Origin of the sequence: Veillonella caviae, from assembly GCF_003992125.1 — a bacterium.
Taxonomy (GTDB): Bacteria; Bacillota; Negativicutes; order Veillonellales; family Veillonellaceae; genus Veillonella; species Veillonella caviae.
In genome coordinates this window covers 1-56,687 of the sequence record NZ_RQUY01000007.1, presented here as the reverse complement: position 1 = coordinate 56,687, position 56,687 = coordinate 1, and the positions used below count along the sequence as shown (strand labels likewise).

The following is a 56,687-nucleotide window of genomic DNA, read 5'->3' as shown; positions in this document are numbered from 1 at the left end:
AGAGCAATTGGCGGTGACCGCTTTTGGAGATTCTCTTCAATATTGGCAAGCAGCCAGTGAAAATGATGGAGAAATGCCTTCTGATACGCGTAATAATTTAGCTGATATCGGTCGTTCTTATACGTCTAATAATTTACCTGCATTAGGAGTGTTAGACGATTTTTTAGTGTTTATCAAAAACGGAAAATCATCATCAGCTGAGATGAATTCTGGTGATGATAAACTACGTGATGACACTGCTGATACAGCATTTACCCATGGGTATGCTATTGGTGATATTTATACACCGGCATTAGCTACCAAGAAAACAGTAAAAGGTGTGTTCACGACATATCATGAGAAACATATGGATATAACTGTATATACTGGACCGGATAAATCCAGACTAACTAATCATCAGTTGCGCGGACAAGGAGCTACTTATTTGTATCCTGTAGGTGCTATTACAAATATTCATACTACAGATAAGCAAGCAAGTACTGTCCGCGATGTTGGCATTGGTACTTCTCGTATGGAAATGATTTTTGCATATGGTAGCCCTAATGCGATGTGGCGTAATTCATCGGATGAATCTTATATATTCTTATATAAAAGTGATAACGAAAAAGTATGGAATGAAAAAAAGGAGTTTACTCCTGTTATAGCGAATACAAATAATAATAGCCAATCTAAGCGTGCTATAGAAAAAGGGGTTGCGTATATTGCTTTCACCATCAAGAAGAATAATATTGAATCAATTGATATTATAGATGGGCAAGTATGGCCTCGTTTTGGTCTGCCAACTACGGATATGTATGATTTTAAGGCAGGGCAATTGACTGAGGATGATTTTGTTTTGCGTGGGTTGCATTTGAATCAAAAGTTTTCCAATGATTCGAATAGTGAATGGCGCACCCAAGGTATGTTATTTGGTTCCAGTTTTATTGGCTATAATGAATATGGTGTCAGTGTGGACAAAGCATCTCTTATCAATCGGGTATTACTCAATATATATACACCGACGAGACGGGGAATTTCCATAGGGGATACAAAATATCTATTGCTATTCGTCTACGGTATGCCGACACGCATCGTAGAATCTAGCACAGATAATGGCACAGCTACTGTATATGAGTACAAAAATCCAAGGTCGAATACTTCTTATTTACAGTTCGCCTTAGATGATAAAAACCAATATATCAAATCCGTTATGTTATCTGATCGACCAGTTAAGTAGGTTTATCTAAGCGAGGAGGTAAAGGATATGGTTACTGTACAAGATGTGAAAGAACGTTGGGAGCAAATTCAAGGTGATGAAGAACGTATATTGTTCATCGTAGGTGGTCCTGGTTCTGGCAAAAGTTTGTTGATTCGTGAATTAGCTGAGCAAAAAGGATGGAAATATTTAGAAGCGAAACAGCTCATTGAAGAGGAGTTTTTGTTAGTTCCTCGTGACGAACGTCCTAAACTCGCAGAGGATGTGATAAGACGGGCTCTAACCCGCAGTGATACGGAGGTAGTCCTCTTAGATGGTATTAATGTGTTGTTTGCGCCTATTTTGAATTTAGAACCTTTAGATATCTTGAAAACAATCAGTAAAACCTATCCTATCGTGGTTGGATGGCGTGGTCACTTAGAAGGCGATCAGCTCTATTTAGAACATAATAACAATCCGAAACATGCAGTGGTTACTATTTCACAACCAGAACATGTAATTGTAATTGATTAAAATACTCTGCTGATTCATTATGTGTTATGCAGACTGTATGTTGCTGCTTGTATTGCGGTAACCGTTAGTGAGATTTTAAAGATATATGTGCTAATTTTATATTGTATCTACAATAACAGCCAGCAAAATCTAGATAATACTTAGGTTTTGCTGGTTTTTGGCTATTTTTGAAATGAAAAATAAAATTTTTTTGATAAAATACTTGCATTAGAAATTCATTCGTGATATATTGATATAGCACTAAGGAACACCGCAGTGAAAGAACGAGAACTTAATTAAAAAAGTTTAAAAAAGTTCTTGACACTTAGTGTGGCAGATGATACAATACATCTTGTCGTAATGATGCTGGCGTAGCTCAATAGGTAGAGCAGCTGACTTGTAATCAGCAGGTTGTGGGTTCAATTCCTATCGCCAGCTCCATTTTATTTTGGAGGGATTCCCGAGCGGCCAAAGGGAGCAGACTGTAAATCTGCCGTCTTCGACTTCGAAGGTTCGAATCCTTCTCCCTCCACCATTTACATAGCGGGGTGGAGCAGTTGGTAGCTCGTCGGGCTCATAACCCGAAGGTCGCAGGTTCAAGTCCTGTCCCCGCAACCATAATTGCAGTGACGTGAACGTTCATTGTGCTGGTGTAGCTCAGTCGGCAGAGCGTATCCTTGGTAAGGATAAGGTCACCGGTTCAATCCCGGTCACTAGCTCCATACATGGCGGCATAGCTCAGTTGGCTAGAGCAATCGGTTCATACCCGGTGTGTCCGCGGTTCAAATCCGTGTGCCGCCACCATTAATTTCACTTGGTGAAGTTTTTACTCCTAACTATAGATGTCTATAGGATAGGAGTTTTTGTGTTTTATAAATTATTGTTGGGTTTTAAGAGGACTTTGTTAGATGTGGGAATGTATGCCTAACATTTATGATAGAGCCGATTTTAACAAACTTTATTGGACATATGGATATTAGACTATGCCTGCGCTGATAGGGACTTATTAAAGATTTGCACAGTATGGTATAATGATGTGTAAGGGATGAATAGTCCATTGATTAAAATAGTTTATTATTATATAGTAATACTATAAAGTATTTTGTTTTTCAAAAGGAGGATTATTTCCTAAAATGGCAAAAGAAAAATTTGAACGTAATAAGCCGCATGTTAATATCGGTACAATCGGTCACGTTGACCATGGTAAAACTACTTTGACAGCTGCAATCACAAAAGTATTGGCTGAAAAAGGTCAAGCTGATTTCCAAGATTACAGCATGATCGATAAAGCTCCAGAAGAACGTGAACGCGGTATCACAATCAACACTGCACACGTTGAATACGAAACTGACAGCCGTCACTATGCACACGTTGACTGCCCAGGCCATGCTGACTATGTTAAAAACATGATCACTGGTGCTGCTCAAATGGACGGTGCTATCTTGGTAGTATCCGCTGCGGATGGCCCTATGCCACAAACTCGTGAGCACATTTTGTTGGCTCGCCAAGTAGGTGTACCTGCTATCGTTGTATTCATGAACAAAAAAGATATGGTTGACGACGAAGAATTGTTAGAATTAGTAGAAATGGAAATTCGCGAATTGCTTTCCTCCTACGAATTCCCTGGTGATGACATCCCTGTAATCGCTGGTTCCGCGTTGAAAGCGTTGGAAGGTGATGCTGAATACGTAAAAGCTATCGAAGAATTGATGGCTCAAGTAGACGCTTACATCCCAACTCCAGTTCGTGATACTGACAAACCTTTCTTGATGCCAGTAGAAGACGTTTTCACAATTACAGGTCGTGGTACAGTAGCAACTGGCCGTGTTGAACGTGGTGAAGTAAACGTTGGCGATACTGTAGAAGTAGTAGGTTTGAAAGAAAAAGCTGACTCCTACGTAGTAACTGGTCTTGAAATGTTCCGCAAAACTTTGGATTCTGCAGTAGCAGGTGACAATGTTGGTGCATTGCTTCGCGGTGTAGACCGTAAAGACATCGAACGTGGTCAAGTATTGGCTAAACCAGGTTCCATCAACCCACACACTAAATTCAAAGCTGAAGTATACGTATTGACTAAAGAAGAAGGTGGCCGTCATACTCCATTCTTCTCCAACTACCGTCCACAATTCTACTTCCGTACAACAGACGTAACTGGTGTTGTAAACCTTCCTGAAGGTGTAGAAATGTGTATGCCTGGCGATAACGTAACTATGGATATCGAATTGATCACTCCAATCGCTATCGAAGAAGGTCTTCGTTTCGCTATCCGCGAAGGTGGTCACACTGTAGGCGCTGGCGTAGTTACTGCAATCGAAGGCTAAAAGGCTAATCTGAGATTAGAACCTATATATTATATATGGAGAAAAATGCATCCTCTATTTTGAGGATGCATTTTTAAAGAATAACTGCTGTAGCATCTTGCTATAGCAGTTATTCTTTGTTATACTAAACATGTCCAGGAGATATGTGCCTGGCTTTTTTGAGTTGCTCAAAAACTTGACATCGCTTGACTCATATGATATAGTTTTTTAGTATGTAGTCGACCGATTTTCGAGTACAAGAGACATATTTAGATTAACATATAAAGCGAGGTGTATCCGGATGCGTAATGCCATTACTTTAGCTTGCACAGATTGCAAACAACGTAACTATCAAACGAACAAGAATAAGAAAAACAATCCTGATCGTATTGAAATGATGAAATATTGCAAATTCTGCGGTAAACATACATTACACCGTGAAACAAAATAATTCTTATCATTCATTACCTGTTGATTTGAGGATGTGAACAAATGGCAAAGTCTAACTCAGCAGTGCAGCAGCGTGGTGGATTTGGTAAATTCTTCCGCGGTGTAAAGGCTGAACTGAAAAAAGTAGTCTGGCCAACAAGAAAAGAGCTCATCAATTACACAATTGTAGTATTTTTGGTAACGATTTTTATCGCCTTACTCATTTATGTATATGATGCGATTTTTGCTCAACTATTTAATTTGTTGTTGCGCATTGTTGGATAGGGGGCCATTACATGGAAGCAGATAAGAAGTGGTATGTAATTCATACCTATTCAGGCTACGAAAATAAAGTAAAAACCACTCTTGAACTTAAGGTTCAATCTATGGGTCTACAAGATGTAATTAGCCGTATTCTAGTACCTCTTGAAGATGAAGTGGATGAAAAAGATGGGGTTAAAAAAGTAGTAAAACGTAAGATCTTTCCTGGGTATGTATTGGTTGAGATGGAAGTTAACGACCGTTCTTGGTATGTTGTACGCAACACACCAGGTGTAACTGGTTTCGTTGGTTCTGCTACAAAACCAGTTCCACTTTCTGATTCCGAAGTAGAACATATACTTAAGTCTCAGGGCTTGGATAAGAAACCAACAATCAACATCGATGTAGAAGTTGGTGAAACGGTACGCATTACGTCCGGAGCCTTTGAAGATAGACTAGGTGTTATTACCGAAATTAACCCTGAAAAAGGAACATTAAAACTTAACGTTGAGATGTTCAACCGAGACACAGAGGTAGAGGTAGAGTTTTCTCAAGTTGAAAAAACTCTTTAATATATATACTATAACTCTAAAAGTGCAATCGATTTTGGTTGCCAGTGGGAGGATGTAGATCCGTTACCACCACAGTATAAGCATAGGAGGTTTAATTACCCATGGCTAAGAAATTAGTTAAACAAGTAAAACTACAAATTGAAGCCGCTAAAGCTACTCCAGCACCACCAGTTGGTCCTGCACTAGGCCAAGCAGGTGTTAATATCGTTGCTTTCACAAAAGAATTCAACGAACGTACTGCTAAACAAGCGGGCTTGATCATTCCAGTAGTTATTAACGTATATGAAGATCGTAGCTTTGACTTCATCACAAAAACTCCACCAGCTGCAGTATTGTTGAAAAAAGCTGCAGGTATTCCAAAAGGTTCTGGTGTACCTAACCGTGATAAAGTAGCTAAAGTAAGTCGCGATAAAGTTCGTGAAATTGCTGAAACAAAAATGCCTGACTTGAATGCTAATACCGTAGAACAAGGTATGCGCATGGTAGAAGGTACTGCTCGCAGCATGGGCATTGAAATCGTTGACTAATAAGCGTACGATTGGTGCATAGGCGCTAATCGGTGGGAGGGAATTCCCGTTTGACCACATAAGGAGGATATTATAATGGCAAAAGTAGGTAAGAAATACGCTGAAGCAGCAAAACTTATTGAAGCTGGTAAATTTTATGAGCCAGTGGAAGCAATTGAGCTTGTTAAGAAAACTGCAACTGCAAATTTCGATGAAACAGTTGAAATCGCTTTCAACTTGAATGTCGACCCTAAATACGCTGATCAACAAGTTCGTGGTGCAGTAGTATTGCCTCATGGTACTGGCAAAACTAAACGCGTTCTTGTATTCGCAAAAGGCGACAAAATTAAAGAAGCTGAAGATGCTGGCGCAGATTTCGTTGGTTCTGAAGAGTTGGTAGCAAAAATCCAAGGTGGTTGGAGTGACTTCGACGTAGTAGTTGCTACACCTGACATGATGGGCCAAGTAGGCCGTCTTGGTAAAATCTTGGGTCCAAAAGGTTTGATGCCAAACCCTAAAGTTGGTACTGTAACTCCAGACGTTGCTCGTGCAGTAAACGAAATCAAAGCTGGTAAAATCGAATACCGTACTGATAAAGCAGGTATTATTTCTTGCTCCATCGGTAAAGCGTCTTTCGATGATGAAAAATTACTTGACAACTATCGTACAATCGTTGATACTATTATCAAGGCTAAACCTGTAGCTGCTAAAGGTCAATATATTAAATCTGTAACTTTGGCTTCTACAATGGGCCCTGGTGTGCCTTTGAATGTGTTCAAATTGAGCGCAGTTTCCAAAGAGCAATAATCACATATGTCTCTTAGCTGTAGACGGCAGGTATGTATAATGGATGAAAATCCGCCCGCTGAGGCTGACACCTAGAATAAACTGGGATAGTTACGACCTCATCGGCAACGGTGAGGTCTTTTTACGCTAAGATAGTACATAGAGCACCACAAAAATCTATAAGGAGGTAATCTAATGGCTGTCACTGAATCAAAAAAAGCAATTGTTGCTCAAATGAAAGAAACTCTTTCCGAAGCAAAAGGTGCTGTATTGATTGGTTACTCTGGTTTGACTGTAGCTCAAGCTACTGATCTTCGTCGCAAAATGTTGGCTGAAGGTGTTGAATACAAAGTAATCAAAAATACTTTGACTCGCATTGCTGCAAACGAATTGAATCTTGAAGGTTTCACTGAGCATTTGGAAGGCCCAACTGCGTTGGCTACTTCTAAAGAAGATGCTGTTGCACCTGCTCGTGTAATCGAACAATTCATTAAAGCTACAGAACAAGAAGTTGTTACTGTTAAAGCTGGTATCGTTGAAGGCGAAGTTATGGATGCTGCTCAAGTTAAAGCAATTGCAAACCTTCCAAATCGCGATGGTATGCTTTCCATGTTGCTTTCCGTGTTGCAAGCTCCTGTTCGCAACGTTGCATACGCTGTCAAAGCTGTTGCAGAAGCTCAACCAGCAGAAGCTGCAGAATAATATCTGCAAATTATCCGCTAGTCGCTTAGTACTAGCTCAATAAAAACTATTTTATGGAGGAAATCTAAAATGGCATTGAACATTGAAAACATCGTTGCTGAATTGAAAGAAGCAACTATCCTTGAACTTAATGATCTTGTAAAAGCAATCGAAGAAGAATTTGGCGTAACTGCAGCAGCTCCTGTAGCAGTAGCAGCAGCTGGTGATGCTGGTGCTGGCGCAGCTAAAGATTCTTTCGACGTAATCTTGAAAGATGCTGGCGCATCTAAAATCAACGTAATTAAAGTTGTTCGTGAAGCAACTGGTCTTGGCTTGAAAGAAGCTAAAGCTATCGTTGACGGCGCTCCTGCACCTGTAAAAGAAGGCGTTCCAACTGAAGCAGCTGAAGCTTTGAAAGCTCAATTGGAAGAAGCTGGCGCATCCGTAGAATTGAAATAATTCTTAGCCCTAACATATTAAGGCGTACCGAGAGGTACGCCTTTTTTGTATAATCAAATACATACTTGTTTCGTCCTATAGCGGGTTCTATAATCCCTAAATGTATTAACGAGAAACAAAGAAAATCCCTCATCGTGATAGAAGAGGGATTTTGCTTATAGAATTAATGTAATTGGTAGATTTTGCCAGACTTAGTTTGACCGATTTTTTTACTTTGTTGATATATTTCGGTAGTAATAAAATCTCTATCATATTTATTGGGTACAATAACAATAGCTTTATTAAGGTTTTTGCTATTGTTTAAGAGTTCTTGTTTTGTGATAGTAGGCATTAAATTTTTGCCTTTAGTCCAACGTGGATCGTCTTTTGTATCTACAAATACTTGAGTTGGCATTGTGTCTGTATAATAGATTAATGAGGTATAGTAGGTGCCGTATATAGGTTGGTATATCTTTTTGAAGATAAGGTTTAAATTGTATACCTGATTGTGATGTTAATATTGGTGGAACAGTTATGGTGATGGCAGAGTATATACATAGGATTGGGAGTATTAGATACATGATAGTAGATTTTGTGATTGTTTTTCTACGGGTTATAATAATACAACTACCTAAACATAATATACTGCTTATGATGAGTGGAGTAGGGCTAAGAGAAGAATCAAAGAACGTAGCTATTAGGAATATAAGATTAAAAATGATATAAGGTGTGAGTACCAGCTTTATAAAGGCGAATGAATTCTTGCAATCGCTAAATCTATTGTGTAATACTGAGACTAATTGCTCACCCGTCCAAATAATACATGGAATAATGGCTGGTAATGTATAGGTTAAATATTTAGTAGCTACTAATGAATAAAATAGGATAATGATGAAAAACCAAAGAGCACTAAGTTGATTAAAATTATGGTGCCAATCTAATTTACGGAGCTTCGATATCAATAGCGGTGTCCAAGGTAATAGTGCTATGGGCACAATGATGAGATAGTAATACCACACATCGAATTTAGGATGCTCTGATACAAGAGCACGGTCCACATTATGCAGCCCTAAGAATCCGAGAATAAAATCGATGCCATGCATGTTGTACATGGCGATATACCATGGACTGGCAATGAGTAAGCAAACTAGGATTCCTAAGGGATTAAATAGAATACGCCATTCTTGGAGCAACGCTTTGCATTTACTATCCTTTGATTGCAAAGCTTTTACAAAGGTAAAGAGGAGTAAAATTAATCCCGGCAATAGTAATCCAATAGGACCCTTTGTTATAATAGCAAAGCCTGTGGCGGCGTATGCTTTCACCATGGCACTGCGGTCGTGATATTCTAAAGCAAGATAAGCGTAGCCGAAGGTTGCGAGGGAAAAGAAAAACAGGAAACCGTCGGTAATGATTGCATGGGATATGTACCAAAATTGTAATGTACTCATAAGTAATATGGCACTAGTTATGGCAATCGGGATGGATTGTTTGATGCGATACACGATATGATATATAAAACTAACTGATATACCTGCAATTAATGTATTGGGAATACGCGATGTAAAATCGGAAATACCAAATAGTTTGTATGTAATCATCAGTACCCAATAGGTGAGCGGTGGTTTGTCGTACCACACATTATCATAAATCATGGGGGATATCCAAGAATTATGTTTAAGCATGGTAACGGCAGATAGTACATAATTAGATTCTACTGGATCTGTGATCGGTAGATAGGCATTATAGAAACCGTAGCCTACGACGGTGAAGAGGAATAAGCAGAACATCCTTATTAGGTGATTGACGTTAATCATGGTAAAACTCCCTTACATAAATTGATTTCTTTTATTGTACTATATATTACGTATCATTAATATCAATACTTCTGTAAAACTACTAAGCACTGACGGATTGTGAAAGCATACATAATATAGATTCTCTTTTTGTTTAGTGAATGTAAAGAAAATCAAAATATTGCACTACAAAATGGGTGAGACTGTATCAAATTTGAATCATTGAGATTATATAGAATATTGTTTTTACAGAATATATAAAATGACTTTTATGTATACAAAATACATGCTATAATGAAGTCGATATAATAATGATTGTTAATACAATGGTATTCATAATATAGAAAGAAGGCTTAGTATGAGAAAAGAGCATGATTTTCTAGGTGAATTAGAAGTAGCAGATGAGTTATATTATGGAGTACAAACCATCCGTGCTTTAGAAAATTTTCACATTACAGGCAAACATTTAGATCAAGATTTTATCAAAGCCTTGGCGATGGTAAAAAAAGCATCTGCAATGGCAAATATGAAAACTGGTCGCCTCAATGTATCTGTTGGCAAAGCTATCGTGCAAGCTGCTGATGAAGTTATTCGCGGCGAATTGGCAGATCAATTCCCTGTAGATCCGATTCAAGGCGGTGCAGGTACATCTGTTAATATGAATATGAACGAAGTATTGGCAAATCGTGCATTAGAAATTTTAGGTCATCCAAAAGGTGCTTATGATATTGTGAGTCCCAATAATCATTGCAATATGGCACAGTCCACTAATGATGCCTTCCCAACAGCTATTAAGGTTTGTGCTATTTTGAAATCGAAACCTCTACTTGAAGCATTACAACGTCTTGTTGATGAATTAGAGAAAAAAGCTGAAGAGTACAGTGAAATTTTAAAAATGGGTCGCACTCATTTGCAAGATGCTGTACCAATTACATTAGGGCAAGAAATGGCTGCTTATGCATCTGGTGTGCGCCGCGGTATTAAACGAATTAAATCGGCGGTAGAAGGTGCTCATGTTATTAATATGGGGGCTACTGCTGTAGGTACAGGTCTCAATGCAGAACCTAGTTATATTGAAGATGTAGCCTATGAGTTGAGTGAAGTTGTAGGTGAACCATTCTACACTGCAGATAATCTCATTGATGCGACTAACAATACTGATATTTTTGCAGATATTTCTAGTGGTTTAAAAGTTACAGCCTTAGTACTCATCAAAATGGCTAATGATTTTCGCTTGATGGCATCTGGTCCTCGCTGTGGTATTGGGGAATTAAAATTACCACCACGCCAACCGGGGTCCTCCATTATGCCTGGTAAGGTAAATCCTGTTATCGCAGAAGTATTGAACCAAGTGTGCTACCAAGTTATCGGCAATGATCTTACTATCACATTAGCTGTAGAAAATGGTCAATTTGAGTTAAACGTAATGGAACCTGTGTTGGCATATAACTTATTTAACAATTTGTGTTATTTGAAAAATGGTGTAAATACCTTTGTTGATAAGTTGCTTGTGGATCTTGAGGTGGATAGAGAGCAATGTGAATATTGGCTTAATCGATCCGTTGGTATCGTTACGGCTTTATTACCTCATTTAGGTTATGAAACCGCATCAGGGTTAGCAAAAGAGGCGTACACTTCTGGCCGAGCTATTCGCGATATTATTTTGGAAGAAGGTTTGTTGACAGAAGAAGAAATTAATTATATCTTATCTCCAAAGGAAATGACCCGACCTGGTATTGCAGGTGTTGATCTTTTGAAAAATACAGGTAACTAGTTGGACTCTTGTTGTTAAGAGCAGTAAGATATTTGTAATAACGAAAACAGTATATATAAATTTTAATTTTTACTTCTAATACTTTTTATGGTCAATGAAGTTTTCAAAAGAGCTGTCAATAGTTTTGTTGACAGCTCTTTTTTGTGGTGATATAATTATAAATTGCAAAAGTAGCATTTTCTACTTTTCCATGTAGAAGCTATAACTTAAATAGTAGTAAGGTTTTTCTTCCAAGGTTGTGCTTGGATAATGGAAAGCAAGGTTATTTTAAAATGATAAAAGGCCTTGCTTATTTGACGTTATCGGAGCAGGAAAACTGAGACCTGTAAGATGTCTTTTCTATGCCGTTATAGAATATGGTAGACCGTGTATTTGAAGGAGGGCAAGCAAATATGTTCAGACCTGAACAAGTAGGCAAACGGACTCGTTACACCTATGCAAAAATTAACGAAGTCATTAAAATGCCGCATTTGTTGGACATTCAACGCAAGTCGTATGAGTGGTTCTTGGAGAGTGGTTTACAAAATATTTTCAACGATATTTCTCCTATTAAAGACAATTCAGGTAATTTAGCACTTTCTTTTGAAGGTTTTAGCTTAGGTGAGCCTAAGTATGATATTAATGAGTGTAAAAATCGCGATGCGACCTATGCAGCACCGCTTCGTGTAAATGTACGTCTTGTTAATAATGATCCTGAAAATATGGATATTAAAGAACAAGAAGTATTTATGGGTGATTTCCCGTTGATGACGGATACTGGTACTTTCATCATCAATGGTGCAGAACGTGTTATCGTATCCCAATTGGTACGTTCTCCTGGCGTGTACTATGGTAAAGAAATTGATACCATGGGTAATCGTTTATATGAATCTACTGTTATTCCTAATCGTGGTGCGTGGATTGAACTTGAAACTGATGCCAGTGAAGTCGTTGCTGTTCGTATTGATCGAAATCGTAAATTACCAGCTACTGTGCTTGTTCGTGCTTTGGGTTGGGATACAAATGAAAGTATTCTCGATTTGTTCTGGAGTGGGCAAGTTGATGAAGATGGTTTGCCAGTTTATGATGAACGTATCGTTCGCACATTAGAAAAAGATACTACTCAATCTGCTGATGAAGCTTTGGTAGAAATCTACAAAAAATTACGTCCAGGTGAACCACCTACTGTGGAATCTGCTCGCAATCTATTTGATAATTTATTCTTTGATGCTCGTCGTTATGATTTAGCGCGCGTAGGTCGTTATAAATTAAATAAAAAATTAGGCTGGCGTCAACGGATGCTGGGTCAAACATTGGCACAACCAATCGTAGATACTGAAACTGGTGAAGTAATTCTCGATGCAGGCGTACAAGTCGGAGAGGAACAGCTCGATATCGTTGCGAGCAGCCATGTATTTGATGGCGAAGGTTTTGCAGAATTTTTCGTGACTACTACTGATGGTATCGAAGCAAAAGTTATCTGTAACAATTGCAATTTAGAGTTTGATCATCGTACGGTAACAAGAGAAGATATGATTGCGAATATTTCTTACTTGTTAAACTTGATGGATGGTATCGGTCATACTGACGATATCGACCATTTGGGAAATCGCCGTCTTCGCTGTGTAGGTGAATTGTTGCAAAATCAATTCCGTATTGGTTTAACACGTATGGAACGGGTTGTGCGTGAACGTATGACGATTCAAGAAATTGAATCTATTACTCCACAAGCATTAATCAATATTCGTCCAGTCGTAGCGGCTATTAAAGAATTCTTTGGTTCATCTCAGTTGTCCCAGTTCATGGACCAAACTAACCCATTAGCAGAATTGACTCATAAACGTCGTCTTTCCGCATTGGGCCCAGGTGGTTTATCTCGTGAACGCGCTGGCTTCGAAGTTCGTGACGTGCATCATTCTCATTATGGCCGTATGTGTCCTATAGAAACACCAGAAGGCCCTAACATTGGTTTGATTAACTCCTTGTCTAACTATGCAAAGGTTAATGAATTTGGTTTTATCGAGGCTCCATACCGTAAAGTTGAAAAAATTTATGGTGAAGGCGCAGATGCAGACAAAGTTATCAAAGTTCGCGTTAGTGATTCTGTAGTATATATGACTGCTGATGAAGAAGAAGGCATGACGATTGCCCAAGCGAACTCTCCACTTGATGCAGAAGGTTATTTCGCTAACGACCATGTTGCATGTCGCCGTGGACATGATGTATTAGAAGTAGCACCTGATAAAGTTGACTACATGGACGTTAGTCCAAAAGAAGTTGTATCCATTGGTACAGCCATGATTCCATTCCTTGAAAATGACGATGCGAACCGTGCACTTATGGGTGCGAACATGCAACGTCAGGCAGTACCGTTATTGCGTGCTCAGGCTCCATTAGTTGGTACAGGTATGGAATATACAGCGGCTACTGACTCTGGCGTTTGCGTATTAGCACGTGAAGCAGGTAAGGTTGTTCGTTGTTGGGGTAATGAAATCCACATTCTTCGCGATAGCGATGGTCGAGTTGATACATATCGATTAAATAAATTCTTACGTTCTAACCAATCTACATGTTTCAACCAAAAACCAATCGTTAACCGTGGTGATCATGTTGTAAAAGGTCAAGTATTGGCTGATGGGCCTGCTACTGATGGCGGTGAATTGGCTCTTGGTTATAACGTTCTAGTTGCGTTTATGCCTTGGGAAGGTTATAACTACGAGGATGCTATCTTGCTTAGCGAAGAGCTTTGCAAAGAAGATATTTATACTTCTATTCATATTGAAGAATATGAATGTGATGCTCGTGACACTAAATTAGGTGCCGAAGAAATTACTCGTGAATTGCCTAATACGGGCGATGATATGCTTAAAAACCTTGATGAAGAAGGTATTATCTGCATCGGTGCAGAAGTACATCCTGGTGATATCTTGGTTGGTAAAGCAACACCAAAAGGTGAAACTGAATTGACACCAGAAGAACGCTTATTGCGCGCTATCTTTGGCGATAAAGAACGTGAAGTTCGGGATACTTCTTTGCGCGTACCTCATGGTGAATCTGGTAAAGTCGTAGACGTAAAAGTCTTCACTCGTGAAAATGGTGATGAATTAGCACCAGGTGTTAATAAACTTGTACGTGTATATATTGCGCAAAAACGTAAAATTCACGAAGGCGATAAAATGGCCGGCCGTCACGGTAACAAAGGTGTCGTTTCTCGCGTTATGAGAAAAGAAGACATGCCTTTCCTTCCAGATGGCACACCAGTTCAAATTGTATTGAACCCATTGGGCGTACCTTCTCGTATGAATATCGGTCAGGTGTTGGAAACTCACTTGGGTTGGGCTGTTCAAGGTTTAGGTATGAAAATCAAAGCTACTGACCTTCATATCCAAAATGTATTGAAAGAAGCTCGAACTGATGCATCTTATTGGGAAGAAATTGATGTTATTCGCGACTTATACGCAGAAATACAAGCATTAGAAGCTAAAGCAGCAGAAGATGTGACTACTGCGCACTTCGATATTGATGAAAAAATTATCGATTTGAAATCTCAAATCCTCGAACATGTAGAGGAAGCTGCACAAAAGAAATTAGCTGCTCTTGGTGGTGAAGAACGTTATAATGAACTTAAAGCGTTAGAATCTAAATATAACGAGCTTCATATGGAATACTTCGGCACTGAGGAAGAAGCTCCTGTAATGGAGTCTGCTTTAGTTGAAGAATTAGAAGCTATCAATAAAGTTAAATCCACTATTAATCACATCGAATCTGCTCGTGCAAAACGCATCGAAATTAGACATGAATTGGAAGGTTTAGGTTACGATTATGATGCATATGGCATGCCAAAACCAGATGTAGCGGGTATTCATATTGCTACACCTGTATTTGATGGTGCCCATGAAAAAGATGTTTTCGAAACTTTAGAAATTGCTGGACGCAGTGATGATGGTAAAACTGTATTGTACGATGGTCGTACTGGTGAACCAATGGATAACAGAGTTACAGTTGGTTATGTATACATGTTGAAACTTCATCACTTGGTTGATGATAAAATTCATGCTCGTTCTACAGGTCCGTACTCCCTTGTTACACAACAACCATTAGGTGGTAAAGCTCAATTTGGTGGTCAACGTTTCGGGGAAATGGAAGTGTGGGCTCTCGAAGCTTATGGCGCAGCGTATACGCTTCAAGAGTTGTTAACTGTAAAATCTGATGATGTTGTAGGTCGTGTAAAAGCTTACGAAAAAATCGTTAAAGGTGAAAATATTCCTGAACCAGGTGTACCTGAGTCCTTTAAAGTATTGCTCAAAGAACTTCAAAGTATCGGTCTTGACGTAAAAATCTTGAACGAAGATCAAGAAGAAGTAGTAATGAAAGAACTTGATGACGAAGATGAAGTAGTAGAAACTGGTATTGAAGATGTAATGGATGGTTCTGCTGTTGAAACATCAGATGTAACAGTATTAGAAGTGGAAGAAGAGGCTGTTAATAATGGCGGTGAAGATGATATTCTTAGTGAATTAGCATTCCCTATGGATGATTCCACTGAAGATGAAGACTGACACTTATCATAAGGAAGGGAGCGATAGTAGTGCTAGACGTAAATGAATTTGATTCCATGCGAATCGGTTTAGCCTCTCCTAAACAGATCTTAGAATGGTCTTATGGAGAAGTCAAAAAACCAGAAACAATTAACTACCGTACGTTAAAGCCAGAGCGTGATGGCCTATTTTGCGAACGCATTTTTGGACCAACAAAAGATTGGGAATGTCACTGTGGTAAATATAAACGTATTCGTCATAAAGGCGTAGTCTGCGATAAATGTGGTGTTGAAGTAACTCGTGCAAAAGTACGCCGTGAGCGTATGGGGCATATTGAATTGGCTACACCTGTATCTCATATTTGGTACTTTAAAGGTATCCCATCTCGTATGGGGCTCATACTTGACGTATCTCCACGTTCCTTGGAACGCGTATTATACTTTGCTTCTTATATCGTTGTAGATCCTGCAGGAAGCCCATTGGCAAAACGTCAATTGTTATCAGAGCAAGAATACCGCGAATATGAAGCACAATTTAACGAAGAAGGATATACTATTGGTGGTAAATCTGTCGTTATTGAAACAGTAGCACAACGTAATGAACGTTTGTCAATTGTTCGTGAAGCACAACGTAAAGAGCGCTATAATGCTGCTCTTCGCGATGATGCAACTATCCCTGAAGCGGATAAAGAGTATGAAGAATTAACTCGCGAAGAACGTTACGAATTAGGCGCTTCTGAAGAAGTTGTATTTGTATGTATCGATATGGGTGCGGAAGCAGTTAAAGCGTTGTTAGCTGAACTTGATTTAGAACAATTAAATGCTGAATTACGCGAAGAGTTAAACTCCGCTAGCGGTCAACGTAAAATTCGTGCCGTTCGCCGTTTAGAAGTTGTAGAAGCATTCCGTCAATCTGGCAATCGCCCAGAATGGATGATTATGGATATTGTTCCTGTTATTCCTCCTGAATTGCGCCCAATGGTTCAGTTAGATGGTGGCCGTTTTGCTACATCTGACCTTAACGATTTATATCGTCGCGTTATCAATCGTAACAATCGTTTAAAACGTTTGCTAGATTTAGGCGCTCCAGATATTATTGTACGTAATGAAAAACGTATGTTACAAGAAGCGGTTGATGCATTGATTGATAATGGTCGTCGTGGTCGTCCTGTAACAGGTCCTGGTAATCGTCCATTAAAATCTTTATCCGATATGCTTAAAGGTAAACAAGGGCGTTTCCGTCAAAACCTTTTGGGTAAACGTGTTGACTACTCAGGCCGTTCCGTTATCGTAGTAGGACCAGAGCTAAAAATGCATCAATGTGGTTTGCCAAAGGAAATGGCTTTGGAGTTGTTTAAACCATTTGTTATGAAACGTTTAGTAGAACGTGGTCAAGCTTCTAATATCAAAGCTGCTAAACGTCAAGTAGAACGTATTGGTCCTGGCGTATGGGAATCTTTAGAAGAAGTAATTAAAGAACATCCAGTTCTCTTGAACCGTGCCCCTACATTACATAGACTGGGCATTCAAGCGTTCGAACCAATTCTTTGGGAAGGCCGCGCTATTAAATTGCATCCACTCGTATGTACAGCTTTTAACGCCGACTTTGATGGTGACCAAATGGCATGTCACTTACCATTGTCTGTAGAAGCACAAGCAGAAGCTCGTACGTTGATGCTTTCTAGCCATAATATTTTGTCTACAAAAGATGGTAAGCCAGTTGCTGTTCCATCTCAAGATATGATTCTTGGTACGTACTATCTCACTGTAGTACGCCAAGATACTAAAGAAAAAGCAAAAGTATTTGCCACTTACGACGAAGTGATGCTCGCTTATGAAGCTCAAATTATTGGACTTCAAGACGTACTTTATATTCGTATGCCTGGGTATGGTCGCGTGGAAACTACTGCAGGACGTTTGATTTTTAACAATGCTTTGTATCCTGAATTATGGCAATATGAGCAACAAAAAGATGGATCTTATACCTTGGGTAAAGTCATGGATAAGAAAACTGTTGGTAAACTTGTGGATCAATGTTTCCAATTGTTTGGCAATGAAAAAACTGCAGAACTGTTGGACCGCATTAAATCACTTGGTTATTCCTTTGCTCGTCGTGCAGGTATGACTGTAGCAATTGCAGATATTAAAGTGCCAGAAGTTAAATTTGAATTACTTGATACAGCAGAACAAGAAGTAGAAAAAGTATCTCGTTTATATCGTCGTGGTTTAATTACAGAAGAAGAACGTTACCGTAAGACAATTCAATTATGGACTCAAGCAACAGAAGATGTTACTGATGCTATGATGGATAATATGGCGCGTGACAAAGACGGCTTTAACCCTGTATATATGATGGCTATCTCTGGTGCCCGCGGTAATAAACAACAAATTCGTCAGTTGGCTGGTATGCGTGGTTTGATGGCGGATCCATCTGGTCGTATCATCGACTTACCAATTAAAGCAAACTTTAAAGAAGGTTTGACTGTATTGGATTACTTTACGTCTTCTCATGGTGCGCGTAAAGGCTTGGCTGATACTGCACTTCGTACAGCTGACTCTGGTTATTTGACTCGTCGTCTCGTTGACGTATCTCAAGATGTTATCGTTCGTGAGGATGATTGTGATGTGGTGGGTATCGACTTAGTTCGTGAGCGTGCCCGTCTAGCTACATCTCCACGGCAAGCTCTTGAAATGTTGAAAGACAAATTATTGGGACGTGTTCTTGATAAAGATGTTGTGAATGCTGAAACTGGCGAACTTGCTGTGCCTGCGGAAACGATTTTGGACGAACAATCCTTGGCTGATATCGCTGATGCAGGTGTAACATCTATCGCATTGCGCGGTGTACACTTAGGTTCAGATAGTGATATTAACCATACTAATTTGGTTCAAAAGATTCTTCTTGGTGAAAGCGATGATAGTATCCGTGCAACATTAAAAGAAACAATGGTTCAAAATATGTTGAACAAAGATACTGTACATGCTATTGTAGATAGCCATGGAATTGAAATTTTCCCTGCTGATACACGCCTTACAGAAGAAGGTATCGAAGCTATCCTTAATAGTGATGTTAAAGAAGTACAAGTTCGCAATAACGAAATCAATGGTATCGAAGTTGAGGCTATCGTTGAAGGAACTGGCGTTATCGAACCATTGAAAGATCGTATTGTAGGCCGTATTGCTGCAGAAGAATTAATCAATAAAGAAACTGGTGAAGTCATCGTTCCATTGAATGGTGAAATCACAGAAGATTTGGCTGATGAAGTCGTTAAACATTATGACCTCGTTAAAATCCGTTCTGTATTGACTTGCCGTAGCCCTTATGGCGTATGCCGTAAATGTTATGGTCGCGACCTCGGCACTGGCAACCAAGTTCAAGTTGGTGAAGCAGTTGGTATTATTGCTGCTCAATCCATCGGTGAACCGGGGACCCAGTTGACGATGCGTACATTCCATACAGGCGGTGTCGCTGGTGACGATATTACTCAAGGTTTGCCACGTGTCGAAGAATTGTTCGAAGCTCGCAAACCAAAACGTAATGCCATTATTGCGGAAAATGAAGGTATGGTACGCGTCGTACCTAATGAAGGTAAAAAAGGTACCAATACAATCTTTATCACTGGCGAAGATGGTGTTGAGCTTGATTACTTAATCCCTTATGGCTCTCGTATCATTGTTAAAGATGGTGATGTAGTATCCTTGGGTGCTCGTTTAACAGAAGGTTCCATTAATCCTCATGACATCATGCGTGTCATGGGTACACAAGCTACACAACGTTATTTGGTATACGAAGTACAAAAAGTATACAAATCTCAAGGTGTAGAAATTAATGATAAACATATCGAAGTTATCGTTCGTCAAATGCTTCATAAAGTAAAAATTGAAACAGCTGGCGATGCAGATATGCTTCCTGGCGATATGATCGACATCAATACCTTTGATGAAGAAAACCGTCGTCTCACTTTAAATGGCAAAGAAACAGCTACAGGTAAACGTACATTGTTGGGTATTACTAAAGCTGCCTTGGCGACAGACTCCTTCTTGTCTGCTGCATCATTCCAAGAAACTACACGTGTTCTTACTGATGCTGCTATTAAAGGCAAAATTGATCCATTATTGGGTCTTAAAGAAAATGTTATTATCGGCAAGTTGATTCCTGCTGGCACAGGCATGAGCCGTTACCGTAAAATCGAAGTGGTAAAACGGCCGCCTGAAATTATCGATATTACAGAAGAAGTATTAGTAGAAGACTAATTGTTTATTGACTCATGCGGTATCTCTTTAGTTTGAGTTGTCGTGTTTAGTGATTTTGATTTAAGTATTTTAAACAATGTCACTTAAAGGTAGTAAATAAAATTAGAGATATATCATTTTGGTAGTATACCAAAATGATATATCTCTTTTGTTTTGTATATTGATTTTGCATGCATGAAATGCTGTTTCTGAAATAGAAATGCATAAAATGAATAAAAACTCATTTAAAATCTTGGAATTGTATAAAATATCGAAAAATATTCACGGGATGATATAAAATGAAACACACGGATGAGTGTGCATATAAAATGCCGTAGTAATGCTACTTTATACGTTCAAAAAGTTTGACATGCGGTTTGGTAATTGGTATACTTACATAGTGCTCAGAGAAGAGGTGTGTCTCGAAAGCATAATTTCGTAAGGAGAAGATGTGACTATGGACATAGGCCATTTGGCATCGGCGAACAAAACAATAGGTGCTAAGCAAACCATTAAGGCTATTGCTAAGGGCTCTGTTAAGTTTGTGTTTCTCAGCTATGATAGTGATAACTATATAGTAGAGCCTGTACGGATTGCTTGTATGGAACATGATATACCGTTCGACGATAAGCATACGATGGACGAACTCGGTCGTGCGTGTCACATAAAGGTACGTGCTACAGCAGTAGGCGTTCTTCGTTAACTCGGTAATATCCAACAAAGTCTTTTGCTTTGGTGGATCAATTATAAATCTCAAATTTGGAAAGGAGGTGCCCAAATGCCAACAATTAATCAGCTAGTACGCAAAGGTCGCGAAAGCATGACTAAAAAGTCTACTGCTCCAGCACTTCAAGAAAGCCCACAAAAACGTGGTGTATGTACTCGTGTGTACACAGCTACTCCAAAAAAACCAAACTCCGCGCTTCGTAAAGTTGCCCGTGTACGTTTGACTAACGGTATTGAAGTAACTGCTTACATTCCAGGCATTGGTCACAATTTACAAGAACACAGTGTTGTACTTATCAGAGGCGGTCGTGTTAAAGACCTTCCAGGTGTGCGTTATCACATCGTTCGTGGTGCATTGGATACAGCTGGCGTACAAAACCGTATGCAAAGTCGTTCCAAATACGGCGCTAAAAAAGCTAAAAAATAATTTTAGCTATTAAACGAAATTAACACACATCTTATAAAGGAGGAATTGAACATGCCAAGAAAAGGCCCTGTTCCGAAACGTGATGTACTTCCAGATCCGGTGTACAATAGCAAATTAGTAACACGTTTCATTAACAAAGTTATGTACGATGGCAAAAAAGGCATTGCTGAAACTATCGTATATGATGCATTTGAAATTATTCGTTCCAAAATGGGTCAAGACCCTATGGAAGTTTTTGATCAAGCATTGAAAAATGTTATGCCTGTACTTGAAGTACGTGCTCGCCGTATTGGTGGTGCTAACTATCAAGTGCCAGTTGAAGTTCGTGCTGATCGCCGTCAAACCCTCGGTATCCGTTGGGTAGTAAATTACGCTCGTCTTCGTGGTGAACGCACTATGAAAGAACGTTTGGCAGGCGAATTGATGGATGCTTTCAATAATGCAGGCGCTGCAATCAAGAAAAAAGAAGATACTCATAAAATGGCAGAAGCTAATAAAGCATTTGCACATTATCGTTGGTAATAAGAGGAGTTGACAACTGTGGCAAGAGAGTTTTCCTTAGCAAAAACTCGTAATATCGGTATCATGGCTCACATCGATGCTGGTAAAACAACTACTACAGAACGTATCCTCTACTATACTGGTATCGTTCATAAGATCGGCGAAGTGCACGAAGGTGCTGCTACGATGGACTGGATGGAACAAGAGCAAGAACGTGGTATCACAATCACTTCCGCTGCAACAACTTGTCAATGGAAAGAACATCGCATCAACATCATTGATACTCCTGGTCACGTTGACTTTACTGTAGAAGTAGAACGTTCTCTACGTGTACTTGACGGCTCCGTTGCTGTATTTAGTGCTAAAGGTGGCGTTGAACCACAATCTGAAACCGTATGGCGTCAGGCTTCTGGTTACGGCGTACCTCGTATCGCTTATGTAAATAAGATGGATACTGTTGGTGCTGACTTCTTCAACGTAGTTGATATGATGAAAGAACGTTTGGGTGCTAACTCTGTAGCTATCCAAGTGCCAATCGGTCAAGAAGATACTTTCGAAGGTATTATTGATTTGATGGCCATGAAAGCGGAAATTTACAAATCCGATGATGGTAAAGAATATGAAATCACTGATATCCCAGCAGAATATGTAGAAGTAGCTAACGAACGTCGTGAAATGATGATCGATGCTATTGCAGAAACTGATGACGAAATCATGATGAAATATTTGGAAGGCGAAGAAATTTCTGTTGAAGAATTGAAAGCAGCATTGCGTAAAGCAGTTATTGCGAACCAATTATTCCCAGTTCTTTGCGGTTCTTCCTATAAAAATAAAGGTGTACAAATGTTGTTGGATGCTGTAATCGATTATATGCCAGCTCCAATCGACATTCCAGCAATTAAAGGTGTAGTTCCTGGTACAGAAGAAGAAACTACTCGTCCTTCTTCCGACGAAGAGCCATTCTCTGCATTGGCATTCAAAATCATGGCTGACCCTTATGTTGGTAAATTAGCGTTCTTCCGTGTGTACTCCGGTACATTGGAATCCGGTTCTTATGTGTATAACTCCACAAAAGGCAAAAAAGAACGTATTGGTCGTATCCTTCAAATGCATGCTAACTCCCGTAAAGAAATCGAACGTGTTTATGCAGGTGACATTGCGGCGGCAGTAGGTTTGAAAGATACTACAACAGGCGATACTCTTTGTGATGAAAAGAATCCTGTAATTCTTGAGTCCATGGAATTCCCTGAACCAGTTATCTCTGTTGCTGTTGAACCTAAGACAAAAGCTGACCAAGAAAAAATGGGTACAGCGCTTGCTCGTTTGGCAGAAGAAGATCCTACTTTCAAAGTTCGCACTGATGAAGAAACAGGCCAAACTATTATCTCTGGTATGGGCGAACTTCACTTGGATATCATCGTTGACCGTATGAACCGTGAATTCAAAGTGGAATGTAATGTAGGTAAACCTCAAGTTGCTTATCGTGAAACTATCCGTAAAGCAATTAAAGCAGAAGGTAAATTTGTACGTCAATCCGGTGGTCGTGGTCAATATGGTCACTGCTGGTTGGAATTGATTCCTCAAGAGCCTGGTGCTGGTTTTGAGTTCGAAAATAAAGTCGTTGGTGGTGCGATTCCTCGTGAATACATTGGACCTGTTGAGGCTGGTGTTAAAGAAGCTATGGAATCTGGTGTTATCGCTGGTTACCCAATGGTTGATATCAAAGTTATCGTATTTGACGGTTCTTACCATGATGTTGACTCTAACGAAATGGCCTTCAAAATCGCTGGTTCCATGGGCTTTAAAGAAGGTGCTCGTAAAGCAGATCCTGCATTGCTTGAACCATACATGTCTGTAGAAGTAGACGTGCCTGAAGAATACATGGGCGACGTAATCGGTGACTTGAACTCCCGTCGTGGTCGTATGGATGGTATGGAAGCTCGTAATGGTAGTCAACATATCAAAGCATACGTTCCGTTGAGCGAAATGTTCGGTTACGCAACTGACCTACGCTCCAAAACTCAAGGTCGCGGTAACTATTCTATGACATTCGATCATTATGAAGAAGTTCCTAAGAAAATCGCTGAAGAAATTCAAGCAAAGAAAAACGGTTAATCTCATAGATTAATAGATTTAATATTTTCCTCGGAGGATAATTTAAAATGGCAAAAGAAAAATTTGAACGTAATAAGCCGCATGTTAATATCGGTACAATCGGTCACGTTGACCATGGTAAAACTACTTTGACAGCTGCAATCACAAAAGTATTGGCTGAAAAAGGTCAAGCTGATTTCCAAGATTACAGCATGATCGATAAAGCTCCAGAAGAACGTGAACGCGGTATCACAATCAACACTGCACACGTTGAATACGAAACTGACAGCCGTCACTATGCACACGTTGACTGCCCAGGCCATGCTGACTATGTTAAAAACATGATCACTGGTGCTGCTCAAATGGACGGTGCTATCTTGGTAGTATCCGCTGCTGATGGCCCTATGCCACAAACTCGTGAGCACATCTTGTTGGCTCGCCAAGTAGGTGTACCTGCTATCGTTGTATTCATGAACAAAAAAGATATGGTTGACGACGAAGAATTGTTAGAATTAGTAGAAATGGAAATTCGCGAATTGCTTTCCTCCTACGAATTCCCTGGCGATGACATCCCTGTAATCGCTGGTTCCGCGTTGAAAGCGTTGGAAGGTGATGCTGAATACGTAAAAGCTATCGAAGAATTGATGGCTCAAGTAGACGCTTACATCCCAACTCCAGTTCGTGATACTGACAAACCTTTCTTGATGCCAGTAGAAGACGTTTTCACAATTACAGGTCGTGGTACAGTAGCAACTGGCCGTGTTGAACGTGGTGAAGTAAACGTTGGCGATACTGTAGAAGTAGTAGGTTTGAAAGAAAAAGCTGACTCCTACGTAGTAACTGGTCTTGAAATGTTCCGCAAAACTTTGGATTCTGCAGTAGCAGGTGACAATGTTGGTGCATTGCTTCGCGGTGTAGACCGTAAAGACATCGAACGTGGTCAAGTATTGGCTAAACCAGGTTCCATCAACCCACACACTAAATTCAAAGCTGAAGTATACGTATTGACTAAAGAAGAAGGTGGCCGTCATACTCCGTTCTTCTCCAACTACCGTCCACAATTCTACTTCCGTACAACAGACGTAACTGGTGTTGTAAACCTTCCTGAAGGTGTAGAAATGTGTATGCCTGGCGATAACGTAACTATGGATATCGAATTGATCACTCCAATCGCTATCGAAGAAGGTCTTCGTTTCGCTATCCGCGAAGGTGGTCACACTGTAGGCGCTGGTGTAGTTACTGCAATCGAAGGTTAATTTAACCTTTTCTGCTCATCGCAGTGAGGCGTTGGGCACAATATTACAGCATGTAGAGCGGCACACTTTGCCGCTCTCGTGTTGTGTTTTTAAACTATGAAGTAGAAGGTTGCCTCTGCGGAGGAGAATTTCTATGGAGCAGTTCATTCGAGAAATGGACGACAGGAGGAATTATTAATAATGGCTAAACAGCAAAAAATTCGTATTCGCCTCAAAGCGTACGACCACAAAGCTCTCGATCAAAGCGCTGCTAAGATCGTAGACACAGCAAAAAGAAATGGCGCTATGGTTTCTGGTCCGATTCCATTGCCAACAGAAAAGAATATCTTCACAATTCTTCGTTCTGTACACGTAAATAAAGATTCCCGTGAACAATTCGAAATGCGTACACATAAACGCTTAATCGATATTCTTGAACCAAATTCGAAAACAGTAGATGCTATCACTCGTTTAGATTTACCAGCTGGTGTATCTATTGAAATAAAACTATAAGGAGGTGCGATAATGTCTAAAGCTATTTTGGGTAAAAAATTAGGAATGACACAAGTCTTCACAGCTGAAGGCCAATTAGTTCCTGTAACAGTAGTGGAAACTACCCCAAGCGTAGTAGTTCGCGTAAAAACTGTTGAAACAGATGGTTACGAAGCTATTCAAATTGGTTACGGTTCCATTAAAGAAAAACATTTGACAAAACCTGTAAAAGGTCAGTTCGACAAAGCTGGCGTAGCTCCAGTTAAATATCTTCGCGAAGTTCGCGTAGAAAATGCAGCTGACTACACAGTAGGCCAAACTCTGGCAGCTGATATCTTCGCAGAAGGTGAATTGGTTGACGTAGTGGGTACAGGTAAAGGTAAGGGTTTTGCTGGCACAATTAAACGCCATAATTTCTCCCGTGGTCCTGAAACTCATGGTTCCAAATCTCACCGTGAACCTGGTTCCATCGGTCCTATGATCTCCGGTGGCGGTGGTAAGGTATACAAAGGTAAAAAACTCCCTGGACAAATGGGTGGTTACAGAGTTACCGTACAACGCTTATCCGTTGTGAAAGTTGATGCTGAACGTAACCTTTTATTGGTTAAAGGCGGTATTCCAGGCGCTAAAGGTAGCTTGGTTAGAGTTCAAAGCACGGTTAAACCTGTTAAATAATCATTTGTCGAAAGGAGGATTATGTAATGCCTACAGTAGCAACATATAATCAATCCGGCGTTAAAGTCGGTGAAATACAGTTAAACGATGCAGTATTCGGCGTTGAAGTAAACAAAGCCGTTATGCATCAAGCCGTAGTTCGTCAATTGTCTAACGAACGTCTCGGTACACATGCAACTAAAACTAGAGGTATGGTACGTGGCGGTGGCCGCAAACCTTGGAAACAAAAAGGTACTGGTCGTGCTCGTGCTGGTTCTAGCCGTTCTCCAATTTGGATCGGCGGTGGTACTACATTTGGTCCACAACCTCGCAGTTATTACAAAGCAATGCCTCGTAAGGCTAGACGTTTAGCAGTTAAATCTGCTCTTAGCGATAAGGTAAATAATAGCGAATTATACGTTTTGGAAGAAATCACATTAGCAGCTCCTAAAACTAAAGAAGTATTGAACATTCTTAATAACTTCAATGTTGGTGATGCAAAAGTATTGTTCATCACTGAAGGTGATGTGAATGTTGAACGTTCCGCTCGCAATATTCAAGGTGTTAAAGCTTTGGCTTGTGAAGGTATGAACATTTTCGATCTTCTTCATCACGATAAACTCTTCATTACTAAGGGTGCTGTCGCAAAAATTGAGGAGGTGCTCGGATAATGTTATTACATGATGTATTAATCCGTCCGGTTATTACCGAAAAATCTACAAAGCTTATGGAAGAAGGCAAATACACTTTCCGTGTGCCTTTAACTGCAAATAAAGTGCAAATCCGTCAAGCTGTTGAAAAAATCTTCAATGTAAAAGTAGAAAAAGTAGCTACTATTCGCGTGTTAGGTAAAACTAAACGCATGGGTCGTACACAAGGTAAACGTAGCGATTACAAAAAAGCTATTGTAACTTTGAAAGCTGGCGAATCCATTACATTATTTGAAGGTGTCTAAGAGTCTAGTTGTAAGGAGGCCCACTAATGGCAATTAAATCATTTAAACCGTACTCCGCTGGTCGCCGGTTTATGACAGTATCCGCCTTCGATGAAATTACTGCAAGCAAACCAGAGAAATCTTTGCTCGCTAAAATTTCTCAAAAAGGTGGTCGTAACAATACTGGTAAAATGACAGTTCGTCACCAAGGTGGCGGTCATAAACGTCAATACCGTATTATTGACTTCAAACGTACTAAAGATAATATTCCAGCTAAAGTAGCAACTATTGAGTATGATCCTAACCGTTCTTCTCGAATTGCTTTACTTAACTACGCTGACGGTGAAAAACGTTATATTTTAGCGCCAAACGGCTTAAAAGTTGGTGACGTAGTTTTCTCCGGTCCTGAATCCGATATCAAACCTGGTAACTGCTTACCGTTGATGAACATTCCAGATGGTACTCAAATCCACAATATCGAATTGAAAATCGGTAAAGGTGGTCAAATCGTTCGTTCCGCTGGTACATCTGCTCAATTAATGGGTAAAGATGCTGGTTATGCAATCCTTCGTCTTCCTTCTGGTGAAATGCGCCGCGTACGTCAAGAATGCCGTGCTACAGTTGGTGTTGTTGGTAATGCAGACCACAGTAACCTAGTAATTGGTAAAGCTGGTCGTCATCGTTGGATGGGCGTTCGTCCAGGCAACCGTGGTGTTGTAATGAACCCTTGTGACCATCCACATGGTGGTGGTGAAGGTAAATCTCCTGTTGGTCGTAAACATCCTGTTACACCTTGGGGCAAACCAGCACATGGTGTTAAAACTCGCGACAAGAAAAAAGCTTCTAATAGCTTGATCATTAAACGTCGTACAAAATAGGATAAAGGAAAGGAGATAAAATAGTGTCCAGATCTATTAAAAAAGGCCCTTTCGTAGCAGATCATTTGCTTAAGAAAGTTGATGCTTTAAACGAAACTAACGAAAAGAAAGTTGTAAAAACCTGGTCCCGTGCCTCTACTATTATCCCTAGTTTTGTAGGCCACACAATTGCTGTGCATGATGGTCGCAAACATGTACCTGTATTTATTACAGAAGATATGGTAGGTCATAAATTAGGTGAGTTCGCTCCTACACGTACTTATAAAGGTCATGGTAAGGACGAAAAATCTACAGGCAGAAAATAGGAGGAATAATTAATGGAAGCAAAAGCAATCGCTAGACATATCCGAATCGCGCCTCGTAAAATCCGTATCGTTGCTGATTTAGTGCGCGGTAAAAACATCGGCGAAGCATTTGCCATCTTGAAGTTCACTCCGAAAGTTGGCGCTGATGTAGTTGAAAAAGTAATGCGTTCCGCAATTGCAAATGCAGAACACAATTTTGATATGAATGTTGACAATCTTTACGTATCCGAGATCTTTGTTGATCAAGGCCCTACATTAAAACGCATTCATCCTCGTTCCCGTGGTCAAGCTTTCAAAATCTTGAAACGCACTAGCCACGTAACAGTAGTAGTTAAAGAAAGAGCTTAAGAAGGAGGGAAATAGAGTGGGTCAAAAAGTTAATCCACACGGTTTGCGTGTCGGTATCGTAAAAGATTGGGACGCAAAATGGTATGCAGATAAAGACTTCGCTGCGAATCTTCATGAAGACGTAAAAATTCGTAACTTCTTGAAAGAAACCCTTTTCATTGCTGGTATTTCCCGCATTGAAATCGAGCGTACAAACAAACGTATTAAATTGACTATCCACACTGCAAAACCAGGTATGGTTATCGGTCGTGGTGGTGCTGGTATTGAAGATATCAAAAAAGCAATGACTCGTTTCACTGATAAACAAGTTGACGTTAACATTGCAGAAATCAAACAAGCTGACATGGATGCAATTTTAGTTGCTGAAAACATTGCAAGCCAATTGGAACGCCGTATCGGTTTCCGTCGTGCAATGAAACAAGCTGTTGGTCGTACTATGCGCTTAGGTGCTAAAGGTATTAAAATCATGGTAAGCGGTCGTCTTGGTGGCGCTGAAATTGCTCGTAGTGAATCTTACCGTGAAGGTTCTATTCCTTTGCATACATTGCGTGCAGATATCGATTATGGTACTGCTGAAGCTCATACAACTTACGGTTGTATCGGTATTAAAGTATGGATTTACAAAGGTGAAGTTTTGCCAGAAGCTAAACAAGCACCTGCTAAAAAGGAAGAAGGTGGCAAGTAATGCTTATTCCAAAGCGCGTAAAACATCGTAAACAATTCCGCGGCCGCATGAAAGGTCGTGCTATGCGCGGTAATACAGTATCCCATGGTGAATTCGGCTTGGTAGCATGCGAACCATCTTGGATTACTAACCGTCAAATCGAAGCTGCCCGTATCGCTATGACTCGTTATATCAAACGTGGTGGTAAAGTATGGATTAAGATTTTCCCTGACAAACCAATTACAGCTAAACCAGCTGGTACTCGTATGGGTTCCGGTAAAGGTTCTCCTGAATACTGGGTAGCAGTAGTTAAACCAGGTCGTGTAATGTTTGAAATGGACGGTGTGCCTGAACATGTAGCTCGTGAAGCTATGCGTCTCGCAAGCCATAAACTTCCAATCAAATGCAAATTTGTTGTTAAGGGTAAAGAATTGGGTGGTGACGTAAATGAAGGTTAATGACATTCGCAATATGAGCGCTGCCGAAATGGAACAAAAAGTTTCCGGTCTTAAGGAAGAGTTATTCAACCTCCGTTTTCAGCTTGCAACAGGTCAATTAGAAAATCCTATGCGCATTCGTGAAGTTAAGAAGACAATCGCTCGTATTAAAACTGTACAACGTGAAGTTGAACTTAAATCTGAAAACGCATAATAACAGATTTGTTAAAGTTTGAAAAGGAGGCTTAAAATCGTGGCAGAAGAAAGAAACGTACGTAAAGTCCGCGTAGGTAAAGTTGTTAGCGACAAAATGGATAAAACTGTTGTCGTTGCAGTAGAACGTAAAGTACCTCACGCATTATATAATAAGCCAATGGTTAGCAATAAACGCTTCAAAGCTCATGATGAAAATAATGAGTGCCAAGTTGGCGATACAGTTAAAATTGTAGAAACTCGTCCACTTTCTAAAGATAAATGTTGGAGAGTTGTTGAAATTCTTGAAAGACAAAAATAAGAGTGATGTAAGGAGGAATAGACGATGATCCAGCAACAAACAATTTTGAATGTTGCCGACAACACTGGTGCAAAACGTATTATGTGCATCCAAGTCATGGGCGGTTCTTATCGCAAATTCGGCAATATCGGTGACGTAATCGTTGCTTCTGTAAAAGATGCATCACCCGGTGGCGTTGTCAAGAAAGGCGACGTAGTTAAAGCTGTTATTGTTCGTTCTAAAAAAGGTATTCGCCGTCAAGACGGTTCCTATATCCGTTTCGATGAAAACGCAGCAGTAGTTATTAAAGAAGATAAAACCCCTCGTGGTACTCGTATCTTCGGACCTGTAGCTAGAGAACTTCGTGAAAAAGATTTCATGAAAATCGTTTCTTTAGCTCCAGAAGTATTATAAGAAGGAGGAACGCAGCATATGGCTAAATTACAAATTAAAAAAGGCGATACAGTTGTTGTTATCTCCGGTAAAGATAAAGGTAAGCAAGGTACAGTAATTGCTACTGAGCCTAAAAAAGAACGCGTATTTGTAGAAGGCGTTAATATCGTAAAACGTCATACAAAACCTTCTCAAGCTAATCCTCAAGGTGGCATCGTTACTAAAGAAGCGGGTATTCACGTTTCTAACGTAATGGTTGTTGATCCAGAAACAAAAACAGCTACTCGTATCAAAAAAGTAGAAGGTAAAGACGGTAAATTCGTTCGTGCCACTGTTAAATCTGGTACAGTACTTAATTAATCAGGAAAGGAGGAGCTACATAAATGTCTCGTTTACATGAACAATATAACTCTGAAATCAAAAAGAGTTTACAAGAAAAATTCCAATACAAAAATGTAATGGAAATCCCTAAACTTGAAAAGATCGTTATTAACATTGGCGTTGGCGATGCAGTAGGTAATGCAAAGGCTTTGGAATCTGCAGTAAATGACTTGACTATCATTGCTGGTCAAAAACCTGTAATTACAAAAGCTAAAAAATCTATTGCGAACTTTAAAGTTCGTGAAGGCATGGCTTTAGGTACTAAAGTTACTCTTCGCGGCGAACGCATGTATGAATTCCTTGACAGATTGATCAATGCGGCATTACCTCGTGTACGTGACTTCCGCGGTATCAGCGCAACAGCATTTGATGGCCGTGGTAACTACGCGTTGGGTCTTAAAGAACAGCTCATCTTCCCTGAAATCGAATATGATCAGGTAGAACGCGTTACTGGTATGGATATTATCGTAGTAACAAGCGCTAAAACAGATGAAGAAGCTCGTGAATTGTTGACTCAATTCGGTATGCCTTTTGAAAAATAATAGGAGGAACATATAGATGGCTAAAAAATCTATGATTGAACGCGAAAAGAAACGCGCTAAAATCGTTGAAAAATATGCAGCTAAACGCGCAGCGTTAAAAGAAGCTGGTGATTATGAAGGTTTATCCAAATTACCTGCTAATGCTTCCCCAACACGCTTGCACAACCGTTGCAACTTAACTGGTCGTCCTCACGGCTATATGCGTAAATTCGGTATCAGCCGTATTGCGTTCCGTGAATTGGCGTACAAAGGACAAATTCCTGGTGTTAAAAAAGCCAGCTGGTAATATTAGACGAGAGGAGGTTTTTAGATTATGGTAATGACCGATCCTATCGCGGATATGCTTACGCGCATCCGTAATGCAAATGCTGCACTTCATGAAACGGTAAACATTCCTGCATCTAGAATGAAAGCAGCTGTTCTTGAAATCCTTTTACAAGAAGGTTTCGTAAAGAGCGTTGAAAAAGAAGAAAACACTTTAAAAGTAACATTGAAATATGGTTCCAATAACGAAAAAGTTATTACAGGAATTAAACGTATTTCCAAACCTGGTTTACGCGTTTACGCGAAAAAGGAAGAACTTCCTCGTGTACTTGGTGGTTTGGGTATTGCAGTTATTTCTACATCTAAAGGCGTTATGAGCGACAAACAAGCTCGTAAAGAAGGTCTTGGTGGCGAAGTAATCGCATACGTTTGGTAATAGTAGCAATAGGAGGTAGAAATAATGTCACGTATCGGTAGAATGCCTATCGAGATTCCTGCAGGCGTTACTGTTACATATGATAACCATCATATGGTGGTAAAAGGTCCTAAAGGCGAATTATCTCGTGATTTGCATCCAGATATGATCGTAACTGTAGAAGGTAATGTAATTACAGTAGCTCGTCCTTCCGAAGACAAAGCTCATCGTTCCCTTCACGGTTTGACTCGCGCTCTTGTTGCTAATATGGTAACAGGCGTATCTGAAGGATTTACTAAGACTCTTGAAATCAACGGTGTTGGTTACAGAGCGGCTAAACAAGGCAATAAATTAGCACTTACACTTGGCTTCTCTCATCCCGTAGAAATGGAAGCTCCAGCTGGTATTACAATTGATGTTCCAGCTCCTAACAAAATCGTTGTTTCTGGTGCAGACAAAGAAGTTGTAGGCGCAGTTGCAGCTGATATTCGTAAATGGAGAAAACCAGAGCCTTACAAAGGTAAAGGTATCCGCTATGAAGGCGAAATTGTTCGTCGTAAAGCTGGTAAAGCTGGTGCAAAAGGTAAATAGTAATATCATCTATATGAATGAAAGGAGTGAATATCTTGCCTCGTAAATCTAGTAGAAACATCGCTCGAGCAAAACGTCATCTTCGTATTCGCCGTCACATTTCTGGTACGGCAACATGCCCACGTTTGAACGTATACCGTAGCTTAAGCAATATTTATGCTCAAGTTATCGATGACGTAGCAGGTACTACTTTGGTAGCTGCAAGCTCTTTAGATAAAGACTTAAACTTAAACTATGGTGGTAACGTAGCTGCTGCTAAAGCTGTTGGTGAAGCAGTTGCTAAAAAAGCTATCGCTAAAGGTATTGACACAGTAGTGTTTGACCGTGGTGGTTACATTTACCATGGTCGCGTTGCAGCCCTTGCAGAAGGTGCTCGTGAAGCAGGCTTAAAATTCTAAGAAGGAGGAACTATAGACATGGCGAGAATTGACTACACCAGTCTTGATCTTAAAGAAAGAGTAGTATTCATCAACCGCGTAGCCAAAGTAGTTAAAGGCGGTCGTCGTTTTTCCTTTAGCGCTCTTGTAGTTGTTGGTGATGGCAACGGTTATGTAGGCGTTGGCTTAGGTAAAGCTGCGGAAGTACCTGAAGCTATCCGCAAAGGTATCGATGATGCTAAGAAAAATATTGTAAATGTAGCAATTAAAAATGGTACAATCCCTCATAGCGTAACAGGTGTATTCGGCGCAGGTCGCGTATTTTTGAAACCAGCTGCTGAAGGTACTGGCGTTATTGCTGGTGGCCCTGTTCGTGCCGTATTGGAATTAGTAGGTGTTCGTAACATCTTGACTAAATCTTTGGGATCTTCTAATCCTAACAATATGGTTCGCGCTACAATCGAAGGTTTGAAAGATTTAAAACGCGCTAGCGAAGTTGCTGAACTTCGTGGTAAAACCGTTGAAGAAATCTATAACGCGTAATAAGGAGACAAGAAATGGCACAAGTTAAAGTAACATTAACAAGAAGCTTAATCGGTCGTCCTGAAGATCAACGCGCGACAGTTAAAGCTTTGGGCTTGAAAAAAACTAATTCTCAAGTCGTTAAAGAAGTAACACCTCAAATTCAAGGTATGCTTCACAAAGTTAGACATTTAGTTAAAGTTGAAGAAGTTTAATACTGATAAGGAGGTGCACTGAATGAAACTTCATGAATTACAACCAGCAGCTGGTTCCAAACAAACAAGAACTCGCGTAGGTCGTGGTCTTGGCTCTGGCTTAGGTAAAACTTCTGGTCGTGGTCAAAAAGGTCAAAACTCTCGTAGTGGCGGTGGCGTTCGCTCCGGTTTTGAAGGCGGCCAAATGCCTCTTTATCGTCGTTTACCAAAACGTGGTTTCAACAACGTTTTTGCTAAACAATATGCAGAAGTAAACGTAGAACAATTAAACCGTTTTGAAGACGGTGCAACAGTTGATCCAGTAGCTCTTATTGAAGCTGGCATTTTGAAAAATGTACGCGATGGCATTCGCATTTTAGGTAATGGTACTTTGGAAACTAAAAACCTAACTGTTATTGCTAACGGCTTCACTAAATCTGCTGAAGAAAAAATTACAGCAGCAGGCGGAAAAGTAGAGGTGATCTAGGGTGCTAGATAGCCTCTCGAACACCTTTAAAATTACCGAACTAAGAAACAAGATTCTATATACATTGATGATGTTTGCCGTGTTTAGAGCCGGCATTCACATCCCTGTACCAGGTGTAGATGCATCTGTTATTGAATCTTTGTTTACATCGGGTAATCTATTCGGTCTACTAGATTTGTTTGCTGGTGGTGCGCTAAGTAAGTTCTCTATCTTTGCAATGAGTATTACTCCTTACATTAATGCTTCCATCATCATGCAATTACTTCAGGCTGTAGTTCCACAGTTCGAAGCGTGGAGTAAAGATGGTGAAGAGGGTCGTAAGAAAATTGCTAAGGTAACTCGTTATGGTACTGTTGTACTAGGCTTTGTACAAGCCTTCGGCATGGCATTCGCACTTCGTGCAAATGCAGCGCTCGTAAATAATGATCTCCTTAGTGTTTTTGTTGTCGCTATTATTCTCACAGCTGGTACATGCCTTTTGATGTGGATTGGCGAACAAATTACTGCTTATGGCATTGGTAATGGTATATCCTTGATTATCTTTGCTGGTATCGTAGCTCGACTACCAGATGGGCTTCACACTATTTACCAATACATACAAACAGGAACAATTAATATGTTCCAAGCATTCTTATTTGCCGTAATTGCTATTGCAATGATTGCTGTTGTAGTAGCTGTTACGCAAGGCCAACGTCGCATTCCGATTCAATACGCAAAACGCGTAGTAGGTCGTAAAATGTACGGTGGTCACTCTACATTCTTGCCGTTGAAAGTCAATCAGGCAGGTGTAATTCCAATTATCTTTGCGTCATCTGTGTTGATGTTCCCTGTAACAATTGCTCAATTTATTGATAATGAATTGGTTCACAAAATTGCGGACTTATTCACTTGGGGAACGCCGTTACAAACGGCACTATATGCAATATTGATTTTTATCTTTACATATTTCTATACTGCAATTTCTATCAACATTACAGATATGGCAGATAATATGAAAAAATACGGTGGTTTTATCCCAGGTATTCGTGCGGGTAAACCTACTGCTGATTATGTGGATAGCGTGATGACCAAGATTACATTGGCCGGTGCTGTATTCTTAGCCATCGTTGCCATCGTTCCAAATTTCCTTGGGTCGATTACAGGCGTACAAGGCGTATACTTTGGTGGTACAGCTCTCTTAATCGTTGTAGGTGTAGCTCTTGATACAATGCAACAAATTGAGTCGCTTATGGTAACACGCCACTATAAGGGCTTTGTGAAATAGGAGGGAAACAGGATGTATATTTTATTAATGGGACCTCCTGGTGCTGGTAAAGGCACTCAGGCGGCTCGACTTATTGAAAAATACGGTATTCCCCAAATTTCAACAGGTGATATGTTCCGCGCTGCGATTAAGAACGAAACACCTCTTGGAGTTGAGGCTAAGAAGTATATCGATGCTGGTCAATTGGTACCTGACAGTGTAACTGTTGGTATCGTACGTGATCGCTTGGTTAAAGATGACTGCAAATCTGGATTTATTCTTGATGGATTCCCAAGAACTACAGCACAAGCTGTATCCTTGGATGCAATCCTTAAAGAATTGGGAATTGCTTTGGATGCAGTGCTTAATTTAAATGTTCCTTCTGAGGAATTGGTTAAGCGCATTAGCGAACGAGCAGTTCTTGAAAATCGTGCTGATGATAACCCTGAAACAGTGCAGAAACGTCTAGCTGTGTATGAAGAATCTACTAAACCTTTAATTGATTACTATCGTAATAGCGGTTTATATCAAGAAATTAATGGTTTACAAGATGTAGACGCAGTATTTGCTGACATCATTTCGGCGTTGGAGAAATAATCCATGATTATTTTGAAATCGTCCCATGAGATTGAATGTATCCGCAAGGCAAGCAAGCTTACAGCAGACACGTTGTCCTTGTTAGTAGAAAAGGCTAAACCTGGCATCACGACGCTTGAGTTAGATACAATTGCCGAAGAATATATTCGCAGCCACGGTGGTATACCAAGTTGTAAAGGGTACTATGGTTTCCCTGCTACAATCTGTGCTTCAATCAATGAAGAAGTTGTTCATGGTATTCCGAGCGCTAAGCGTAAGCTTAAAAATGGTGATGTTATCAGTATTGATCTCGTATCTAGTATTGATGGTTACCATGGCGATTCAGCTGTGACGGTTCCTATCGGTCACGTCAAACCTGATGTGATGAAATTGTTAAAAGTAACAGAGGAAAGTCTATTCAAGGGAATCGAACAGGTGAAAGTTGGCAACCGTATTGGTGCCATCGGTCATGCTGTTCAAACGTATTGTGAGAAACATGGCTACGGTGTCGTTCGCGACTTCGTTGGTCATGGCCTAGGCCGCGAAATGCATGAAGATCCACAAATACCAAATTATGGTAGTCCTGACCAAGGACCAATTATGAAACCTGGTATGGTATTGTGTATTGAACCGATGATTACTTTAGGTACGCACCGTGTTCGTGTATTAGGGGATGACTGGACGGCAGTTACCGCTGATGGTAAAGCTGCTGCTCATTTCGAACATACAGTGGTTGTTACAGAAAACGGCCCTGAAATATTAACTATGCGGTCTGAGCCGCGGTTAATTAAATAAACAGGTAACCGGAGGAAAAAATATGTCAAAAGAAGACGTTATTGAGGTGGAAGGTACGGTAGTAGAAGCTTTACCTAATGCTATGTTCCAAGTTGAGTTGGAAAATGGTCATGTGGTTTTAGCTCATGTGTCAGGTAAAATGCGTATGAATTTTATCCGTATTCTTCCTGGTGATAAAGTTACTATGGAACTGACACCGTATGACTTAAATCGTGGTCGCATCACCTATCGCTTTAAATAAGCATAGGGCCCACAAAGGAGGTACTAATGAAGGTTCAACCATCAGTTAAAAAGATATGCGAAAAATGTAAAATCATTAAACGTAAAGGCCGTGTAATGGTTATTTGCGAAAATCCAAAACATAAACAAAAACAAGGATAATCTGATAGGAGGTGGATGATTAGATGGCACGTATCGCCGGTGTAGATTTACCTCGTGATAAACGAGTGGAAATTGGTTTAACTTATATTTATGGTATTGGTCCTACTTTGGCAGAAGAAATTCTTGCTAAAACTGGTATCAATCCTGACACACGTGTTCGTGATCTTTCTGAAGATGAAGTAGCGAAAATCCGTGAATTGTTAGATGCTGATTACAAAGTAGAAGGTGACCTTCGTCGTGAAGAAGCTCTTAACATTAAACGCTTAATTGAAATCAACTCCTATCGAGGCAAACGTCATCGTATGGGTTTACCACTTCGTGGTCAACGTACTAAAACGAATGCACGTACTCGCAAAGGTCCTAGAAAAGCAATTGCTGGTAAAAAGAAATAAGATAAAGGAGGGATAAAGCGTGGCTAAAAGAGTAGTTAGAACAAAAAGAAAAGAAAAGAAACATATTGAATCCGGTGCGGCTCATATTCGTTCTACATTCAATAATACTATCGTTACTTTAACAGATACAAACGGTAATGCGTTGTCTTGGGCTTCCGCTGGTGGCTTAGGTTTCCGTGGTTCCCGTAAATCTACTCCATTTGCTGCACAAATGGCTGCTGAACAAGCTGCTAAAGCTGCAATGGAACATGGTCTTCGCACTGTTGAAGTATTCGTAAAAGGTCCTGGATCTGGCCGTGAAGCTGCAATCCGTGCTTTGCAAGCTGCAGGTCTTGAAGTTACTTCTATTAAAGACGTAACTCCAATTCCTCACAATGGTTGTCGCCCTCCAAAACGCCGTCGTGTATAATATATAGATACGGTCGATTGCCGGCCGTGCTATAATTAAACTATGAACGTGTGTTATATAGGAGGATGTTCCTGATGAGCGAAGAAAAGAAACTTAAAATCGAGAAAGTGGACATCGCTGACGGCGGTCGTTATGGTAAATTTGTTTGTGAACCATTAGATCGTGGCTATGGCATCACCCTCGGTAATAGCTTACGCAGAATTTTGCTTTCATCCTTGGATGGGGCAGCTATCACATCCATCAAAATTGGTGGAGTCCTTCATGAATTCTCTACAATTCCTGGTATCCGTGAAGATGTAACTGATATCATCCTTAACTTAAAGCAATTGTGCATTAAACTTGAAGAAGATGCAGAGTGGCCTTTGGAAGTTCATTTTGATTTCCAGAAGGATGGTGTATTGACTGCTGCTGATTTGGCAGAACAATTTCCACCAGAAGTAGAAGTATTGAATCCTGAGCTCGTGATTGCGACAATGGATGAAACAGCTCACCTCGTTATGGACGTAGTGATTGAACGTGGCAAAGGTTATGTTCCTTCTACGAAGAATAAAAAGGATACAGATGTAATTGGTTGTATTCCAATTGATTCTATTTTTTCCCCGATTCTTCGTGCAAAATATGAAGTGAGTGATGTGCGCGTAGGTAATGAAATGGACTTCGACAAACTTACATTAGAAGTTTTGACAGACGGTTCCATTACCGCTGCTGAGGCAGTGGCTAAATCTGCTGCTATTATGATTGGTTATTTAGGGAACTTCACTAAATTAGCACATTCTACAAGTGTTGTTGAATTAGACGATAAAAGTCTTGAAGGTGACGTGGTTGATCCTGTACCTCAAGAAGTTCAAGAGGATGATGGGCCAGCGAAAATTTCCATCGATGAGTTGGAACTTTCCGTACGAGCTTACAACTGCTTGAAACGTGCTGGTATTAACACAATTGCAGACTTGCTAGACAAAACCATTGATGACTTAGGAAAAGTTCGCAACTTGGGTAAAAAATCTATTGATGAAATCGCTGAAAAACTCAGCAATCATCCAGGTGGATTTAATCTTAAGGAAAAAGGCGAATAAGGAGGAAGACGAATGTACAGAAAATTAGGCCGCGACAGCTCCGCTCGTAAAGCGTTGTTCCGTAGCATGTTAACTTCTTTCTTCCAATATGAGCGTATCGAAACTACAGAAGCGAAAGCAAAAGAATTACGTAGCTTAGCTGACCAAATGGTAACTTTGGCTAAACGTGGTGATCTTCATGCACGTCGCCAAGTACTTGCATACCTCATGGATGAAAGCGTAGTAAAAAAATTGTTTGACACAATTGCTCCAAAATATGCAGAACGCCAAGGTGGTTACACTCGTGTAATCAAAACTGGTCTTCGCAAAGGTGACGCTGCACCTTTGGCTATTATTGAGCTTGTTTAATCAAACTTATAAAGGTGTTGTAACTTTTGTTGCAACACCTTTTATTATGTTTAATTTGATTTCTATGTTGTAGTAACTAATTGTAAAATTATTGTTGAATATCCATGGTTGATTTGGTGTTCAGCATTTTTTTATTGTCATTTTTATGGTACAATCGATGAGTAAAGTAACCGTTATAGAGTAGCAGTTATCGTAGTTGTGAGAGAAATATTTGTTAACCTTATAGAATTTTATAATAATATGGCGTAGTTTGATATATAGTATTTGCGTTATATTTACGACTAGATATTACTTTCACAGAAAGCGAAATTGACTAGAAAGATACGAGGCAGTTCATGAAAGAACAAGACATAATGATTGAGGCGAATCATGTAAGTCATATATATACTGATGAGAATGGTAATGATGTACACGCTTTGAAGGATGTGAATCTAACGATTCGTCGAGGCGAATTTGTTAGTATTATAGGTACTAATGGTAGTGGTAAAAGCACATTAGCTAAACATTTTAATGTATTACTACAACCTAGTGAAGGGAACATTATCGTTTGTGGACATGATACGTTAGATGAATCGCATATTTGGGATATTCGTCAACATGTGGGCATGGTATTTCAAAACCCAGATAATCAAATTGTCGCCGCTGTAGTGGAAGAGGACGTTGCGTTTGGTCCAGAAAACCTTGGCATTCCAAGTGATGAAATTAGACAACGTGTTGATGAGGCATTGGCTGCTGTCAATATGACTGATTATGCTGAGCATGGACCACATCTCTTATCTGGTGGGCAAAAGCAACGTGTTGCTATTGCTGGTGTATTAGCTATGAAACCAGATTGTATTGTTCTCGATGAACCGACGGCCATGCTCGATCCTAAGGGGCGCCAAGAAGTATTAGATACTATTCATCGTTTAAACAAAGAAGAAGGCATTACCATCATTTTAATTACCCATTTTATGGAGGAAGCTGTTACTGCAGACCGTATTGTGGTTATGAAAAATGGCATGAAATTACAAGAAGGTACACCTCGTGAGATTTTTACTCAAGTAGATACCCTTAAATCATTAGGCCTTGATGTACCTGTAGCTGCGGAAGTAGCATTGAAACTATATCGCAACGGCATGGATGTATCTACCGATATTATTACTAATGATGAATTAGGCAGAGCTTTGGAATCCGTTTTTTCCTCATCTAAGTTAGAAAAGGAAATTTCCATATCTCTATCGAAATCAACAGAGTCAATATCTAAGGAGGTTCGTTAATGGCTATACAATTAGATAACATTACGTATACCTATGGTGTAGGGACCCCTTTTGAAAAACAAGCGTTAAAAGGTATTTCTTTAACTATTGAAAATGGTGAATTTCTTGGAATTATTGGGCATACTGGTTCGGGTAAGTCTACCTTTGTGCAACATTTGAATGGCCTTTTACATCCTACCACTGGTGCGGTTATCGTTAATGGGGTGGATGTGAGCGAAAAAACCGATGAAGCGAAGCGTATGCGCCATAAGGTGGGAATGGTATTTCAATATCCAGAACATCAATTATTTGAAGAAACTATAGCTCAAGATATTGCCTTTGGTCCTAAAAATCTAGGTGTTGATGAAGAGGACGTGGACAGACGGGTGCGAGAAGCTATGCAATTTGTAGGACTCGATTATGACACCTATGCTGATCGATCTCCATTTCATTTGTCTGGCGGTCAAATGCGCCGTGTTGCTATTGCTGGTGTGGTTGCTATGGAACCAGATTTTCTCGTTCTAGATGAGCCATCAGCAGGTCTTGATCCATTTGGACGTGAAGAAATTTTTGAGGAAATTATCAAACTTCATAAGGAAAAGGGAATTACCGTTATCCTCGTATCACATAATATGGAGGATATTTCTCGCATGGCTAGTCGCCTTATTGTTCTTGATAAAGGGCAAGTCGTATTGGATGGTAAACCCTTAGAGATTTTTAATAATCATCGTCACATATTACAACAACTCGGTGTTGATGTACCTCCTGTATCAGTTTTGGTCGAATCACTTCGCCATCGGGGGCTACCTATTTCAAATGAAGTGCTCACCGTTGATGATGCTGTACAAGCTATTATAGAGGGAGGTTGCCATGTTAAATAATATAACCATCGGTCAATATTTCCCTGGGAATTCTCTGTTACATCGTATGGATCCAAGGGCTAAGATTATAGGTACTACCATATTTATTATCGCTATATTCTTAGCTAACACACCAGTTGCGTATGGTATTGTAGCTGCTTTCACTATTGGGGCAATGCTATTATCGAGACTGCCTATGCAGCTCATGTGGACAGCCATTAAACCACTATGGATTATCATTGTGTTCACTATGGGAATTCATATTTTCACTACCCCTGGTGAAAGCCTTATTTCTTACGGGATTATCAATATTACCGATAGGGGGCTTGCTATGGGATTACAAATGGCAGCTCGATTGATTTTCTTGATCTTATTTTCGTCATTGTTGACATATACGACATCGCCTATTCGTTTAACCGATGGTATTGAACATTTATTAAATCCATTCCGTCGTATTGGCGTACCCGCTCATGAATTGGCTATGATGATGACTATTGCATTGCGGTTTATTCCTACATTGTTAGATGAAACGGATCGTATTATGAAAGCCCAATCCGCGAGAGGTGCAGATTTCGTAACTGGTAGCCTTATTCAACGGGCTAAAAATATGGTGCCTTTATTAGTACCCTTGTTTATTAGTGCCTTTCGGCGTGCTGACGAATTGGCTATCGCTATGGAAGCTAGATGTTATCGTGGTGGTGAAAATCGTACACGCATGAAAGAGCTGTCCATTACTTATGTTGATTTTATCGGTGTTGGTGCTATCATTATTGTAACGATTATTTTAGCTGTATTATGGTGGCTAAATTAATGAGAAATATACGTTTAATAGTAGCCTATGATGGTACGAATTTAGCAGGCTATCAAAAACAGCCTTCCGATAAAGGGCTTACGGTACAAGGAGCTTTAGAAGCAGGATTATCAAAAATTTGTAATGAACCGATACAAATTTATGGTGCATCGAGAACTGACGCGGGGGTTCATGCTAAATTCCAAGTATGTGCATTTCAAACATCTGGTACGATTCCAGTAGATAATATTCCCCGTGCTATGATTGCTCATTTACCAAAGGATATCGTTATTACTGAAGCCTGCGAGATTCCTTTAGATTGGAAACCACGATACAATATTTTTGGTAAGCACTATATTTACTCTATTTATAATCGAGAAATAGCTGATCCTTTATCTCAACGATATCACTGGCATGTAAAAAAGCCTCTTAATATAGAATTGATGAAAGAGGGCGCACGTTTTCTAGAAGGCACTCATGATTTTAGTACGTTGAAAGGTGCTAATACAACCCCTGTGGATCCGGTGAAAACTATTTACAGAATTGGTATTTCTGAGAACCAAGGGTATATTAAAATTTCTGTTATTGGTGATGGTTTTTTGTATCATATGGTTCGTAATATTGCTGGATTATTAGTAGATATTGGACTAGGAAAAAAATTGGCATGTCAAATTCCTGATTTGCTAAAGGCCAAGGATAGACGACAAATTGGTAAGACTGCACCAGCGCAAGGGCTTGTATTAGAGGAAATCTTTTTTTCAGAGCAGAGTTTAACAGAAGCGGTTGCAATGAAAATTAATAATATGGAATAAATATTCTATATAATTTTAGCTTGATGTTTAGATAAATACTTATCAGAATAATATATGAAACTGAAGTAAATGCGGTAGTTATAATTGATAGCTACCGCATTTAGTTATAATTTTTTGTAATATTAGGTTTTCCTATTTATAGAATTATATGAAATGATACATTGTAAACCAAAGTGAGAAATGATACAATGACTTTGTAAGACAGGTTTGTTACTTGGCTGTAATTCAATTAAGTAGGGTAGACTCTTGTCAGCAGTGTAATTTTTATCCTAAGGAGGGTGAATCTCTTGCAAAAACGTAAAGATTTTATCTGGAAAATGGGCGGCCAACAAGGTGAAGGTATCGAGAGTTGTGGCGAAATTATGGCTACAATCCTAGCAAAAGAGGGGTATTCTTTATACAGTCAACGTTTGTTCGCATCCCGTATTAAAGGTGGTCATACCACATTCGCATTGCGTGTAGCATTAGAACAAATTATGTCCATCGGTGAAAACATCGATTTCTTGCTTGCACTAGATCAAGAAACAGTGGACATGCATGGTGTGGAAGTACGCGATGGTGGTTATATTATTTGTGATAGCAAGGTAAAACCGGACTTCTCTAAATATGAAGGCTCTAAGGTTCATTGCTTATCGTTGCCAATTTCTGAAACGGCTTTGAAACAAGGCTCTTTATTGATGCGTAATATCGTAGCATTAGGGATGTCTGTTGCATTACTTGGTTTTGATAAAACTCCGTTCCGCGATGCTATTGCAGAAAAATTTGCGAAGAAATCCCAAGAGATTGTTGATAAAAACTTACAAGCTTTTGAAGATGGTTATGCTCTCGTTATAGATGGTATGGGGGATGTAGAAATTGACACCTTACCAGCCCCTGGCAAAAAAGATCAAATGTTCTTATTAGGTAACGAAGCATGTGCGCTTGGTGCTATTGCAGCAGGCTCTCGTTTTATGGCATCCTATCCTATTACTCCAGCTTCTGAAGTTATGGAATATATGATTAAACATATGGATAAATTAGGGGCTACTATCGTTCAAACTGAGGATGAAATCGCTGCTTGTATGACGGCTATGGGTGGTGTATACGCTGGTGTACGCGGTTTTACATGTACATCTGGCCCTGGTCTTTCCTTGATGGCAGAATCATTGTCTATGGCATCTATGGCGGAGTTGCCAATGGTTGTTATCGATGTACAACGTTCTGGCCCATCTACAGGGATGGCTACTAAGGTAGAACAATCTGATATTGATGCGGCTTGTTATAATGCACATGGCGATTATTCTGGTATCGTTATTTCTCCAACATCTATTGAAGAATGCTTCTATGAAATTCAAAAAGCATTCAACTTGGCTGAAATGTATCAATGTCCAGTCATCTTTATGCCAGATTTACAACAAGGGTTGAATAAACAATCGGTACCGACTTTTGATTTAAATCGTGTACCTATTAATCGCGGTAAAATGATGAAAGAAGCAGATCTTCCTGAGTTGGAACAACCAAATTATTTCAAGCGCTTTGAGTTAACAGAAGATGGTATTTCTCCTCGCGTAATTCCAGGTATGAAAAATGGTTTGTTCTTGTCTACAGGTCTAGAACATAATGAAGAAGGTAAACCAGCAGAAGCGCCTTCTATGCACGTTGCACAAACCGATAAACGGTTCCGTAAATTGGAAACTGTAGCAGATAACTATGAACCATTCTTGAATAATGCTAAATATGATGAAGCAGATGTTCTTGTTGTGGGGATGGCTTCTAGCCGTGGTGCTATCGAAGAAGCAGTAGCAGAATTCGATCAAGAAGGTGTAAAGGTCAACCATTTACAATTACGTCTTATCAAACCATTCCCAGCAAAACAATTGCAACCATTTATGGATGCAGCTAAAAAAGTAGTTATTGTAGAACACAACGCGACTGGTCAATTGACTAATTTATTTAAAATTAATATGCATAAAAAACATAAAATTTCCAGCTGCTTGAAATACGATGGTAATCCATTCACAAAAAGTTATGTGAAAAATGCAATCAAGGAGGTCCTATAATATGACAACAGCTAAAGATTACAGAAATGATATTCGTCCTAACTGGTGTCCTGGCTGTGGCCATTATGGGGTACAAGCTGCCATCACTGACGCTGTAGTAGCTAAAAATATTCCGCCTGAAAAATTAGCAGTTATCTCTGGTATCGGTTGCTCTAGCCGTATCGGTGGTTACTTCTATGCGTATGGTGCGCATACTACACATGGTCGTGCTCTTCCTTATGCACAAGGTGTAAAATTAGCGAACCAAGATTTGAATGTGATCGCTTGTTCTGGTGACGGTGATGCTTTCGCTATCGGTATGGGCCATACTATCCATGCTTTTAAAAGAAATGTAAATATGACATATATCGTAATGGACAATCATGTATATGGTTTGACTAAAGGCCAAGCGTCTCCACGTTCCGATATCGGTTTTGTTACTAAAACAACACCACATGGTGCATTTGAAACACCATTGTCCATTTGTGAGACTGCTATTGCTGCAGGTGCTACTTTTGTAGCACAAAGCTATATGATTAATCGTGCAGAATTAGTTGATTTAATTCAACAAGCAATGGATCATGAAGGTTTCTCTTTTATCAATGTATTCAGTCCTTGTGTAACATACAATAAACGCAATAGCTATGATTGGTTTAAAGAAAACCTTACTACATTACCAGAAGGATATGATCCAACAGATCGGGCAAATGCATTAAAAGTCTTGGGCGAAAAAGAAGGTCTTGTGACTGGTTTGATTTACCAAGATACAACTCGTCCTTCTTTTGAAAAGGCATTGGCTAGCGTAAATGGTGGTATGCATCCACGTCCATTGACTGAAGATGTGGTGAAACCAGATCAAGCATTGTTTGATAGTCTTTGTAACCAATTTAAATAATAGTATTAATTGGTTAGATTTACTCATATATTGGTGTACTTCCACAATTTGCTGTGCAAATCATATGCAAAAACGTGCCATCTTCGGGTGACACGTTTTTGTGTTATAATAAAATTATTGCTATTACATAGTCTATAGAACTATACGGACAGACTATGTTTGTATTGTAGGATGCTTTCAAGACATTAAAAGAAAATATAGATTACCTATTATGTAGTAGCAAATTACTATTATAGTTACAATTATATAAAGGGGATACTATGAAACCTTATGAAAAAGGTATAAGTCTATCGATTTGGACATTGAGCTGGCCTATCTTTATCGAAGTATTCCTGCAACTGTTAGTGGGCAATATTGATCAATTGATGATGAGCCAATATTCACCGCAAGCTGTGGCTGCCGTAGCTAATGGTAATCAAATACTCAATGTATTTATTATGCTCATCGTTGTTATGAGTACCGCTACGACCATTATGATTGCACAGTATTTAGGGGCTAGAAATAGTGAAAAATTATCGGAAGTTTGTACTGTTAGTTTAGCTTTTAGCTTTGTGTTTTCTTCTGTAGCAGCCATCTTTTTTATCACTTGTCATGAGTGGATATTTCGATGGCTCGGTATTCCGCCAGAAACGATGGAAGATACATCAATGTATACATCTATTGTAGCGGCTGGTTTGCCTATACAAGCGCTATACTATACATTAGTAGCCGTTTTTAGAGGTCATTCTTTGACTCGTATCACCATGTATGTGGCATTGGTAATGAATATCATCCATATTATAACGAATTACTTCTTTATCTTTGGTCATGGACCTATACCGGGACTTGGTGTTCTAGGTGTGTCTATATCGACGTGGCTTTCCAAGTTGGTGGGTCTTGTTATTATCGTTTATTTGTTTACTCGATTGCTCTCTGTAAAAGCTAAGCTTAGTTATTTGAAACCATTCCCGTGGCATACATTGAAATCTATTTTGCGTATTAGTGTGCCATCTGGTGGAGAAACGTTGAGTTACCAGCTTTCACAAACGACTATCATGAAAATGGTCAATATATTAGGTCTCGCCGTTATTAATACGAAGGTGTATGTCTATATTATCGCTATGCTTTGTTATGTATACACGATAGCATTAGCTAATGCCTCGCAGGTTATAGTGGGTTTTTTGATGGGCGCCAAACGACAAGGTGACGTGTCGAACAGGGTATGGCATTCTATGTTTCTAGCAATTTGTATTAATGTAGGTTTAGCTACCTTCTTTTATATCTTCAGTGATTCCGTGTTATCTGTATTTACGTCAGACTCAGAGATTTTGGAATTAGCGCATAAAGTCTTATTTGTAGAAATTTTCCTTGAATTAGGGCGCGCTGTCAATATCGTTATGGTCAGCTGTTTACAAGCGACGGGTGATATTCGTACACCTATGTTAGTGGGAATCTTTGGCATGTGGTTCTGTGCCGTGCCATTGTCCTATCTATTGGGTATTTATTGGAACTGGGGGCTTATCGGCATTTGGATAGCAATGGCGATAGATGAGATTATACGAGGCATATTATTTGTGTATCGCTGGTATAGTGGAAAATGGAGAAATAAAGCATTGATACAATCCTAATAATATATATGGTTTACTTTATCTATGATAAACATGTAGGGTTATCACATTTTGTATGGTCCTATGAGTTGTATACGTCTGTCGACTAGATGGTATTGTAGTTAGAAGTATGAGGAGTTATATGAATAAAACGGTAGGCATTATAGGCCTTGGATTATTAGGTGGTTCTTTAGCAAAAGCATTAAAGGCGTACACCGATTATAATGTAGTAGGATATGCTCGTCGCTGTGAAGTGTGTGATGCAGCTCTACAAGATGGTGTAGTATCGCAAGCATGGACTGATGTAGAATTGATGATTAAAGCATCGGATATTATCGTATTTTCTTTGCCACCAGATACGAATGCCAGCTTATTTAGAGAAGTGGCACATCTATTAGAGCCGGGACAAATCGTTACAGATGTATCTAGTGCAAAGGCTAATTTTGTACATGCTGTATATGAAACGATACCTAGAGGTGTTTCTTTTGTTTCGGTACACCCTATGGCAGGCTCTGAAAAAGGAGGGTATGAAGTATCACACAAAAACCTCTTTAAAGGGATGGGCTGGATTATATTAGAAGATCCTACATCAGATGTATATGATGCGGAGGTAGCCGATGAATTAGAAGCTATGGGGCGTGCTGTAGGTTCTCGTATTGAACGGGTAGGTTTATATGAACATGACGAATACCTTGCTATGGTGAGCCATATGCCTCATTTAATGGCTGCTATGTTGACAAATGTAGCTGGTGGAGACGAACTTGGTGAGTTTAGAATGCGTTTATCTGCAGGGGGGTTCCGCGATTGTACTCGTGTAGCTGGTGGGTTGCCTAGCATGTGGAGAGAAATCATCTATGGGAACCGACACAATGTACTATTAGGGCTTTCAAAAATACAAGAAGAAATTGAAGCAGTTAAACCATTATTAGAAGTGGATGATGATGGCGCGGCATTGGAAGCATATCTTGAAAAATGCCGTGATATCCGCAATGAATTGCCGTATTTAACGGGGCAAATTCGCAAATAAGATGGAGGTAAATTTGTAATTATTATCATGATATAGAGTTATAAATATATGTTATGATATTAACTTTTTAGTACTAGTAACGATACAGATTTCTTAATAATGAGGAGGAAGATTTGTATGAGTTTATTGCAAGATACATTAGTACAGATTACTAAGCGCAGTCAAGCTATTGAAAGTAAAGTTTTAGAACGGTGGTCTCACGTTGGTGGTGTAGATGTATACGGTCGGTTGGTGCCCGTAGTAGCACAATATGCAGCAGCTACGAATCAAGAAGTGGTGACCATACCAAAGCCGTGCATGATTATTGCTAGTGCGGATCATGGTGTGGCGGATATGGGCGTTAGCGCCTATCCTAAAGAAACCACTATCGGTATGACACAAAATTATTTGATTCCTAAAGGTGCTGGTGCTAATTCTTTGGCTAATTACTGTGGTGCCGATATGGAAGTTATCGATATGGGCGTTGCGGCGGATATGACTTGGGTCCCAGGTCTTCGCAGTCATAAGCTCGGCATGGGAACAAAAAATTTCGTAGAAGAACCTGCTATGACTCGTGAACAAGCTATAGACGGCATTGAAGCGGGTATCGCATTAGTAACAGAAAAAATCAATGAAGGGTACAATGTATTTCTTGTTGGTGAAATGGGTATTGCTAATACAACATCTAGCGCTCTTATGACCGCGAAATTCGCAGGACTCACTGCTGAAGAGGCTACCGGTCGAGGGAGTAATATTTCTAATGAGCGATTGAAGTTAAAACAACGCATTGTTCACGATGTATTAGAGAAATATAAAGATATCGATAAAAACGACGGCCTTGGTATTTTAGCATCTGTAGGTGGTTTTGAATTTGCTTGTATCGTAGGTATTATGTTAGGTGCTGCAGCGCATAAAGCATTAGTTATCATTGATGGATTTAATACGAGTGCCTGTGCATTAGTGGCTAAATCATTAGCACCTAGTACGATGGACTATGTGATGGCATCTCATTTGTCTGCAGAGAAAGCAGCAAAATCAGCCCTAGAAAACTTAGGACTTGAAGCTTATGTAGACTTAGGTCTCTGCTTAGGCGAAGCGTCTGGCGGTTCTATTCAAATGGGAATGCTTGATTTGGCTTGTCATATGTATATTGCATTACGTGGAGGTGAGCAATAATGAGAGAGTTTCATATTGAACCATTACATGATTCATCTATGACAGCGTGTCGCTTGCGTATTGATAATTTAACTAAACCAATTTATAGTTTGGCTATGTTAGAAACTATGGCTGAGCGTCTAGCAGGAATTTTGGCAGTAGAAAAACCAAATCATTTACAGTATGGTGTGTTTGTAGTAGGTGCCGATCATCTTGTAGATGGACCACAAAATACGAAACATGGTGCAGAAAGTTTAGCAGCTATAACTAGATTTAATGATGGTTGCACTGCTACACAAGGTGCGGCATGTAAACTAGATGCTCCTGTTTATGTAGTGAATGTAGGGCTTGAACAAGATACAGACTCATTAGACCATATAGATACTCACGTGATTCGTAAAGGTTCTCATTTTTTTGGTATGGAATCTTCTATATCGAAAGATGAATTAGAGGAGGCTATTGAATTAGGTTTTACTTATGCAGAACGATTACATGAGGACCGTATTCAAGTAGTAGCTCTTGGCAATATAGGGGAACATGCTTATTTAGATGCTCTTGTTACTACAGCATCTATTACAGGAGCAGATTATACTGATTTGTTGGTACATACAGATTGTGGGCCTACTATTGAACAAAAATCTAATCATATCCATTCTTTTGTAGATTCTTATGATATTGCTGTTACTAATTGGTCTACTATGAATGGTGAAAGCCGCCGTGATGCGGTTCTTAACATATTGTGCGTAGTAGGTGGTATCGATATCGCTGTGTTAACAGGATTTATAATTGGTGCCGCTAGTCATCGTATGGCTATTGTATTCGATAATGCTATAACAGGGGCGGCTGTATTGGCGGCAACAACGATGGAACCATTGATTAAAGATTATGTATTCCCTTCTGCTGTTTACGATGAGCCTATCCATAGAGAACAATGCAAATATATGGAATTGAAACCATATTTACATTATGATTTACACATTGATGAAGGCTTAGGTTCTACTATGGGGTTATCTGTTATTGATGCATCTATGCATATGCTCAATGATATGAAGACATTTGTAGAAGCAGAAGTTCGTGCTGCAGAAGATGGAGCAGGTAAAGGGCGACAAGAGGATATAGAATAATATAGAGAAAAAGGATTGTACTTCAAACTTACGGTACAATCCTTTTTGATAGAAATTTGTAGATTTTATTATAAAAACCATTGACACTATGTATGGAAATTGATATTATTATAAGGCAGTCAGAATTAACAGGTTGATTCTTGACGATGGAATCTTAATTATGATATAGTAATTAACGGTTCTAAATGCGGGAATAGCTCAGCGGTAGAGCACCGCCTTGCCAAGGCGGGGGTCGCGAGTTCGAATCTCGTTTCCCGCTCCATACATTCCTCGATAGCTCAGTTGGTAGAGCAATCGGCTGTTAACCGATCGGTCGTAGGTTCGAGTCCTACTCGAGGAGCCACATGACTCACTAGCTCAGTTGGCAGAGCACCTGACTTTTAATCAGGGTGTCCCGCGTTCGAGTCGCGGGTGAGTCACCATCATGGCCCGTTGGTCAAGCGGTTAAGACACCGCCCTTTCACGGCGGTATCCCGGGTTCGATTCCCGGACGGGTCACCACATGGACGATTAGCTCAGCTGGGAGAGCGCCTGCCTTACAAGCAGGATGTCGGCAGTTCGATCCTGTCATCGTCCACCATATGCGGGAATAGCTCAGCGGTAGAGCACCGCCTTGCCAAGGCGGGGGTCGCGAGTTCGAATCTCGTTTCCCGCTCCATACATTCCTCGATAGCTCAGTCGGTAGAGCAATCGGCTGTTAACCGATCGGTCGTAGGTTCGAGTCCTACTCGAGGAGCCAACTTTATATGGCCCGTTGGTCAAGCGGTTAAGACACCGCCCTTTCACGGCGGTATCCCGGGTTCGATTCCCGGACGGGTCACCACATGGACGATTAGCTCAGCTGGGAGAGCGCCTGCCTTACAAGCAGGATGTCGGCAGTTCGATCCTGTCATCGTCCACCAAATATAAGGACTATCTTCGGATAGTCCTTTTTGCTATGGGAAACTTGTGTTATAATCGGTGCTGGAGATAGTATTGCATAACTATACTCTAGCCTACTGTTATTTTCATGATAAACAGATTCATTGTGAATATTCGATCCGACCATGTGGCGGGTACTTTTACACAAGGAGTTTAACATGATACTAACAATGTTGAAGAGTAAAATTCATAGAGCTACGGTTACACAAGCTGAACTTGATTATGTAGGGAGCATTACAGTCGATACAGACCTATTGAATGCATCTGGAATACGAGAATATGAACAAGTTCAAATCGTAGATGTTAATAATGGAGCGCGTTTTACAACGTATACTATTGCAGGAGAATCTGGTAGTGGTGTTGTATGCTTAAATGGGGCAGCCGCGCGACATGTGCAGGTGAATGATACTATTATTAGTATGTGCTATGCACAATTGGATGAAAAAGAAATTGAACATCATAAACCTCTAGTCGTCTTTGTAGATGAGGAAAATAAGATTAGTCATATTACAAATTATGAAAAGCACGGTTTGTTAGCGGATCAACAGCGATTGGATTGATTAGTAATATTATCAAACATACGTTAATGAGTAGATAACTAATAAAACTATTTTAAGAACTGTAATAATGAAATACAGTAGGCTGTATAGACTATCTTCGAATTATCTTATAATGACGGAGGTTGTGTGATGAAAATAATACATACTATACAAGAATTACGTGAGCTATTACACATATGGAGAGCAGAGAGGAATACTATTGGTTTTGTGCCAACTATGGGCTTTCTGCATGATGGACATGGTGCGTTGATGAAAGCAGCGCGCCAAGATAACGATAGAGTCGTGTTATCGGTTTTTGTAAATCCTACACAATTTGGTGAACATGAAGATTTAGAAGCGTACCCACGAGATTTAAAAGGAGATGCTAAATTAGCTAGCAGCTGTGGTGTAGATGTTATATTTGCACCGACTCCAGAGGAAATGTATCAAAATCCTAAAGCTTTTGTGGATATTGTGGATTTATCAAATACCCTTTGTGGTGTAACGAGACCTATTCATTTTAAAGGGGTTTGTACGGTAGTAACTAAACTTTTCAATATCGTACAACCTACACGGGCTTACTTTGGCGAAAAAGATGCCCAGCAATTGGCGATTATTCGTAAAATGGTGAAGGATTTAAATGTTCCTATTACCATTGTGGGAGTTCCTATTGTAAGAGAGGCTGATGGTTTAGCACGGTCTTCGCGAAACACCTATTTATCTGCAGAAGAACGACAAGCGGCTACAATTCTATATAAATCCATACAAGTTGGTAAAGAACAGATAAAAATAGGAATGCCAGCATCAGAGTTAATTTCTAGTATGAAATCGGTTATTCAAGGTGAGCCGTTAGCTCGTATCGATTATGTCTCGGTGGTGGATGCTGAAACGATGCAAATTGTAGAATTTATCGATAGACCTGTCTTAGTTGCTATGGCAGTATATATAGGGAAAACACGTCTCATTGATAATTTCTCTTATACGATAGGACGGTGATAGCTATGGACATGCTTTTATCTATTAACCGTTTATTATCAAAATATGTAACTGCATTAATTTTGATACTTTCAGTGTGTGCGTATTTCGAGCCTAATTACTTTGCTTGGGCTATAGCATATACACCATTTCTATTAGGTGTTGCTATGTTTGGTATGGGGCTCACTATACAAGTGAAAGATATTGACTGTTTGATTAAACGCCCCCGTGATATTGCTATTGGTGTAATCGCCCAATATACTATTATGCCTCTTGGCGCATGGGCTTTATGTCATATATTTCAATTGTCGCCTGAGATGGCTATAGGTATTATCCTTGTTGGCTGCTGTCCTGGTGGCACTGCTAGCAATGTAATCACCTATATTGCTCGTGGCGATGTAGCATTATCCGTAGGAATGACGATTGTGTCTACACTGTTGGCACCTTTAGTTACACCACTATTGATTTTTGGCCTTGCTGGTGCTTGGGTGGATGTAGCATTGTTGCCAATGATGATGACGGTGGTGAAAGTTATTATTTTACCTATTGGGCTAGGTGTTTTAGCGCAATGGGGGGCAGGACATCGGATTGAACCTGTACGTCAGATTAGTCCTATGCTATCTATTATTGCTATTGTATTGCTCATTGCTGCTATCATTGCTACAAATCGTCATAATATAGTGTTGTCAGGTCTGTTAACTTTGGGGCTTGTATGCTTACATAACTTGTTAGGACTTGTTATGGGATTAGTGATAGGTAGAGTTTGTGGATTAAGCTATGACAAAACAACGGCTTTGGCTATTGAGGTGGGCATGCAAAACAGCGGGCTTGCCGTAGCTTTGGCAACAGCAAATTTTGCTATCAATCCATTAGCTACTTTGGCAGGCGCACTATTCAGTGTATGGCATAATCTATCAGGCGCTGTGTTTGCCGCATTTCGTAGACATCACTTGGCACAGCATGTGCCGAAACGAATTGTGGAGGCTGATATATAATTTGAATTGTATAATATAATGAGGCACTAAAATAAAACCCCGTTGTGATATGTATCATAACGGGGTTTTTACTATAATTTTGCTGGCGATTCTTGGTGAACGTAATCCATAAAGGTGTTCATGGTTTCGGTTTTTGAATTATTTTTTTTGTATGCAAAGCACACTTGTAATTTTAATGGTTTTTCTAATGGTAAATAGCCATCTTTAATGTTGAGTGCATCTAAGATTTGGCGCGCTACGATACAACCTGATTCATTTTTGTCACAGTAGTCGATCATAGTGTATGGATTTGATAAACGGCTACCGCGAATGTGTAGGTTTTGCTGACCATTTCCTACATAGGATTTTATAGTGCGATACATAAAATATTTAGGTGGATACATCAATAAAGGATATTGCTGTATATTTTTTAATGTTGCTGATTGTATTTTTGGAATAAGGCGTGGCGCATAGTAGATGAATTCGTCTTCTCGTAACGCTTTTGATTCATATAAGGACATATCCTTATTGTTTGGTAAATAGAGGAGGGCGATATCGATGCGATTTTCTCTCAAATCTAGTAATAACTCTTCTTCTTCCATATCATAAATAGATACAGAAAATTCAGGGTGATTTTTAAAAAAATGAGATACATATCCGTTGAGGCGGATATCACCTAAACTACGAAGCACACCTATATTAAGAACAGGCCGCTCTACTTTGCTAGCGAGACGAATTGATTGGATAGCCTTTTCTAGTGTGTTGAGAACAAGTTCTGCTTCAGGTAAGAATAATTCCCCTTCTGGCGTCAAACGGCTACCACGAGTGGAACGAGAAATTAATTTGACACCTACAAGGCGCTCTAATTTCTTCATTTGGGCGCTGAAAGCCGATTGAGTGATATTCATTGTTTGTGCAGCTAATGTAAAGCTTCCTGTTTTATTATAGGTAATAAAACTTTGTAGCTCTTGTATTGTTGGCAATTCTTTCATATGAGTACCCCAATTCAATCATAAGACTCCAAATTACTATATATTACCTTTCTTAATCATATTGTATCATAGTGACATTGTTTTTTCATCTAAATCTGTATAATCCGATGAATAATGCAGAATCAGTATAGTTGACCTGTATTATAACTATTATATCTTGATGAAAGGCGAAATTATACAATATTATTCATGACTTTCATAGGTAGTATTGATTGACATAGGTCTATTGAAAGTGATATGATTAACCAGTACCTTTATGTTTTGGTACATGTTATATTAAATTATGAGGTGATAATCACATGGCAACGAGAAGAGAGGCTCGATTCAAACTTTGTCGTCGCTTTGGTGTGAACGTTTTCGGTCACGCAAAAGCCTTGAATCGCGTCAAAAAAGACCAACGTCAGAAAAAAATGTCTGAGTATGGCACACAATTATTAGAAAAACAAAAAGTTAAAGCTTACTACAACTTGCTTGAACGCCAGTTCGTACGCTATTATGATAAAGCGAAAAAAATGCAAGGTATCACAGGTGCAAATATGCTTGTTCTTTTGGAACAACGCCTTGATAATCTTGTATACCGCATCGGTTTTGGCAATTCCATTCGTCAAGCTCGCCAAATGGTAAACCATGGCCACATTTTGGTAAATGGTCGTCGTGTAGACATTCCATCTTACTCCTGCAAACCAGGTGATGTAATTGAACTTCGTGAAGCTTCCCGCGACAACGAAATGTTCAAATCTAATTTCCAAGAACTTCGTTCTTTTGAACTTCCTTACATTGAAAAAGACTTAGAAGGCTTCAAAGCTACTTTCACTCGTCTTCCTCAACGTGAAGAACTTCCTATCGAAGTTAACGAAACACTTATCGTCGAATTGTACTCCAAATAATTTGGCGCATACAAACCGCTACCTTCGGGTGGCGGTTTTCTTTTTTGTAATCGGTCATTGTGGGGCTAATAAGAGTATAGGCTAATCATGTAGAAATCGTGAGGCGGAGGCTATGGTTAACGCAAAATAGTTATTACTGTGATATAACACATATAGGTGCCACCAATGACCAGTTATTGGTGAGGAATATTTCTCAAATACAGATGCCTTTGTTATACTAAGCATGTAGTTAATTACCGACAGTCAATTCGGTAGATAATAACTGGTCACTAAAGCTAGTATGTAATGTAGGCTTATAGGACAAAAAGTGTGTGTAAAAACCCTTGTAATACTAGTAAATATCTAGTGTTATAAGGGTTTAATCT

The 56,687-nt window shown here is 39.7% G+C and carries 64 protein-coding genes and 14 tRNA genes (1 of these 78 running past the window's edge); 76 read left to right on the top strand and 2 right to left on the bottom strand.

Features of this window, described 5'->3' with window-relative positions; translation table 11 throughout:
* The 15 genes from EO120_RS04060 to rplL all read left to right on the top strand — a co-directional run.
* Positions 1–1,216: the 3' portion of a hypothetical protein gene (locus EO120_RS04060; RefSeq protein ID WP_241234875.1), read on the top strand. Its footprint begins 308 nt before the window's first position; 1,216 of the gene's 1,524 nt are visible here — the last part of the coding sequence; its start codon lies beyond the left edge, outside the window; its stop codon occupies positions 1,214–1,216.
* A 27-nt stretch (positions 1,217–1,243) separates the two neighbouring features.
* Positions 1,244–1,708, top strand: a complete 465-nt coding sequence (brxF, locus tag EO120_RS04055) for a BREX-3 system P-loop-containing protein BrxF (protein WP_127134209.1) — start codon at positions 1,244–1,246, stop codon at positions 1,706–1,708.
* Positions 1,709–2,052: 344 nt separating this feature from the next.
* Positions 2,053–2,128, top strand: a tRNA-Thr gene (locus EO120_RS04050).
* Positions 2,129–2,137: 9 nt separating this feature from the next.
* Positions 2,138–2,222 (top strand) — tRNA-Tyr (locus tag EO120_RS04045).
* A 7-nt stretch (positions 2,223–2,229) separates the two neighbouring features.
* A tRNA-Met gene (locus EO120_RS04040) sits at positions 2,230–2,305 on the top strand.
* A gap of 28 nt (positions 2,306–2,333) precedes the next feature.
* A tRNA-Thr gene (locus EO120_RS04035) sits at positions 2,334–2,409 on the top strand.
* A gap of 5 nt (positions 2,410–2,414) precedes the next feature.
* Positions 2,415–2,491 (top strand) — tRNA-Met (locus EO120_RS04030).
* 329 nt (positions 2,492–2,820) lie between these two features.
* On the top strand, positions 2,821–4,008 hold the full coding sequence (gene tuf, locus EO120_RS04025; protein ID WP_127134196.1) for an elongation factor Tu: 1,188 nt from the start codon (positions 2,821–2,823) through the stop codon (positions 4,006–4,008).
* A gap of 280 nt (positions 4,009–4,288) precedes the next feature.
* Positions 4,289–4,438: a 50S ribosomal protein L33 gene (gene rpmG / locus EO120_RS04020; protein ID WP_004693530.1), complete on the top strand. Its 150-nt coding sequence runs from the start codon at positions 4,289–4,291 to the stop codon at positions 4,436–4,438.
* Positions 4,439–4,479: 41 nt separating this feature from the next.
* Positions 4,480–4,701, top strand: a complete 222-nt coding sequence (gene secE, locus EO120_RS04015) for a preprotein translocase subunit SecE (protein WP_127134208.1) — start codon at positions 4,480–4,482, stop codon at positions 4,699–4,701.
* 11 nt (positions 4,702–4,712) lie between these two features.
* Positions 4,713–5,249 carry a transcription termination/antitermination protein NusG gene (nusG, locus tag EO120_RS04010; RefSeq protein ID WP_127134207.1) on the top strand — a complete coding sequence of 179 codons (537 nt, stop codon included), beginning with the start codon at positions 4,713–4,715 and terminating at the stop codon, positions 5,247–5,249.
* Positions 5,250–5,350: 101 nt separating this feature from the next.
* Positions 5,351–5,776, top strand: a complete 426-nt coding sequence (gene rplK / locus EO120_RS04005) for a 50S ribosomal protein L11 (RefSeq protein WP_127134206.1) — start codon at positions 5,351–5,353, stop codon at positions 5,774–5,776.
* Positions 5,777–5,851: 75 nt separating this feature from the next.
* On the top strand, positions 5,852–6,562 hold the full coding sequence (gene rplA, locus EO120_RS04000; protein WP_127134205.1) for a 50S ribosomal protein L1: 711 nt from the start codon (positions 5,852–5,854) through the stop codon (positions 6,560–6,562).
* Between the two features lie 174 nt (positions 6,563–6,736).
* Complete coding sequence (rplJ, locus tag EO120_RS03995) at positions 6,737–7,243, top strand: 50S ribosomal protein L10 (RefSeq protein WP_127134204.1); 507 nt, start codon at positions 6,737–6,739, stop codon at positions 7,241–7,243.
* Between the two features lie 69 nt (positions 7,244–7,312).
* On the top strand, positions 7,313–7,681 hold the full coding sequence (gene rplL / locus EO120_RS03990) for a 50S ribosomal protein L7/L12 (protein ID WP_127134203.1): 369 nt from the start codon (positions 7,313–7,315) through the stop codon (positions 7,679–7,681).
* Positions 7,682–8,025: 344 nt separating this feature from the next.
* Here the strand turns inward: rplL and EO120_RS03985 are convergent, their stop codons facing one another.
* On the bottom strand, positions 8,026–9,477 hold the full coding sequence (locus EO120_RS03985) for an ArnT family glycosyltransferase (protein ID WP_338142079.1): 1,452 nt from the start codon (positions 9,475–9,477) through the stop codon (positions 8,026–8,028).
* Positions 9,478–9,814: 337 nt separating this feature from the next.
* Here EO120_RS03985 and EO120_RS03980 point away from each other — a divergent pair, with 337 nt between their 5' ends.
* The 60 genes from EO120_RS03980 to EO120_RS03685 all read left to right on the top strand — a co-directional run bounded on the left by EO120_RS03980 (position 9,815) and on the right by EO120_RS03685 (position 54,464).
* Positions 9,815–11,230, top strand: a complete 1,416-nt coding sequence (locus EO120_RS03980; RefSeq protein ID WP_127134202.1) for an aspartate ammonia-lyase — start codon at positions 9,815–9,817, stop codon at positions 11,228–11,230.
* A gap of 392 nt (positions 11,231–11,622) precedes the next feature.
* A complete protein-coding gene (gene rpoB, locus EO120_RS03975) occupies positions 11,623–15,768 on the top strand; it encodes a DNA-directed RNA polymerase subunit beta (RefSeq protein WP_127134201.1) in 4,146 nt (1,381 codons plus the stop codon).
* A 29-nt stretch (positions 15,769–15,797) separates the two neighbouring features.
* Entirely contained in the window at positions 15,798–20,000 is a 4,203-nt protein-coding gene (gene rpoC, locus EO120_RS03970) for a DNA-directed RNA polymerase subunit beta' (RefSeq protein ID WP_127134200.1), read from the top strand.
* A 436-nt stretch (positions 20,001–20,436) separates the two neighbouring features.
* Positions 20,437–20,682 (top strand): ribosomal L7Ae/L30e/S12e/Gadd45 family protein, encoded by a 246-nt coding sequence (locus tag EO120_RS03965; RefSeq protein ID WP_127134199.1) that lies wholly within the window; start codon positions 20,437–20,439, stop codon positions 20,680–20,682.
* 75 nt (positions 20,683–20,757) lie between these two features.
* The gene (rpsL, locus tag EO120_RS03960) at positions 20,758–21,132 is read left to right on the top strand and encodes a 30S ribosomal protein S12 (protein ID WP_127134198.1); all 375 of its coding nucleotides are present in this window, start codon (positions 20,758–20,760) and stop codon (positions 21,130–21,132) included.
* 51 nt (positions 21,133–21,183) lie between these two features.
* A complete protein-coding gene (gene rpsG, locus EO120_RS03955; protein WP_004693556.1) occupies positions 21,184–21,654 on the top strand; it encodes a 30S ribosomal protein S7 in 471 nt (156 codons plus the stop codon).
* An 18-nt stretch (positions 21,655–21,672) separates the two neighbouring features.
* Entirely contained in the window at positions 21,673–23,748 is a 2,076-nt protein-coding gene (fusA, locus tag EO120_RS03950) for an elongation factor G (protein ID WP_127134197.1), read from the top strand.
* A gap of 47 nt (positions 23,749–23,795) precedes the next feature.
* Positions 23,796–24,983, top strand: coding sequence for an elongation factor Tu (gene tuf, locus EO120_RS03945; protein ID WP_127134196.1), 1,188 nt, complete (start codon positions 23,796–23,798; stop codon positions 24,981–24,983).
* Between the two features lie 180 nt (positions 24,984–25,163).
* Positions 25,164–25,475 carry a 30S ribosomal protein S10 gene (gene rpsJ, locus EO120_RS03940; protein WP_004695100.1) on the top strand — a complete coding sequence of 104 codons (312 nt, stop codon included), beginning with the start codon at positions 25,164–25,166 and terminating at the stop codon, positions 25,473–25,475.
* 12 nt (positions 25,476–25,487) lie between these two features.
* A complete protein-coding gene (gene rplC, locus EO120_RS03935) occupies positions 25,488–26,129 on the top strand; it encodes a 50S ribosomal protein L3 (RefSeq protein ID WP_127134195.1) in 642 nt (213 codons plus the stop codon).
* Positions 26,130–26,155: 26 nt separating this feature from the next.
* Positions 26,156–26,779, top strand: a complete 624-nt coding sequence (gene rplD, locus EO120_RS03930; RefSeq protein WP_127134194.1) for a 50S ribosomal protein L4 — start codon at positions 26,156–26,158, stop codon at positions 26,777–26,779.
* On the top strand, positions 26,779–27,063 hold the full coding sequence (rplW, locus tag EO120_RS03925) for a 50S ribosomal protein L23 (RefSeq protein WP_127134193.1): 285 nt from the start codon (positions 26,779–26,781) through the stop codon (positions 27,061–27,063). The genes rplD and rplW overlap by 1 nt, the downstream gene beginning before the upstream one ends.
* 26 nt (positions 27,064–27,089) lie before the next feature.
* Complete coding sequence (rplB, locus tag EO120_RS03920; RefSeq protein WP_127134192.1) at positions 27,090–27,920, top strand: 50S ribosomal protein L2; 831 nt, start codon at positions 27,090–27,092, stop codon at positions 27,918–27,920.
* A gap of 23 nt (positions 27,921–27,943) precedes the next feature.
* The gene (gene rpsS / locus EO120_RS03915; protein WP_105092676.1) at positions 27,944–28,225 is read left to right on the top strand and encodes a 30S ribosomal protein S19; all 282 of its coding nucleotides are present in this window, start codon (positions 27,944–27,946) and stop codon (positions 28,223–28,225) included.
* A 12-nt stretch (positions 28,226–28,237) separates the two neighbouring features.
* A complete protein-coding gene (gene rplV / locus EO120_RS03910; protein WP_004695112.1) occupies positions 28,238–28,573 on the top strand; it encodes a 50S ribosomal protein L22 in 336 nt (111 codons plus the stop codon).
* Between the two features lie 16 nt (positions 28,574–28,589).
* Positions 28,590–29,258, top strand: coding sequence for a 30S ribosomal protein S3 (rpsC, locus tag EO120_RS03905; protein ID WP_127134191.1), 669 nt, complete (start codon positions 28,590–28,592; stop codon positions 29,256–29,258).
* The gene (gene rplP / locus EO120_RS03900; protein ID WP_127134190.1) at positions 29,258–29,695 is read left to right on the top strand and encodes a 50S ribosomal protein L16; all 438 of its coding nucleotides are present in this window, start codon (positions 29,258–29,260) and stop codon (positions 29,693–29,695) included. The genes rpsC and rplP overlap by 1 nt, the downstream gene beginning before the upstream one ends.
* Positions 29,685–29,888 (top strand): 50S ribosomal protein L29, encoded by a 204-nt coding sequence (gene rpmC, locus EO120_RS03895; RefSeq protein ID WP_004695115.1) that lies wholly within the window; start codon positions 29,685–29,687, stop codon positions 29,886–29,888. Before rplP ends, rpmC begins: the two co-directional genes overlap by 11 nt.
* A gap of 39 nt (positions 29,889–29,927) precedes the next feature.
* Positions 29,928–30,188 carry a 30S ribosomal protein S17 gene (gene rpsQ, locus EO120_RS03890; RefSeq protein ID WP_127134189.1) on the top strand — a complete coding sequence of 87 codons (261 nt, stop codon included), beginning with the start codon at positions 29,928–29,930 and terminating at the stop codon, positions 30,186–30,188.
* A 24-nt stretch (positions 30,189–30,212) separates the two neighbouring features.
* Positions 30,213–30,581 carry a 50S ribosomal protein L14 gene (rplN, locus tag EO120_RS03885; protein WP_005376994.1) on the top strand — a complete coding sequence of 123 codons (369 nt, stop codon included), beginning with the start codon at positions 30,213–30,215 and terminating at the stop codon, positions 30,579–30,581.
* 18 nt (positions 30,582–30,599) lie between these two features.
* Entirely contained in the window at positions 30,600–30,920 is a 321-nt protein-coding gene (gene rplX, locus EO120_RS03880) for a 50S ribosomal protein L24 (RefSeq protein ID WP_127134188.1), read from the top strand.
* Positions 30,921–30,943: 23 nt separating this feature from the next.
* On the top strand, positions 30,944–31,483 hold the full coding sequence (gene rplE / locus EO120_RS03875; RefSeq protein WP_127134187.1) for a 50S ribosomal protein L5: 540 nt from the start codon (positions 30,944–30,946) through the stop codon (positions 31,481–31,483).
* Positions 31,484–31,499: 16 nt separating this feature from the next.
* Positions 31,500–31,769: a 30S ribosomal protein S14 gene (gene rpsN, locus EO120_RS03870; protein WP_127134186.1), complete on the top strand. Its 270-nt coding sequence runs from the start codon at positions 31,500–31,502 to the stop codon at positions 31,767–31,769.
* Between the two features lie 27 nt (positions 31,770–31,796).
* Positions 31,797–32,183 carry a 30S ribosomal protein S8 gene (gene rpsH / locus EO120_RS03865; protein WP_127134185.1) on the top strand — a complete coding sequence of 129 codons (387 nt, stop codon included), beginning with the start codon at positions 31,797–31,799 and terminating at the stop codon, positions 32,181–32,183.
* Positions 32,184–32,207: 24 nt separating this feature from the next.
* The gene (gene rplF, locus EO120_RS03860; RefSeq protein ID WP_127134184.1) at positions 32,208–32,753 is read left to right on the top strand and encodes a 50S ribosomal protein L6; all 546 of its coding nucleotides are present in this window, start codon (positions 32,208–32,210) and stop codon (positions 32,751–32,753) included.
* 26 nt (positions 32,754–32,779) lie between these two features.
* A complete protein-coding gene (gene rplR / locus EO120_RS03855) occupies positions 32,780–33,151 on the top strand; it encodes a 50S ribosomal protein L18 (RefSeq protein ID WP_462702317.1) in 372 nt (123 codons plus the stop codon).
* An 18-nt stretch (positions 33,152–33,169) separates the two neighbouring features.
* A complete protein-coding gene (gene rpsE / locus EO120_RS03850) occupies positions 33,170–33,673 on the top strand; it encodes a 30S ribosomal protein S5 (protein WP_004695136.1) in 504 nt (167 codons plus the stop codon).
* Positions 33,674–33,687: 14 nt separating this feature from the next.
* Positions 33,688–33,867, top strand: a complete 180-nt coding sequence (gene rpmD, locus EO120_RS03845; protein ID WP_005377126.1) for a 50S ribosomal protein L30 — start codon at positions 33,688–33,690, stop codon at positions 33,865–33,867.
* Between the two features lie 22 nt (positions 33,868–33,889).
* Complete coding sequence (gene rplO / locus EO120_RS03840; RefSeq protein ID WP_127134182.1) at positions 33,890–34,333, top strand: 50S ribosomal protein L15; 444 nt, start codon at positions 33,890–33,892, stop codon at positions 34,331–34,333.
* 1 nt (position 34,334) lies between these two features.
* Positions 34,335–35,597: a preprotein translocase subunit SecY gene (gene secY, locus EO120_RS03835; protein ID WP_127134181.1), complete on the top strand. Its 1,263-nt coding sequence runs from the start codon at positions 34,335–34,337 to the stop codon at positions 35,595–35,597.
* Positions 35,598–35,609: 12 nt separating this feature from the next.
* Complete coding sequence (locus EO120_RS03830; protein WP_127134180.1) at positions 35,610–36,173, top strand: adenylate kinase; 564 nt, start codon at positions 35,610–35,612, stop codon at positions 36,171–36,173.
* Between the two features lie 3 nt (positions 36,174–36,176).
* Positions 36,177–36,947, top strand: a complete 771-nt coding sequence (gene map / locus EO120_RS03825) for a type I methionyl aminopeptidase (protein WP_127134179.1) — start codon at positions 36,177–36,179, stop codon at positions 36,945–36,947.
* Between the two features lie 22 nt (positions 36,948–36,969).
* On the top strand, positions 36,970–37,188 hold the full coding sequence (gene infA / locus EO120_RS03820; RefSeq protein WP_005377071.1) for a translation initiation factor IF-1: 219 nt from the start codon (positions 36,970–36,972) through the stop codon (positions 37,186–37,188).
* A 26-nt stretch (positions 37,189–37,214) separates the two neighbouring features.
* Positions 37,215–37,328, top strand: coding sequence for a 50S ribosomal protein L36 (gene rpmJ, locus EO120_RS03815; RefSeq protein WP_004695148.1), 114 nt, complete (start codon positions 37,215–37,217; stop codon positions 37,326–37,328).
* Positions 37,329–37,351: 23 nt separating this feature from the next.
* Complete coding sequence (gene rpsM / locus EO120_RS03810; protein WP_127134178.1) at positions 37,352–37,720, top strand: 30S ribosomal protein S13; 369 nt, start codon at positions 37,352–37,354, stop codon at positions 37,718–37,720.
* 19 nt (positions 37,721–37,739) lie between these two features.
* The gene (gene rpsK / locus EO120_RS03805) at positions 37,740–38,129 is read left to right on the top strand and encodes a 30S ribosomal protein S11 (RefSeq protein WP_127134177.1); all 390 of its coding nucleotides are present in this window, start codon (positions 37,740–37,742) and stop codon (positions 38,127–38,129) included.
* 74 nt (positions 38,130–38,203) lie between these two features.
* A complete protein-coding gene (locus EO120_RS03800; protein WP_127134176.1) occupies positions 38,204–39,202 on the top strand; it encodes a DNA-directed RNA polymerase subunit alpha in 999 nt (332 codons plus the stop codon).
* A gap of 12 nt (positions 39,203–39,214) precedes the next feature.
* Positions 39,215–39,550, top strand: coding sequence for a 50S ribosomal protein L17 (gene rplQ / locus EO120_RS03795; RefSeq protein WP_127134175.1), 336 nt, complete (start codon positions 39,215–39,217; stop codon positions 39,548–39,550).
* 335 nt (positions 39,551–39,885) lie between these two features.
* On the top strand, positions 39,886–40,809 hold the full coding sequence (locus tag EO120_RS03790) for an energy-coupling factor transporter ATPase (RefSeq protein WP_127134174.1): 924 nt from the start codon (positions 39,886–39,888) through the stop codon (positions 40,807–40,809).
* Positions 40,809–41,669, top strand: a complete 861-nt coding sequence (locus EO120_RS03785; RefSeq protein WP_127134173.1) for an energy-coupling factor transporter ATPase — start codon at positions 40,809–40,811, stop codon at positions 41,667–41,669. The genes EO120_RS03790 and EO120_RS03785 overlap by 1 nt, the downstream gene beginning before the upstream one ends.
* Positions 41,659–42,459 carry an energy-coupling factor transporter transmembrane component T family protein gene (locus EO120_RS03780; protein WP_127134172.1) on the top strand — a complete coding sequence of 267 codons (801 nt, stop codon included), beginning with the start codon at positions 41,659–41,661 and terminating at the stop codon, positions 42,457–42,459. Before EO120_RS03785 ends, EO120_RS03780 begins: the two co-directional genes overlap by 11 nt.
* The gene (gene truA / locus EO120_RS03775; protein ID WP_127134171.1) at positions 42,459–43,250 is read left to right on the top strand and encodes a tRNA pseudouridine(38-40) synthase TruA; all 792 of its coding nucleotides are present in this window, start codon (positions 42,459–42,461) and stop codon (positions 43,248–43,250) included. Before EO120_RS03780 ends, truA begins: the two co-directional genes overlap by 1 nt.
* 287 nt (positions 43,251–43,537) lie before the next feature.
* The gene (locus EO120_RS03770; RefSeq protein WP_127134170.1) at positions 43,538–45,289 is read left to right on the top strand and encodes a 2-oxoacid:acceptor oxidoreductase subunit alpha; all 1,752 of its coding nucleotides are present in this window, start codon (positions 43,538–43,540) and stop codon (positions 45,287–45,289) included.
* Position 45,290: 1 nt separating this feature from the next.
* Positions 45,291–46,163, top strand: coding sequence for a 2-oxoacid:ferredoxin oxidoreductase subunit beta (locus tag EO120_RS03765; RefSeq protein ID WP_127134169.1), 873 nt, complete (start codon positions 45,291–45,293; stop codon positions 46,161–46,163).
* 260 nt (positions 46,164–46,423) lie between these two features.
* A complete protein-coding gene (locus EO120_RS03760; protein WP_127134168.1) occupies positions 46,424–47,770 on the top strand; it encodes an MATE family efflux transporter in 1,347 nt (448 codons plus the stop codon).
* Positions 47,771–47,891: 121 nt separating this feature from the next.
* Positions 47,892–48,776, top strand: a complete 885-nt coding sequence (locus EO120_RS03755) for a prephenate dehydrogenase (RefSeq protein WP_127134167.1) — start codon at positions 47,892–47,894, stop codon at positions 48,774–48,776.
* A gap of 117 nt (positions 48,777–48,893) precedes the next feature.
* The gene (locus EO120_RS03750; RefSeq protein ID WP_127134166.1) at positions 48,894–49,931 is read left to right on the top strand and encodes a nicotinate-nucleotide--dimethylbenzimidazole phosphoribosyltransferase; all 1,038 of its coding nucleotides are present in this window, start codon (positions 48,894–48,896) and stop codon (positions 49,929–49,931) included.
* Positions 49,931–51,034, top strand: coding sequence for a nicotinate-nucleotide--dimethylbenzimidazole phosphoribosyltransferase (locus EO120_RS03745; RefSeq protein ID WP_127134165.1), 1,104 nt, complete (start codon positions 49,931–49,933; stop codon positions 51,032–51,034). The genes EO120_RS03750 and EO120_RS03745 overlap by 1 nt, the downstream gene beginning before the upstream one ends.
* Before the next feature lie 187 nt (positions 51,035–51,221).
* Positions 51,222–51,296 (top strand) — tRNA-Gly (locus EO120_RS03740).
* 5 nt (positions 51,297–51,301) lie between these two features.
* Positions 51,302–51,377 (top strand) — tRNA-Asn (locus EO120_RS03735).
* 3 nt (positions 51,378–51,380) lie between these two features.
* Positions 51,381–51,456, top strand: a tRNA-Lys gene (locus tag EO120_RS03730).
* A gap of 4 nt (positions 51,457–51,460) precedes the next feature.
* Positions 51,461–51,535: transfer RNA gene (locus EO120_RS03725), tRNA-Glu, on the top strand.
* Positions 51,536–51,538: 3 nt separating this feature from the next.
* A tRNA-Val gene (locus tag EO120_RS03720) sits at positions 51,539–51,614 on the top strand.
* Positions 51,615–51,617: 3 nt separating this feature from the next.
* Positions 51,618–51,692, top strand: a tRNA-Gly gene (locus tag EO120_RS03715).
* A 5-nt stretch (positions 51,693–51,697) separates the two neighbouring features.
* Positions 51,698–51,773 (top strand) — tRNA-Asn (locus EO120_RS03710).
* Positions 51,774–51,782: 9 nt separating this feature from the next.
* Positions 51,783–51,857: transfer RNA gene (locus tag EO120_RS03705), tRNA-Glu, on the top strand.
* Positions 51,858–51,860: 3 nt separating this feature from the next.
* Positions 51,861–51,936, top strand: a tRNA-Val gene (locus EO120_RS03700).
* Between the two features lie 177 nt (positions 51,937–52,113).
* Positions 52,114–52,515 (top strand): aspartate 1-decarboxylase, encoded by a 402-nt coding sequence (panD, locus tag EO120_RS03695; protein ID WP_127134164.1) that lies wholly within the window; start codon positions 52,114–52,116, stop codon positions 52,513–52,515.
* Positions 52,516–52,644: 129 nt separating this feature from the next.
* Positions 52,645–53,490 carry a pantoate--beta-alanine ligase gene (panC, locus tag EO120_RS03690; RefSeq protein ID WP_127134163.1) on the top strand — a complete coding sequence of 282 codons (846 nt, stop codon included), beginning with the start codon at positions 52,645–52,647 and terminating at the stop codon, positions 53,488–53,490.
* Positions 53,491–53,495: 5 nt separating this feature from the next.
* Positions 53,496–54,464 carry a bile acid:sodium symporter family protein gene (locus tag EO120_RS03685; RefSeq protein WP_127134162.1) on the top strand — a complete coding sequence of 323 codons (969 nt, stop codon included), beginning with the start codon at positions 53,496–53,498 and terminating at the stop codon, positions 54,462–54,464.
* 71 nt (positions 54,465–54,535) lie between these two features.
* Here the strand turns inward: EO120_RS03685 and EO120_RS03680 are convergent, their stop codons facing one another.
* Positions 54,536–55,435, bottom strand: coding sequence for a LysR family transcriptional regulator (locus EO120_RS03680; RefSeq protein WP_127134161.1), 900 nt, complete (start codon positions 55,433–55,435; stop codon positions 54,536–54,538).
* Positions 55,436–55,734: 299 nt separating this feature from the next.
* Here EO120_RS03680 and rpsD point away from each other — a divergent pair, with 299 nt between their 5' ends.
* Positions 55,735–56,322 (top strand): 30S ribosomal protein S4, encoded by a 588-nt coding sequence (gene rpsD / locus EO120_RS03675; protein WP_127134160.1) that lies wholly within the window; start codon positions 55,735–55,737, stop codon positions 56,320–56,322.
* The last annotated feature ends 365 nt before the right edge of the window (positions 56,323–56,687 follow it).

Bases quoted from the DNA above. Each gene is read 5' to 3' on its own strand.
- brxF (WP_127134209.1), top strand. From the start codon at position 1,244: ATGGTTACTGTACAAGATGTGAAAGAACGTTGGGAGCAAATTCAAGGT.
- tuf (WP_127134196.1), top strand. From the start codon at position 2,821: ATGGCAAAAGAAAAATTTGAACGTAATAAGCCGCATGTTAATATCGGT.
- rpmG (WP_004693530.1), top strand. From the start codon at position 4,289: ATGCGTAATGCCATTACTTTAGCTTGCACAGATTGCAAACAACGTAAC.
- secE (WP_127134208.1), top strand. From the start codon at position 4,480: ATGGCAAAGTCTAACTCAGCAGTGCAGCAGCGTGGTGGATTTGGTAAA.
- nusG (WP_127134207.1), top strand. From the start codon at position 4,713: ATGGAAGCAGATAAGAAGTGGTATGTAATTCATACCTATTCAGGCTAC.
- rplK (WP_127134206.1), top strand. From the start codon at position 5,351: ATGGCTAAGAAATTAGTTAAACAAGTAAAACTACAAATTGAAGCCGCT.
- rplA (WP_127134205.1), top strand. From the start codon at position 5,852: ATGGCAAAAGTAGGTAAGAAATACGCTGAAGCAGCAAAACTTATTGAA.
- rplJ (WP_127134204.1), top strand. From the start codon at position 6,737: ATGGCTGTCACTGAATCAAAAAAAGCAATTGTTGCTCAAATGAAAGAA.
- rplL (WP_127134203.1), top strand. From the start codon at position 7,313: ATGGCATTGAACATTGAAAACATCGTTGCTGAATTGAAAGAAGCAACT.
- EO120_RS03985 (WP_338142079.1), bottom strand. From the start codon at position 9,477: ATGATTAACGTCAATCACCTAATAAGGATGTTCTGCTTATTCCTCTTC.
- EO120_RS03980 (WP_127134202.1), top strand. From the start codon at position 9,815: ATGAGAAAAGAGCATGATTTTCTAGGTGAATTAGAAGTAGCAGATGAG.
- rpoB (WP_127134201.1), top strand. From the start codon at position 11,623: ATGTTCAGACCTGAACAAGTAGGCAAACGGACTCGTTACACCTATGCA.
- EO120_RS03965 (WP_127134199.1), top strand. From the start codon at position 20,437: ATGGACATAGGCCATTTGGCATCGGCGAACAAAACAATAGGTGCTAAG.
- rpsL (WP_127134198.1), top strand. From the start codon at position 20,758: ATGCCAACAATTAATCAGCTAGTACGCAAAGGTCGCGAAAGCATGACT.
- rpsG (WP_004693556.1), top strand. From the start codon at position 21,184: ATGCCAAGAAAAGGCCCTGTTCCGAAACGTGATGTACTTCCAGATCCG.
- tuf (WP_127134196.1), top strand. From the start codon at position 23,796: ATGGCAAAAGAAAAATTTGAACGTAATAAGCCGCATGTTAATATCGGT.
- rpsJ (WP_004695100.1), top strand. From the start codon at position 25,164: ATGGCTAAACAGCAAAAAATTCGTATTCGCCTCAAAGCGTACGACCAC.
- rplC (WP_127134195.1), top strand. From the start codon at position 25,488: ATGTCTAAAGCTATTTTGGGTAAAAAATTAGGAATGACACAAGTCTTC.
- rplD (WP_127134194.1), top strand. From the start codon at position 26,156: ATGCCTACAGTAGCAACATATAATCAATCCGGCGTTAAAGTCGGTGAA.
- rplW (WP_127134193.1), top strand. From the start codon at position 26,779: ATGTTATTACATGATGTATTAATCCGTCCGGTTATTACCGAAAAATCT.
- rplB (WP_127134192.1), top strand. From the start codon at position 27,090: ATGGCAATTAAATCATTTAAACCGTACTCCGCTGGTCGCCGGTTTATG.
- rplV (WP_004695112.1), top strand. From the start codon at position 28,238: ATGGAAGCAAAAGCAATCGCTAGACATATCCGAATCGCGCCTCGTAAA.
- rplP (WP_127134190.1), top strand. From the start codon at position 29,258: ATGCTTATTCCAAAGCGCGTAAAACATCGTAAACAATTCCGCGGCCGC.
- rpmC (WP_004695115.1), top strand. From the start codon at position 29,685: ATGAAGGTTAATGACATTCGCAATATGAGCGCTGCCGAAATGGAACAA.
- rplN (WP_005376994.1), top strand. From the start codon at position 30,213: ATGATCCAGCAACAAACAATTTTGAATGTTGCCGACAACACTGGTGCA.
- rplX (WP_127134188.1), top strand. From the start codon at position 30,600: ATGGCTAAATTACAAATTAAAAAAGGCGATACAGTTGTTGTTATCTCC.
- rplE (WP_127134187.1), top strand. From the start codon at position 30,944: ATGTCTCGTTTACATGAACAATATAACTCTGAAATCAAAAAGAGTTTA.
- rpsN (WP_127134186.1), top strand. From the start codon at position 31,500: ATGGCTAAAAAATCTATGATTGAACGCGAAAAGAAACGCGCTAAAATC.
- rpsH (WP_127134185.1), top strand. From the start codon at position 31,797: ATGGTAATGACCGATCCTATCGCGGATATGCTTACGCGCATCCGTAAT.
- rplF (WP_127134184.1), top strand. From the start codon at position 32,208: ATGTCACGTATCGGTAGAATGCCTATCGAGATTCCTGCAGGCGTTACT.
- rpsE (WP_004695136.1), top strand. From the start codon at position 33,170: ATGGCGAGAATTGACTACACCAGTCTTGATCTTAAAGAAAGAGTAGTA.
- rpmD (WP_005377126.1), top strand. From the start codon at position 33,688: ATGGCACAAGTTAAAGTAACATTAACAAGAAGCTTAATCGGTCGTCCT.
- rplO (WP_127134182.1), top strand. From the start codon at position 33,890: ATGAAACTTCATGAATTACAACCAGCAGCTGGTTCCAAACAAACAAGA.
- EO120_RS03830 (WP_127134180.1), top strand. From the start codon at position 35,610: ATGTATATTTTATTAATGGGACCTCCTGGTGCTGGTAAAGGCACTCAG.
- map (WP_127134179.1), top strand. From the start codon at position 36,177: ATGATTATTTTGAAATCGTCCCATGAGATTGAATGTATCCGCAAGGCA.
- infA (WP_005377071.1), top strand. From the start codon at position 36,970: ATGTCAAAAGAAGACGTTATTGAGGTGGAAGGTACGGTAGTAGAAGCT.
- rpmJ (WP_004695148.1), top strand. From the start codon at position 37,215: ATGAAGGTTCAACCATCAGTTAAAAAGATATGCGAAAAATGTAAAATC.
- rpsM (WP_127134178.1), top strand. From the start codon at position 37,352: ATGGCACGTATCGCCGGTGTAGATTTACCTCGTGATAAACGAGTGGAA.
- EO120_RS03800 (WP_127134176.1), top strand. From the start codon at position 38,204: ATGAGCGAAGAAAAGAAACTTAAAATCGAGAAAGTGGACATCGCTGAC.
- rplQ (WP_127134175.1), top strand. From the start codon at position 39,215: ATGTACAGAAAATTAGGCCGCGACAGCTCCGCTCGTAAAGCGTTGTTC.
- EO120_RS03790 (WP_127134174.1), top strand. From the start codon at position 39,886: ATGAAAGAACAAGACATAATGATTGAGGCGAATCATGTAAGTCATATA.
- EO120_RS03785 (WP_127134173.1), top strand. From the start codon at position 40,809: ATGGCTATACAATTAGATAACATTACGTATACCTATGGTGTAGGGACC.
- EO120_RS03780 (WP_127134172.1), top strand. From the start codon at position 41,659: ATGTTAAATAATATAACCATCGGTCAATATTTCCCTGGGAATTCTCTG.
- truA (WP_127134171.1), top strand. From the start codon at position 42,459: ATGAGAAATATACGTTTAATAGTAGCCTATGATGGTACGAATTTAGCA.
- EO120_RS03765 (WP_127134169.1), top strand. From the start codon at position 45,291: ATGACAACAGCTAAAGATTACAGAAATGATATTCGTCCTAACTGGTGT.
- EO120_RS03760 (WP_127134168.1), top strand. From the start codon at position 46,424: ATGAAACCTTATGAAAAAGGTATAAGTCTATCGATTTGGACATTGAGC.
- EO120_RS03755 (WP_127134167.1), top strand. From the start codon at position 47,892: ATGAATAAAACGGTAGGCATTATAGGCCTTGGATTATTAGGTGGTTCT.
- EO120_RS03750 (WP_127134166.1), top strand. From the start codon at position 48,894: ATGAGTTTATTGCAAGATACATTAGTACAGATTACTAAGCGCAGTCAA.
- EO120_RS03745 (WP_127134165.1), top strand. From the start codon at position 49,931: ATGAGAGAGTTTCATATTGAACCATTACATGATTCATCTATGACAGCG.
- panD (WP_127134164.1), top strand. From the start codon at position 52,114: ATGATACTAACAATGTTGAAGAGTAAAATTCATAGAGCTACGGTTACA.
- panC (WP_127134163.1), top strand. From the start codon at position 52,645: ATGAAAATAATACATACTATACAAGAATTACGTGAGCTATTACACATA.
- EO120_RS03685 (WP_127134162.1), top strand. From the start codon at position 53,496: ATGGACATGCTTTTATCTATTAACCGTTTATTATCAAAATATGTAACT.
- EO120_RS03680 (WP_127134161.1), bottom strand. From the start codon at position 55,435: ATGAAAGAATTGCCAACAATACAAGAGCTACAAAGTTTTATTACCTAT.
- rpsD (WP_127134160.1), top strand. From the start codon at position 55,735: ATGGCAACGAGAAGAGAGGCTCGATTCAAACTTTGTCGTCGCTTTGGT.